Origin of the sequence: Snodgrassella alvi, assembly GCF_002777745.1 — a bacterium.
GTDB classification, from domain to species: Bacteria; Pseudomonadota; Gammaproteobacteria; order Burkholderiales; family Neisseriaceae; genus Snodgrassella; species Snodgrassella alvi_D.
This window is the reverse complement of sequence record NZ_MEIO01000026.1, coordinates 1-57671: the sequence shown is the minus strand read 5'-3', so window position 1 is coordinate 57671 and position 57671 is coordinate 1. Positions and strand designations below refer to the sequence as shown.

Below are 57671 nucleotides of genomic sequence, written 5' to 3'. Positions count from 1 at the left end.
CAGGGCAGGATTAGTACCTTTATTTATAGCATCCAAAGTCTGTTTCGCTGCTTCGGTTGCAAGCTTTTTGGTTTCCGCAGCAATATAATGCTGCTGTACCTGTGCTTTCACTTCTGCAAAGGATGCCTGATGTTCTTTGCGTACATCAAGAGCACGCACCACCCAGTACGTTCCATTACCAATATCAACCGGTTCGGAGTTGTAGCGTTTAACCAGTACATCATTGCTGAACAAAACATCTTGCAAGGCTTTTGGCATACCACCAGCGTTGGCCATATCTCTGGTAATCCAGCCCTGATCAACCTTGTGAATCTGTAAGCCAAGTTTGTCTTTAATCGGTTGCAATGTCTTAGGATTATTAAAAGCTAAATCGCTTACATTTTCTTTCATTTTAGCAACTAGTGCTGTACCTTTGCGAGCCTGAATTTCCTGAGTTAATTGTGCCTTTACATTCTCTAAATCTGGTTTTGGTGCAGAGGCAGAAGATGGAATCTGGTCATAGGCTTCCTTTAATTCGGCTTCACTGACACTTTCCTTGGCACCCAGTTCAGTAGCAGACAATTGTACAAATTCATATTTCACAGCCTGCGGCAGGTAATACTGTTTTTTATTTGCTTCGTAATAAGCTTTAAGTTTATTGTCGTCTATGGTTACTTGTTTAGCAAAATTTGCTGCGGGAAAAGTTACTGTCTGTAATTGCCGTTTAGCTTGCAGCAGATTAACCATCTGCTTTGCTTGTACATCGCTTACTAGATTACCGGCTTTCATCAGATTGAGCATGGTCTGCACGGCATACTGTTTACGCATGCCGTCCACCAGATTTGCTTCAGACATGCCAGCCTGTTGCAAAAAAGCACGGTATTTAGCTTCAACAAATTTACCGTTTTCCTGAAAACTCGGATCAGATGCAATAACCTGCTTTATCTGATCGATTGGTGCACTAATTCCCATATCATAGGCACCTTGCTGGATATAAGCCTTTTCAACCAAGTTATCATAAACCCACTGTTTGCTCACTGAGTTGCCAGAGGCATTCTGTACTTGCCGCTGAAAATCATTAACATCATTAATTCTGATTTTAGTATCACCAATTTGGCTAATGTAATCAGCGCCGGGAACGGCTAGTGAATAACCACCTGCAAACACAAAACTTAGGCAAATTACACCCAGAATAATCTGAGCCGGTGTTCTATATTTTTCTACAATGTGGAACATGAGATTCAGTTAACTTTTCTAAAGCAGATAATGTCCTATTGTAACGTTTTTTATTAACCTAAACCAATCTGTTTGCAGCGCTAATGCACAAAAACGACAGACAACAAAAAAGGCGGGATAGCCCGCCTTGATTTGTTACATAAATTTAAATTAAAGAGCATCTTTCAGTGCTTTACCGGCACGGAACTTAGGCGTTTTGGCTGCTTTGATTTCCAACGGTTCACCTGTTTTGGGATTACGTCCAGCACGAGCAGCACGCTCACCAACATAAAATGTACCGAAACCTACCAGTGTTACCGTATCACCACCCTTCAGTGCATTGGTAACAGCGCTGATCATTCCATCCAGAGCCTTAGCGGCAGAAGCTTTAGATAAATCGGCTTCTTGGGCAATGGCTTCAATCAATTCAGACTTATTCACAATAAAGTCCCTTTCTGTTGTTATGTTCATATAATTTTCAGGCACCACATGTCTGGTGGAACCTGAACAATACATTACGATTACTTTATAACAAGCTCAAATTCTTTATGTCAAGCATCGATACGGCAGCAGTGAGTTAAATCATACCAAAAATAAAGCCATTCACCAATTAGTGTTGGTGAATGGCTGCATATTAATGTTTTACGGTTTTTGTAGTTGACTTAGTCGCAGATTTAGCTAATACCGCCTCTTCTGCAACGCTTTGCCAGGGACTAGGTGGATATGCCAGCCCCAGATTGAGCACCTCATCAATCCATTGTACAGGATGAATAGTAAGCTTTTCACAAATGTTAGCCGGAATTTCTTCCAGATCTTTAACATTGTCTTTTGGGATTAGTACATGCTTAATACCACCACGCAAAGCCGCCAATAGTTTTTCTTTCAGTCCACCAATCGGCAGAATTTCACCACGCAGGGTAATTTCTCCCGTCATGGCTACATCTGCACGTACTGGAATACCGGTAAAAGCTGAAACCAGAGCCAGGGTAATAGCACTACCTGCACTGGGACCATCTTTAGGTGTGGCACCTTCAGGAACATGAACATGAATATCATTCTTCTCATAAAAATCTGGCTCTATACCCAGACTTTCAGCCCGGGAGCGTACTACGCTCCACGCAGCACTCACAGATTCCTGCATAACATCACCTAGTTTGCCGGTGCGAAGAATATTACCTTTTCCACGGAATTTACTGGCTTCAATAGTTAAGAGTTCACCACCTACTTCAGTCCACGCAAGACCGGTAACCTGACCAACTCGGTTCTCATTTTCTGCCACTCCATAATCAAACCGGCGCACACCAAGATAATCATGTAAATTGTCAGCATTAATAACAATCATCTCGGGTTTAGATTTAGCTTTTTTGCCTCTACCAGCAGCATTAGCATGCTCTTCTGCAACAGCCTGCTTCATAACTACTTTACGGCAAATCTTGGCAATCTCACGATCAAGTGAACGTACACCAGCTTCACGGGTGTAATAGCGGATAATATCGCGTACAGCAGATTCTTCGATGCAGATTTCACCTTCACGCACACCGTTTTGCTTGATTTGCTTAGCTACCAGATATTTTACGGCTATGTTGATTTTCTCGTCTTCGGTATAACCGGAAAGGCGGATAATCTCCATACGGTCAAGCAGTGGCGTAGGAATATTCAAACTGTTGGATGTAGCAATAAACATAACATCCGACAAATCAAACTCTACCTCAGCATAGTGATCGGAAAATGAATTATTTTGTTCAGGATCAAGCACTTCAAGCAAAGCACTGGCAGGATCACCGCGAAAATCATTACCTAATTTATCGATTTCATCAAGCAAAAAAAGTGGGTTTTTTACACCAGCTTTGGCCATGTTTTGCAGAATTTTACCGGGCATAGAACCAATATAGGTACGACGATGGCCACGGATTTCACTTTCATCGTGTACACCACCCAATGCCATGCGAACATATTTACGGCCAGTAGCTTTGGCAATAGATTGACCCAGTGAGGTTTTACCTACCCCAGGTGGCCCGACCAGACACAAAATAGGACCTTTGAGCTGATTCATTCGCTTCTGCACGGCCAGATATTCAAGAATGCGCTCTTTAACCTTTTCCAGACCATAATGGTCAGCATTCAGAATTACATCGGCTTTAGCAATATCCTTGCTAACTTTAGATTTCTTTTTCCACGGTAATTCAAGCAAAGTATCAATGTAGTTACGCACGACAGTTGATTCCGCAGACATGGGTGGCATCATGCGTAGTTTTCTGAACTCAGACAAACATTTTTCTTCAGCTTCTTTGCTCATACCAGCCTGGCGAATCTGTGTTTCAAGATTAGCCAGATCATCATCTTCTTCGCCAAGCTCTTTCTGAATCGCTTTTACTTGCTCATTCAGATAGTATTCACGCTGTGATTTTTCCATCTGCCGCTTTACTCGGCCACGGATACGTTTTTCTACCTGTAGAATATCCAGTTCGGACTCAAGCAAGTGCAGCAAATGCTCCAGACGTGCGGTGACATTTATCATGGCCAGAATCTGCTGGCGTTGATCCAGCTTTAGCTGCAAATGGGCGGCGATAGTATCTGCTAGTCTGCTTAATTCTTCAATTCCGTGGATAGTAGTGACGACTTCTGCCGGAATTTTTTTGTTTAGTTTTGCCAGTTGCTCAAACTGGGATAGTAATGTACGTCGCAACGCTTCATCATTATGTGTATCAACATTGGTATCTTCACATTTTTCGATATGTGCTTCGGCGTATGGACCACTTTCGTCAATATACTGTACTTGAGCCCGATACAAGCCTTCTACCAGCACTTTAACGGTACCATCAGGTAATTTGAGCACTTGTAAAATACTGGCTACTGTACCCATAGCATACATATCTTCTGCATGTGGCTCATCAGTATCAGCATTTTTCTGTGCCAGTAAGAATACCGGCTCGTCATGCTCCATTGCTGCATCCAGAGCCGCTATGGATTTTTCCCGACCTACAAATAAGGGCAATACCATATGCGGGTAAACGACAACGTCACGCAGAGGTAACATTGCCATTGCGGTTGGCTGCACCGGAGGAACATCATAAACTTCAGCCATGTAATGCCTCAATCTTTCCTGAAAATATGCAATAAAATTGAATGTAAAAATGGTGCTGAACCAGTATTTTTCAAGTACTTTTGTGGCGCAGTTCCCATTGAAGTAGTTCAATATTTAGTACATTAATTATTATGAATATTAAATATAGGGATAAGCCGGAAAAATCTGATTATCCGATATCAAACTTTCCGGCCTTAATGCATCAGCGGGTAACCGGTTTATAACGAATACGTTTGGGTTTGGCGCCCTCCTCTCCCAGACGGCGTTTTTTATCTGCTTCGTATTCCTGATAATTGCCATCAAAAAATACCCATCTGGATTCACCTTCCGCAGCCAGAATGTGTGTGGCAATCCGATCCAGAAACCACCGGTCGTGCGATACTACCAGTACACTACCGGCAAATTCCAGTAATGCGTCTTCCAGTGCTCGCAAGGTTTCTACATCCAGATCATTAGAAGGTTCATCCAGCAATAAAACATTGCCACCTGAAATTAGTGTTTTAGCCAGATGCAGTCGGCCACGTTCACCACCAGAGAGTTTACCGACAATTTTGCTCTGGTCACTGCCTTTGAAATTGAATCTTCCCAGATAAGCCCGCGCCGGAATTTCAAATTGTCCTACCTGCAAAATATCACGGCCTTCAGAAATTTCATCAAACACATTTTTATCTTCATGCAACCCGTGACGACTTTGATCCACTATGGACAATTTAACAGTCTGTCCAATCTTCACCTGTCCTTGATCTGGCTGTTCCTGCCCTGTAATGAGCTTAAATAACGTGGATTTACCAGCACCATTGGGGCCAATAATACCGACAATAGCACCCGGCGGAATTTTGAAACTCAAATCATCAATCAGCAATTTGTCACCAAAACTTTTGCTGACATTCTCAAATTCGATAACCTCATTTCCCAGACGCTCAGCCACCGGTATGAAAATTTCCTGTGTTTCGTTGCGTTTCTGGTATTCATAATTACTCATTTCCTCAAAGCGAGCCAGACGGGCTTTTGATTTTGCCTGACGTCCGCGTGCATTCTGGCGTACCCACTCAAGCTCTTGTTTCATAGCTTTAATACGTGCAGCTTCTGCTTTTGCTTCATGCTCCAGTCGTGCTTCTTTCTGTTCCAGCCAAGAGCTATAGTTGCCTTTCCACGGAATACCATGGCCACGGTCTAATTCAAGAATCCATTCAGCGGCATTATCCAGAAAATAGCGGTCATGTGTTACAGCAACTACTGTACCTGGGAAACGAACCAGAAACTGCTCCAGCCATTCTACAGATTCGGCATCCAGATGGTTGGTTGGCTCGTCCAGCAATAGCATATCTGGTTTGCTTAATAATAGCTTGCATAAAGCTACACGACGTTTCTCACCACCAGACAAATTACCAATCCGTGCCTCCCAGTCGGGCAAACGTAAGGCATCGGCAGCAATTTCAAGCTGATGTTCTATATTATCTCCGGCACCAGCAGTAATAATGGCTTCTAAACGTGCCTGCTCTTCGGCCAGTGCGTCAAAATCAGCATCTGGTTCGGCATAAGCAGCATAAACTTCCTCGAGTTTTTTCTGCGCACCAGCTACATCACCCAGTCCGGATTCCACTTCTTCCCGTACAGTTTTATCAGCATCTAATTGCGGTTCCTGTGGCAGATAGCCAATTTTGATTCCACTCATTGGAATGGCTTCACCTTCAAACTCGGTATCCACTCCGGCCATGATCTTCAGCACAGTAGATTTACCGGCACCATTAAGTCCTAACAGACCAATTTTGGCACCCGGAAAAAAAGATAAGGAAATATCTTTGATGATTTGTTTTTGAGGCGGCACGGTTTTACTTACGCGCAGCATTGAATATACATATTGGCTCATAGCATTTTCAGTAGATTAAATTAGTCTATATCAGCCTTAATTGCAGACTGAAAGTTATAGATTTGATTTTAACATGCATATAACTGCTGTCACGGAATGCTTTGCGTTAAAATGCTTCCTTTTATCTCTTGCGTTATACCTCATGAGTATCATCACCACCCTGATAGATTTCATTTTACATATTGACCAGCACTTGCAATTTATTGTCACTCAATATGGTATATGGATTTATGTTATTCTGTTTGTTTTGATTTTTTGCGAAACTGGATTGGTGGTTACCCCTTTTCTGCCGGGTGATTCTTTATTGTTTGCAGCGGGAGGAATAGCCGCAGTTGGCGAGATGAATATACATTTAATGGTCGTCCTGTTGCTGGCGGCAGCAATTATTGGTGATGCGATAAATTTCTCAATCGGGAAGAAATTCGGCACTCACTTGTTTGCTAATCCACAATCTCGGATATTTAGGCAGATTTACTTACAAAAAACGCAAGAATTTTATGCAAAACATGGTGGAAAAACCATTATTATTGCGCGTTTTGTACCAATTGTGCGTACTTTTGCTCCTTTTGTGGCCGGTATGGGTCATATGCATTATGGTCAATTTTTGCGTTATAACTGTATTGGCGCTATTCTCTGGGTAGTGCTGTTTTCTTATGCCGGTTATTTTTTTGGTAATCTTCCATTTATTAAGCAGAACCTTTCTTTAATATTGATTATTATTATTGCCATCTCGTTATTACCGGCCATCATTGAAATGCTGCGTCACAAGCTGGCAGCACATAGGGGCAATTAAATATTTAATTTTATTCTGCTGCTGATTTCGAAACTTACAGGCAAGATATGAGCCAGATACATCTATTACCCGATCATTTAGTTAACCAAATTGCAGCCGGAGAAGTGATTGAACGTCCGGCCAATGCTCTTAAAGAAATTATTGAAAATAGCCTTGATGCTAAAGCCAGCCAGATTGATATTCAGCTGGAAGCCGGTGGTATCAAACGCTTGTCTGTGACTGATAACGGACAAGGCATGAATGAGACAGACGTACCTCTTGCGCTGCAACGCCATGCCACCAGCAAAATAAGTACATTGGCGGATCTGGAAAAGGTAGTAAGCATGGGATTTCGTGGTGAAGGGCTGGCTAGTATTGCTTCAGTAAGCCGTCTAACTTTAACCAGTCGCACCACTAATGCAGCACATGCTACCCAGATTTATGCAGAAGATGGCAAGCTGAGTCCTGTTAAACCGGCAGCACACGGATTAGGTACAACGGTAGAAGTTGTTGAACTTTTTTTCAACACGCCGGCCAGACGCCAGTTTCTTAAATCATCAGGTACAGAGTTTGCTCACTGCCGTACTATGGTTGAGCGTTTGGCACTGGCGCATCCTGACGTAGCTTTTGACTTACAGCACAACAACAAGAATATATTCACGTTACCTGCACAATCACTCTCGGAGCGCTGCACTGAGATTATGGGAGCAGATTTTACGGCAGCCAGTCTGAGTGTAGATGAAACAATAAATGGAATGCGTTTACATGGGCTCATTAGCAAACCAACTTTTGCCCAAGGAAAAACCAGTCAACAATACATTTTTGTCAATCAGCGCTTTGTACGTGACAAAATTATTTTACACGCAGTAAAACAAGCTTATAACGATGTTTTGCATCAGGCGCTAACACCTGCATTTGTGCTTTTTCTTACGCTGCCGCCAACGGATGTAGATGCGAATGTACACCCCACCAAAACCGAAGTACGTTTCCGGCAGAGTCAAGCTGTACATCAGCTGGTTTTTCATGCTTTAAATAAATGTCTAGCTGCCACCAATGCTACTCAAACTGAATCCATTTCGCAGCCAGCCACGGTACTGGCAGACATCATGCACAAACAGCCGGCTAGTGTACAGCAACTGTTTTCTGCGCAGGAAACAACTGACTCAAAGCGGGCACCGGCTCCCTATCACCGCAGCCCTGCACCAGTACAACGCAGCTTGAGCTTAAAAGAATCTCAGGCTGCCCTGAATACTTATGCCGAACTGTATAAACCAGAAACACCATCAGCTACAGACATTGTTGCTACTTCTGATAGTGCAGAAATTGATAGTGAATTGGCTGGCTGGGAGCAAGCGCAAGGTATTCTGGCTACACAATCTCCAATACAGGTAGCAGTAAATGAATCAAATGCTCCACCCCTAGGCTATGCTATTGCTCAGTTACTGGATATTTATATTCTGGCACAGGCTGAAGAAGCATTAATTCTGGTAGACATGCATGCCACTGCCGAACGGGTAAATTATGAAAAGATGAAGCAGCAACGCGATGCTAGCGGAAAAGTAAACAGCCAGAAATTACTAATACCTGTTCGCTTTACTGCCAGCCATGAAGAAATTGCTTCAGCAAGCGAATATATAGCTACTCTGAGTGATTATGGTCTGGAGATTACTATTGAAAATAATCAGCAACTAGTGGTTCACACTGTACCCGCGATGCTGGTAAAAAGTGATATTCAGCTACTGGTACAGCAGGTACTGGCTGATTTCATGTCTATTGGCAGTAGTGATGTAATCAGAGAACGTGAAAACCGTATTTTGTCTACTTTAGCCTGCCATGGTTCAGTGCGCGCCGGCCGGAAATTAACCTTGCCGGAAATGAATGCTCTGCTACGTGATATGGAACAGACAGAACGGGCAAATCAATGTAATCATGGCCGCCCTACTTGGGTAAAATTACGTTTGCAGGATTTGGATGCCTTATTTTTACGAGGACAATAAAATTTCCCGCTGTTTAGCGATGCTGGATTGACTGGCAACTTTTGCTGACATGATTTTATTATTAAAACCCTCTTAATCAAAATAATTAAGAGGGTTTTAATAATTTCATTACAGATTAGTGCATATTGGTAGACTCCGATGCTGCCGGCAATTCAGCATAGTCAGGTTCATTCTCTGGTTCTGGCTCTATATTCCATATTTTGCCATTCAAATAAACTTTACCATTAATTAATTTAAGACGAGTTTTAACAATACCATTAGCTACCTGTACGTAACCGCGTGCCTGCATGGATTTAATCGCACTATCAATCATCAAACGAATTGTATGATCAATATCTTCCAGAGCTTCAGCACCACCAGCACTGGCATCTACTGTAAACAATGTCCGTGCCTGACTTATGGCGAAATTCTCCATAATAGCCTGAGGAATAGCAAAATCCATTTCCGCGTTGGTCTTATTCAGCATTAACCCCAGTTGCTGCATATCGGAAGCAAGCAGATTTTTAAAACCCAGATTACCATGTATATCAATCAACCCTTGCGGCATTTGCAGTTTAAAACTATTGAGTTTAAGCAGCGGATCATGGGTAAACAAACCCTGTCCCTCATTGCGTACTGCGTCAACTATCGCAACACGAAGTTGTTCATTATTCAAATTCTGGGACGACAGCTGGATAATTTTGTTGTTAATTGCCACTAAACTGGCTGCATCCAAATGCTCAGCTGAGGCATCAATATTTAATGGACCATAAACATCGTTGCCATACTGTAATTTGGCAAAGCCGAATTTACCATTACTATTAATCCACTGATCTTTTTCCTGAGTAGAAGTTGCCAGTTTCAAATCCTGAATAATGATTTTAGTAGGTATGCTGTTACCGGCTGGGCTGATGAAGGCACCAATCTGCAAATTGGTAACTAGATTAACCAGCTGATCCAGACGGATAGTATTGTCTGTAGTATCGTTCCAGGTAAAGGTAATAGCTTTAATATTCAGATCGCTGTTACCTAAAGCCAGTGATGTTTTACCATGTTCAGTATGGCTGTTAAGCTGCAAATCCTGATAGGAAGCACGTCCTTTACTGGCAAGGATCATATCCAGCCCCGGGCTAACAGTATGGCTATCATAACTGCTAAAATCTTCAGCATAGTCAATCGTTGATTCCAGCCCCTGCCAGTTAATCTTGATACCAGACAATTCTTCATAATTGAATTTTGGTATCACTACCAGCATCTGCCCGCTACCACTCAGGTTAATTGTATTTTCCAGTTTAACGGGTGCTTCCTGTCCGAAAAAACGTGCCAGAATTTGCTGAGCCTGCGGCGTGAAGCGCAATTCTGTTTCCACACGAGCCCGTACCGGACGGATACTGCCAGCAAATAAACCATGTTGAACATGATTAACCAAAGTAATCGGCTGTTGCAACACCGTACGCACATTATCAGGTAATTGTTGCTGTACTCCAGCAAAGAAACTTGGCTTAAAGCGAATCTGCATCGTTTCTGTAGATGTAAACCAGCCACGCTCATAACTGTGTTTATCAATAACAAGAAAAGGACTTTTAGCCAGTAAAGCACGTTGTTCGTCCAGACTCTGCTGGGCTTTGATGCCTAAATAAAAAGGCAAAGCCAGAGCAATAAGCAATATGACTGCCGCAATAGGGGCGATGATCGTTACAATTCGTTTATTCATGCTCGAAATGTCTTATATATCCACATTCTGGAAGATTTGCAGGATAACATCAAACTGACCGTTTGTCCGCCGTGTTTGCCGGTGATAACACCTTTATTTCAGAATCTAAACCAATCAACACAGCCAATTTGATAAAAATATTAATTACTTATTATCTGCTTGTAACCGCTGTCGCTGTTGTTCAAATAAACAAACAGTTGCAGCCATGGCTACATTGAGCGACTCTGTGTGTCCACTCATCGGAATAATCACATGTCTGGATACAGTTTGTAGTATTTTTGCACTCAAACCACTGCCTTCATTTCCAAATAGCCAGCCGGCAGGTTGAGTCAGATTCAATGTATAGAGACTTGTTGCTGAAGTACTTAATGCAGTAGCATATAGTGGGTAAGAATAATTTACACACCATGCAGCCAAATCTGCAACAATGTGCATACTTAGATAAGCATGCGCCCCCATTGCCGCACGTAATACTTTGGGCGACCAGACATCAACACTGTCTTTACTCAGCACAATATTTTCAACACCAGCAGCCAGTGCACTACGTAAAATAGTCCCAACATTGCCGGGATCCTGCACCCGTTCTAACAAAACAACATCTTTTGCATTTGCAGCATCGGAATTTTGTGGTAATGCTATTACTGCAACAGGTTCTCTCGAATTCGCTAAATCACTGATTTTACCCAATAGATTCTCAGCAACTAAAACTACTTTCTGTACTGGTAATTTAGCTATTAAGGAAGCTATTTCGTCATTATGTTCGCGTAGTTGCGGCACATACAATGTTTGAATTAAATGCCCTGCCTGCATAAATGTCTGAATAAGGTGCACCCCTTCCAGAACAGCAAGCTGATGCTGACGGCGATAATGAGATTGTGCAATTAAACGGGCTAAATGTTTTAGCTCATTATTGCTGGCAGATTGAATAATTTTATGATTCATTCAGTTATCTGGCTTTCTGTTAACTGCTGACGATATGCTTATCGATGATAGTTTAATAAAAATTCTATTTCTACATCATGATTATTTTCATCTCTTACATTGATACCGATGTTATATTTTAATAATAATTTTGCAATAATCTTGTTGTTATATCTGACAGCCTCAACAACAGGATTGTCATGATATTTTATACGATCTGGTTCCTGCCTTAAAAAGGAGCACATTTTTAGTTTTTGCACTTACAAAAGAAGCCAAAAATAATATATTGATTAGTATTATTCTATAAATCACATTCATACTATTTCTTTTATTGTCCTTTTCAATTTATACAGCATTATCAACTTTGGAACACATAATATTATTATTAATATCGTTATGTGTTAATTGTGCAAGAATTAAGAACATGGCGGATATCAACAATCTGGGTAAGAGTACGTAGCTGCGAAAATAATTGCCCGGCTTCTGGATAAGTTAATTTTAGCATTGCCAGCCACTGCTTTAACCTTGCTACAGGATAATTAGCATTGGCGGCAGCTTTACTGCAACAGCAGTCAAAAAAATCATTAATCCACGGCAGAATTTCTGGCCATGGCAAAGAGGGAATTATTTCTCCCTGATTATAAGCGGCAATTTGCCGGGCTAAATCAGGCCGCTGAACGGCACCACGCCCCAGCATCACATCTGTACAACCGCTGACAGAACGGATTTGCTGATAATCGGCAAGCGTGAATACATCGCCATTTGCAATAACTGGAATTTTAACAGCCTGTCTGATACGGGCAATCCATTCCCAATGTGCAGGCGGCCGGTATCCTTCGGTTTTAGTACGCGCATGTACGGTAAGCTCTCCTGCCCCACCCTGTTCTATGGCTTGTGCACAGGCCAGTGCCAAATCTTTATTCTCATAACCCAGACGCATTTTCGCACTGAGCATGATTTCAGCAGGCAGACTCCGGCGCACAGTAGCCACTATCTGTTCAATTTTCTCAGGATATTGCAAAAGGATTGCTCCTCCCTGATGCTGATTGACGGTAGGCGCCGGACAGCCAAAGTTTAAATCAACATGTGTAGCACCCAGTTCAACCACTTTTTGAGCGTTCTGAGCCATGTTTTCAGCATGGCTGCCCAATATTTGTACTACTACAGCAGTACCAGCATGAGTCTGATTAGCATGTGCCAGTTCTGGCATATATTTTAGCCATATGGATCGTCCATGTACTGTATGAGTAATACGTACAAATTCAGTGACACAAGCATCAAAGCCGCCGATACGGGTTAACAAATCACGCATGGGTGCATCAATCAGTCCCTGCATAGGTGCCAGAAGTAATCTAGGAGAATTTATTTTTGTTTGCAAACTAGCGTGACTCACACGAATTACCATTGCTTAATTATTAAAAAACAACGCAACCTGTTTTCGTCAACAAGTTGCGTTATCAATTATAAAATAAAAATGGTTGCGACAGGTTTAATCGCGTAACGTTTCAATCAGATCAATCAGTAATTCAACTTCTTCTTGCTTTAATACAGCAAACCCATCATTCAAGCCTAAGTCTTCAAGCAGCATTTCACCGGCAGGCGTTTCATGCATAGAGCTGAATGCATTCTGTAATGTTTCAAGCATATCGGCATTACGAGGATGCAACAAAACAACATGATATAAATCTTTGATTTTACTTTCAATCAGCAGATTTAAACGACTACGAGTAATTGAGGTTAATTTATGATAAGCAGATGACATAAAAAAACCAATATCACCCTCATGCTGGATCAGTCCGCGAGCTACTGCTGAAAATGATTCACTTTTAATCCATGTAAGGTCTTTTTCTTCTATATCGACTGCTTCCAATAAGCGCAAGGCAATCAGTTTAACATCATAATTTTCCGTACACAGAATAGAAGTACCGGGTTTGATGTCATCTAATGATTTAATTTCACTTTCTGCTGCACTGGCAATTATCATTTCATCGAAACGATTTATTGGGCGTACTATGGGTAAATAGCCTAATTTGCGTATTAGCTTAGAAGCATTGAATGGATTGGCATAAATGATATCAACATTATCATTGTCAATTTCCCGCTGCTCTTCTTCAGCATTACTGGCCATGCACAAATGTACAGGTACATCTATCAATCTTTGCAGGCGGGTATTGAGAAAGTGCCAGCCTGCATAGTATTCTGGAGGAAAATCAGGTGCAATCAGAAAATTAATAGTCATGAATTACCCCGCTCCTCTTTCATTAGCCCCTCGTAGAGACTCTGCATTTCTAATACTTTGCTACGTGATGGCTTACGCCGCACTGAAGTATACCCCTGAATGACACCATCGCGAATATTGGGAACAATGGTGGCATATACCCAGTAGAAGCCACCATCCTTGCGTAAATTTTTCACGTAGCCGTGCCATTTTTTTCCCAGTTGCACGGTATCCCATAAATCCTTATAGGCCACTTTAGGCATATCTGGATGACGCAGAATATAATGCTCAGCACCCATTAACTCATCACGAGCCCATCCGCTCATATGCACAAATACTTCATTCGCATGCGTGATAATTCCCTTAAGATCTGTCGTTGAAGTAATTAAACAGCCATCAGGAAACTCTGTTTCTACATCAGTACAATATACGGTGCGTGTTACCCCATCGTAATGTGTCAATTCAAATGTACGGTGCTCAATTTCAGGCACCTGCATCGGTGAAATCATTATGACTCCATTTTCTTGAATGTGGAAACCAGACAAACACTACAAAAGTCGCTCTAGTATATATATTGCGCCGATTAGCAAAAGAATACAAAGTATTTAATTAAATTGTGTATAAAACTACACTTTTTATTGATTTATATCAATAAAACCAGAATTTAATGTAAAAAATTTACTACAACCCTTAATCAGATATAACATAAACTGGGATATTTTATAAAAGAATTATAGGCTAAATTACTACCTTTTCCTTGCAGAGTCGGATTGATACAGACCAGCCCATTTCATGATATTGGCCACCTCAAACTCATTAAATTCATAATATTGACCACGTTTAAGCCGTTTAGGTAATGCAATAGGTCCAAAGCGCACCCTAACCAGACGGCTAACAGTAAGCCCTTGGCTTTCAAACAGACGTCTTACTTCACGGTTACGGCCCTCTTTAATGATAATGTTATACCATCTGTTAGCACCTTCACCCCCCTGCTCCCATAAATACTGCGCTTTGGCGATGCCATCCTCTAGCTCAACCCCGTTGAGCAGACTTTGTTTCTGCTCATCACTCAACTCACCCAACACACGTACTGCATACTCACGCTCTACCTCAAAACTGGGATGCGCAAAGCGGTTTACCAGTTCACCAGAGGTGGTAAGTATCAACAAACCACACGTATTGATATCCAGACGACCAATGGCCACCCAGCGACTGCTGGCAGTTTGCGGCAATCGGTCAAAAATACTAATGCGCCCCTGTGGGTCATCGCGGCTGACAATTTCACCTTCCTGTTTGTAATACACCATAATACGCGGTAAGCGATCTGGCCATTTGATATTAATAGCTGAACCGCGTACGCTAACCTCATCTTCTGGAGTAATTCTGTCTCCTAATTGGGCTACTTTGCCGTTTACCCGTACCATTCCCTGACTAATCCACTGCTCCATTTCACGCCGTGAACCCACACCAGAAGCAGCAAGCGCTTTTTGCAAGCGTACAGGTTCCATCTTTTCCAGATTGATACGCTGTTCTTTCAGCATCCGAGCACGCTGTAAAATTTCCTGATTTGGGGTACGCTGAACTAATTTTCTGGCTCGCTGAACTTTTACTTTAGCACCGCGTGCTGTTTCAGGCTGAGAAAACGCAGACCGCGTAGCAGTCTCGTTTTGCCGTTTAACGACAGATTTCGCTTTACCAACAGTATATTTGCTTGCGGTAGGCTTACTGCTTTTACTGGTTACACCATCGCGTATCTGGCGCTTAGTTAATTTTTTGTTGGCTTGACTCATTTTTATACTCCTAATCCGTCATCTGACGGTTCTTCTGCGGTAGATTGAACCACGGCAGGTTCATTTAAATCGGGTAAAACCAGTTCACCCAATTCTGTTAAAGGCGGTAACTGACTTAAATTTTCCAACTGCAAATCACTTAAAAAACCAGCTGTAGTGGCCCACAAATTTGGCCTCCCTACACTATCTCGCTGTCCGATAATTTCTATCCAGCCTCGATCTTGCAGGGTTTGTAAAACATTGCTGGAAACCGCAACTCCGCGAATCGCTTCTATATCGCTGCGGGTTACTGGCTGCTGATAGGCAATTATAGCCAGTGTTTCTAGAACTGCGCGCGAATAACGTGGTGTGCGCTGTACATCCAGACTGGCCAGTTGCGGATAAGCTGTACTAATTACCTGAAAACGCCATCCTTCTGCACTATGTACAAGATTCAACGCCCGTTCCTGCCAGCGCTCACACAAGGCTGCCAGTATGCCGCTTAATTCTTCTGCGGATAATGGCGGCTCCCTCAAGGCTGATAATACCTGCTCGCTTAACGCCTCACTTTGGGTTAGTAATGCGGCTTCAATCAGTGCTTCGATGGAAACAGAATGATTCATGGTATGTGTTTCAAGGCTTTAAATGCTGTCAAAATGAACTATAAAAGATTAATCTACCCGTTGCGTGCTGCTTTTCTAGCTGCACGCTCGGCTTTAAGCTGTGCTTCCTGCTGCTGTCCTTTTTTCAGCCACACTGCCCATTGATTGGGTGTTTCTAATGTAACACGGCCAATCAATCCATCACGGAAATCAGTAAGCAGACGCTCAGCAGCTTTCTGATAATCAATGCGCCCGCCACTTAATAAGGCACCGCGCTTGCGACCTATCCAGCTTAGCCAATGATCATCAAGCCAGTGTGGGCTTTCACTCAGGTCAGCCTGATAGCGCTGCTGAAGTAAGGGCAGATAATGCCGGCGCAGATAATCAAGTAATTCCAGCGCAACAATTTCTTCATCCAGCGCATTACGGCCGACTGCTCCACTGGCAGCCAGATTATAACCAGCCTCTTCAACAATAATTTTTGGCCACAACATTCCGGGCGTGTCATATAACCAGAAATCATCAGCTAGTATCAGCCGCTGTTCAGCCTTGGTAATACCTGGTTCATTGCCTGTTTTGGCACTACGTTTACCCAGCATACCATTAATCAGGGTAGATTTACCGACATTGGGAATACCACAAATCAGGACTCTTAATGGACGATCCAAACCATGACGGTTTGGTACCAGAGTACGACTGGCTGCAATAATTTTACTGGCAGACTGTTTTTCCGATGCATCCAGTGCCAGTACATTAGTGTTGGGCTGGGAACGGTAATTTTCCAACCATAATTCAGTACGTTCAGGATCGGCTAAATCCTGTTTATTCAGAATTTTCAATTTAGGTTTGTCACCAGACAGTTTTGCCAGTAATGGATTGGCACTTGAAGCAGGTAAACGGGCATCGAGTACTTCAATGACCATATCCACACTCTTAATTCGCTCGGCAATGGCTTTTTTGGCTTTGTTCATATGCCCGGGATACCATTGAATAGCCATAAATTGTCCTCGTCTGATACACAAAACACTTGATACAAAAACACACAGGCAGCCTGATTTCAGGCTGCCTGAATAACTCACTGTTCGTATTATACCGTTTTTTCGGAATTATTACTTAATTCTAACTGCCGGTGCCGCACCAGTACGGAATAGGCATTTATTTTATGCGCCAGAGCTTCCACGATATAAACTGAACGATGCTGACCACCAGTACAGCCAATACCAATATTAACATAGCTGCGGCTTTCCTTTTCCATCTGCGGTAACCAGCGCAGCAAAAAACCGGCCAAATCCTCAATCATTTCTGCCATTACTGGCTGCTGGGAAAAAAATATCCTGACAGGTTCATCCAGACCACTAAAGGGGCGCAGATGAAAATCATAGTATGGATTAGGCAGATAGCGAACATCAAAGACAAAATCCAGTCCTGCGGGCACTCCATATTTATACCCAAAAGATTCCAGCACTACACGCATTGGAGCAACAGGAAGATGTAACCATTGCTGAATCTGCCGGCGCAATTGCGGAACATTCAGCAAAGAGGTATCTATTACATAAGCATAGCTTTGTAAAGTAGACAGATATTGCTGTTCAGCAGTAACACTTTCACTTAAAGTTTTGTGTTCTTGTGCCAACGGATGGCTGCGGCGTGTTTCAGAAAAACGGCGTAACAATACGGCCACAGAAGAAGTTAAAAACAACAAATCAACCTGATGTCCTTGAGCACGTAAGCTGGTTAGCAGCTCTATCACTTCAGCCGGATTAAAACGAGAGCGTATATCCACACTGACACCCAGCTGTACCACATGACTAGCAGTATAGTGCTCAATCAGACCTGGTAACAGTTTTACCGGCAGATTATCCACACAGACAAAGCCAACATCTTCCAATAAACGCAAAGCAATAGATTTTCCGGAACCGGATAATCCGCTAATCAATATTATCCTCATGAATCACAGCGTCCTCTTTCAGCATTGAATTATGACGATCCAGAAATTGCTTAGTACTGTCTTTTCCACGCATCTGCAAAATGAAATTACTAACAGCTGCTTCTACCAGCACTGCCAGGTTACGCCCAACCGCCACAGGCAGAGTAACACTACGAATGGATACGTTCAGAATGCTTTCAGTTTCACTTTTGATACTGAGGCGATCTATGCGCTGCATATGACTGTCATCTGCCAGTACCAGATTAATTATCAGCTGTAACTGCTTTTTTGGTCGCACAGCCGTTTCACCAAAAATTGCCCGAATATTCAGTACACCCAATCCACGTACTTCAAGAAAGTCTTTAAGCATTGCAGGACAACGCCCTTCAAGCGTTTCTGGTCCAATACGATACAATTCCACCGCGTCATCAGCCACCAGACCATGTCCGCGCGATATCAATTCCAGCGCCAGCTCGCTTTTTCCCAACCCAGACTGGCCGGTAATCAATACTCCGATTTCAAAAACATCCAGAAATACGCCATATTTAACAGTTGATGCAGCCAGTACCCGTTGCAAATAGATGCGTAATACATCCATCAGAAAAGGACTTTCCGTTTTGGATGTCAGCAGGGGCACGTTATGCGTATGACAATAATCACGCAGCATATACGGAACGGGTAAATCATTGGCAACAATAATCAGCGACATAGTCAGGTCGAATAACTCATTGAGTGTGGTTTTAATTTCACCAGCCTCAATTTTATTCAGATATTCTACTTCAGCTATCCCGATCACTTGCACCTGATTGGGGTGAATAAAATTCAGGTGACCAACTAGTGCCAATACCGGCTTGTCGGCATCAATACTGATACGATTATCTGCACCAGCCGTGCCAGCAGACCAAGCGAGTTTCAGTTTTGTCTGATTATCATGGTATAAGCGCCGTACTGATATACTGGGCATGATAATTCTTCCTTATACCTGTTCTGCTATCAGTATTTCGCGCACACTTTCGGCATCTGTTGCAGATAACAATGCATTACGTACAGATTTTTGTGAAAACTTTCCAGCCAGTTCTGATAGCACATTTAAATGCTTGGTTGAGGCATTTTCCGGTACCAACAACACAAATATCATGTTAACCGGTTGTTCATCCGGCGCATCAAATGCAATGGGAGTCTGTAAGCGAAAAAAGGCACCTACGGTATCCTTCACTGCGCTAATGCGCCCATGAGGAATAGCTACGCCCTTGCCTAATGCAGTAGAACCCAACTTCTCACGCGCAAACAGACAATTAAATACATCCTCCTGCGCAAGACCTGCCTGTTGGGACAATAAATAACCGGCTTCTTCAAACAGGCGCTTTTTACTGCTTACATTTAAATCCAGAACCACATGTGAAACCGGTAAAATATCCCCAATCAAACTCATGCTCATATTCAATTCCTATCAAAACTACACTTTAAGGCTGTATCAATCCGGCTACAGATATATTTACTTCGCCATTAATGCGCAATTTATTCAAATACAATCAAACTACAAAAAATTCTATCTCTTGCCTACTCATTACTTCTCTTAATCTTTATGACTTACTCAGCCAGTAGTGCAGTAACAGTCCAACAAACCAGATAAGCCCAATCCGGTTATTGCGCACAAACACAGTAAAGCACACCTTACGATCACGGGTACGGATCTTCAGCCACTGCCAGTACTGCAAACTGAGCACCAGCGGTAAAGCCAGCCAGTACCAGAAACTGGCATGGATCATCCAGCCAGCCAGAATCATCAGTACATCGAAGCCAGCATGGCACATCATTACCGCAGTAATATCATGTTGACCAAATGTAATCGCAGAAGTATGAATACCGATTTTTAAATCATCCTCTTTGTCTGCCATAGCATAAATTGTGTCATAGGCCAAAGTCCATAGAGTATTGGCTGCCAGTAAAACCCAGGCAATTGGCGGCACATGATTACTAACAGCGGCAAACGCCATCGGAATTCCAAACGAAAATGCCAGCCCAAGATACAGTTGCGGTAAAGGAAAAAAACGTTTGGTAAACGGATATGTTATAGCAAGAAACAGTGCTGGAATACTCATAATACAAGTCAGCCAGTTCATGGGCAGTAAACACAGCGCTGCCAAAGCACACAATACCAGAGTTAATGTAAGTGCTTCCTTCTTACTAACTTTTTTCAAAGCGAATGGTCGCTGGTTGGTGCGTTCAACGGCACCATCAAAATTACGGTCTGCATAATCGTTAATCACACAACCAGCGCTGCGCATTAAAAATGTACCAATAGTAAACAACAATATATGAAGCCCGTCTGGATGGCCATCTGCAGCAATCCATAGTGCCCACCATGTTGGCCACAACAGCAGCAAGGTACCAATTGGCCGGTCTACACGCATTAGTTGCATATAAACATGAAGGCGATCCGCAAGCTGCCCGCCATTCTTGGGACTCAGCTCCCCTTCAGCAGAAAATCGATTCACACCAGTCTTTCAATGTTAATGCTTGATTAAAAAATACAAAGATAGTCTGTATAACATTGCCAGAACCATCATAATGCCCCTACTATCCGATTGCAGTCTGCAAACCAAACAATTGTAACATAAGCATAACAGCTCACTGCATCCTGATACCATTACCCAAAGGAGTAAGATATGGATTTAATTTTATGGCGCCATGCCGAAGCAGAAGACAACTGGAATGATATGGCGCGCAAATTAACCAGCAAGGGCCAGCAACAGGCTAAACTTAGCGCCTTGTGGCTGCAACAACATTTGCCTAACAATTATCAGGTTTATTGCTCTGAAGCAGTACGAGCACAGCAAACAGCAAATTATCTTAAACAATCTCTGACTATTCATAAGTCACTTAATCCAGATAGCCATCCGCTTAATCTAGCTACCTTCCTGCAACAGCAGCAACCAACTGCCACCCAGATATGGGTTGGTCATCAACCATGGATTGGCCAGTTTTGTGCCTATCTGCTGAATGGTGTCTGGTTACCACAACAATTCTGGTCAGTAAAAAAATCGGCTTTCTGGTGGTTTGATATCCGCTTTAACCAGCAGCGCCATCAAGCTCGCTTAAAAGTAGCCTTGTCTCCCACTGCTTTAAAGTAAACCATATGCAATCAATCAATTGATATGAAAGTAAAAAAATGAATTTTTTACCCAAAAATGTAAATATCCGCCAGTCCCGGTTTAATGAGCGGGGCTTTTTAGCCAAACTTGCCAAAAACGCCCTGCGTCTGGGCAAACCCGTTGCTGTACAGCTATATACTTTATATCTACTGTTCAAATCACCCGAAACGCCATTACAAAGTAAAATGCTTATTCTTGGTGCCTTAGTTTATTTTCTAAGCCCGATAGACCTGATTCCCGATTTTCTTGGGCCATTCGGATTCACTGATGACATAGCAGTAATAACCATGGTGTGCAGGCAACTACAGGCAGCCATTACACCTGCATTGAAAGAGCAGGCTCTGGCGGCTGTTGCACGATTCTTTCCTAAATAAAACACAGTAAAAATATTAAGCAAAATTTATTTTTAAACCAGATAATTCTCAGCCGCATTCAATGCTGCGTCTGGTATCTCTGCATAAATTTATCGAGAAAAACAAATAGCTGCTGATTCATTACCGTGTAATCAAACGATTGTATTTCCCGTTCAGATTGTATAAAAGAGTATTTACCTGCATGATGTAAATCAGCTCTGGAATGCGTAATCAGTGCATTGATTGCTGCTGTATTCAGCTCCAAATGACATTGAAACCCATATACCAAAGGTGCATAACGCACAATCTGCCGCGGACAACCGGTACTGTAAGCCAGAATTTGTGCCTGTGCTGTTAAGCCCGGCATATCTCCATGCCAGTGCCCTACAACTAACTCCTTACCAAAATGCGCAATAAGCTCATCAGTTAAACCTGCTGAGGTCAGATATATCGGGAAATAGCCTATTTCCTTATTGGGACTGGTTTCCACCATTCCACCCAACGCCTGCCCTATTAACTGCGCGCCCAGACAGATACCCAATACAGCTTTACCTTTGTCAACAGCATCAGTAATCAGTTTTTGTTCTGCGTTACTATCAAAATAGCAGCATTCCTTAGTTGAAGTTAAAGGTGATTGCGGACCACCCATAATAATCAGCATATCCAGATTCACGGCAGAATCTGGCAGCTTTTCGCCAAGATACAGACGTGAATACGAAATGTGATGCCTTCTGCTTTTCGCCCACTCTTCGCAAGCTGCCGGACCTTCAAAATCTTCGTGAATAATAAAATGTACGTGCATTCCTACTCTCCTCCATGGATTCGAATCAGCTTTGACAAGGCAAAACTATACCGTTTTAACAACCAGATATCGAACCTAAGCAGGATTTTTATTCGCACATAAGAACTGGCAAACGCAATAGCACCGTACTTTGAAAAGTACGGTGCTGATATTTAAGCTACAGTAAAATTAATTACTTGCTGGCTTTAAATTCTTCATGATACTCACAAGCCAGTTTGTGCAATGAAGCACCAATAGCTTTGTACTGGTATTCATTCAGATTAGCTAAAGATACACGGCCAGATGGGTGGCGAACAGCAAAACCTTTACCTGGCAACAATACAACACCAGATTCATCCGCAATTCTGAACAGTAGTTCATTTGGATTTTTGGTTTTAACAACCCATTCAGCAAACTCTTCACCGTATAACTGACGGGCAGTATCTTCCATATCTACCAAGGTATAGTAATCCACGCTGTTTTCATTAAACTCGTGTTTAATACCCAACTGTTTGTACATGGCAGCGCTGCGATTGCGAATCAACGCCATCAGAGCATCTTTATACTGTTTCTTGGTATCCATCATTTCAGCCAGAGAGAACAGTACCATCTGTACCTGCTGCGGAGTAGACAAACCAGCAGTGTGATTTAGAGCTACAGCTCGGCTATCAGCAACCATGCGATCGATCAGTTTTAATTTTTCCGGTTCAGGAGTAATAGACAGATAACGTTTATGCAATACCTGACGCTCATCTTCAGGCAGTTCAGCAATTTTCTTATCTAATACATTCTCTTTAGCCATGGCAATTACACCAAGGCGCCAACCGGTTGCACCAAAGTATTTAGAGAATGAGTAAACTAAAATAGTATTGTATGGACATAGAGTAAACAGAGACTCAAAATTCTCAGCAAATGTACCATACACGTCATCAGTCAGAATGATCAAATCTGGACGTTTTTTCACAATGTCGGCAATAATCTGCAAACTGCGATCATCCATTTTCACTGAAGGTGGATTGGATGGATTAACCAAATAGAAAGCCTTGATCGAAGGATCTTCCAGTTTGCGCAATTCGCTTTCAGGATACTGCCAGTCCAGTTTCGGATCGGCATTGATCAAAACTTCTTCCAGTTCATAATCGTTTAGCTCAGGAATTTCTAGATAAGGTGTGAAAATCGGTGCACCCAGAGCAATTTTATCACCGTGACGAATCAGGCCATTCTGTTTCAGTGAACTGAAAATATATGCCATTGCAGCAGTACCACCTTCAGTTGCAAACAGATCGATGTCATCATTACTCATCGTTTTGGCACCCATTTCCTCCAGGATATAGGTTTTAACGATTTCTTCAGACAAACGCAACATACGGTCTGGTACCGGATAATTGCAGCCCAGAATACCTTCAGTCATTTCCAGCAAAAACTGATGTTGGTTGTAACCAAGCTGATCACGAACATAAGACATAGCTTTACTTAGAAAGTCTACACCCGGTTTGTGACGGTTGCGACGGATGAAATCATCAAAACGTGCCATCAAATCATCTTTGAAAGGCATACCACCGATATTCTGATCCAAGAAAGAGAAAGAAATTTCAGATTCTTCAGCTGCAAATAAACCTAATTCGAAAAACGCATTGCGAGGCAAAGTAGCCAGAAAGTTAGGGTTACCACGGCCTGCATTAAGCATCATGCGATCATTGCGGCTCTGTGCCAAGTCAATCAAATGGTTTTTCAACTCAAACGGACTTAAATTAGCATATTTTTCAAAATCATGTTTTGAAGTCATAACGGTTTCCTCAAGAAGTTAAAAGCACATATCAAACAAGAGCCACAATCAATGGGCCTAACAATGTTAGGAACACATTGGCTAATGCATATGTAACGGCAAATGGCGTAGTCGGAATTGCATTACCTGCTTTATCCAGAACTTCACCAAATGCAGGATTGGCACTACGTGAACCAGACAAAGCACCAGCAAAAACTGCTGCATTGTCATAACGGAGCACATAGCGACCAAAGAAGATAGCCAGAATCATCGGAACCAAAGTAACCACGACACCAATTAAAAACAAAGTCAAACCATGTTCTTTAATAGTCGTAATTGCCTGTAAACCTGACTGTAAACCTACTACAGATACAAAACCGGCCAGACCAAAATCTTTCATGAACTGGGAAGCAGCAGCCGGCATATTGCCAAAAGTCTGTTTGCGAGCACGTAGCCACCCAAAGAACAAGCCGGACAACAGCGCGCCACCACCAGCACCCAGAGTAATCGGGATATTGCCGATACGAACTACCACCCAGCCGATAATCAGGCCAAGTACCACACCCAGACCGTGATAAGCCCAGTCCGTTTTACTGTTGACCGTAATCGGCGCACCAATAATATGAACAACACGATTAATATCACTGGTAGAACCATAAATGGTCATTACATCGCCCAGCTTAAATTCCGTATCAGGAGTGATATCCAGCTTTTCACCATTACGATGCAACGCAATCAGATAGATACCATGCTGAATTTCAAACTCATTGTCACTCGTGTGTACTTTTGAACGGATTTCAGTCATTGTTTTATTGGCATATTCCGGATTGCGGAATACCACATTTCTGGTATCTACAATAACTTCTAGGCCTGGTTCTGAATCGAGCTCACGGCCAAACAGAGAGCTGACAGAAGTAACAGCTTCACGACGACCAACAATCAGAATAATATCGTCATGTTTTAACACTGTAGATGGCGTACAATCAATCAAATTGCCATGACGTTTAATCCGTTCGATAGTAACACCCAGATTTTCTAGCTCGATATCTTTGATGGTCTTATGAATATCACGTTCAACCACATAAATACGGCCAACCATCTGTGTAATAGCCATCCCCTGATTACCTTCAAGTGCCATCGCACCTTTCAGTTGCTCAGCTTCAGCAGCTACCGCATCATCACGAATATCACGTCCCATAATCTTCGGCAGCACATTCATACAGATAATAATTGCACCGAGCGAACCAAAGATATAAGTCACTGCATAACCAATGGCTACATTAGCCTGCAATTGTTGTAACTCATTTGCAGGCAAACCCATGTGCGTCAAAGCATCAGCAGCAGTACCTAGAATGGCTGACTGGGTTAGGCCACCGGCAGCTAAACCAGCAGCTAAACCTTTATCCAGATGGAACAGACGTGCCATAATCATCACCGTAATAAAGCCGGTAATGGCAATAAACAGCGCCAGAAAGATTTCACGCAGAGTTTTGACACCCAGTGAACGGAAAAACTGAGGGCCACTTTCGTAACCAACAGCATAAATAAATAAAGTAAACAGCAATGCTTTAAGACCTGAATCAATGTGAACATTGAGCAGGCTCAAAATCACGGCCACCAACAGAGAGCCAGCGACTCCGCCAAGCTGGAATTTACCGAAGCGGATACTGCCCAGTAAATAGCCTAGACTTAACGACAAAAACAGCAGAATAACTGGTGACTCCTGAATATTAGTCAAAACCCAATTCAACATATATCTACCTTCTCCTGAATGAACCAAGACTAGTGTGCGCTTGTACGATTTTAATTTTTGTCTTTATTTTCATAGGTATGAAAATAAATGATAACTTTAGTATTTTGTAAACACCAAAAGCATATAATTAAATTAAATAATCACATATAGCTAATATGTAAGAAGAATTTCACATTTTCCTCAAAAGATAGATAGAGTGTTTTTTCATTGATTTAAAAGAAAAAAATTAAGATTTTATTCAGCAAAAATCATTAACATAGAAACAAGATTGAAATATAAATTATGCTATTAGAATAATAAGGAGGTAACTCTATAAACCATAGATTATGCATACAAATAAAATAATTCATTCAATTTTAAATATATTTATATAGTTTGCATATATTATTATTAAGTCATATCAATGTCTTTGCAAGACAATTAAAAACCTATAACATATTGAAATAATAATAAGAATACAAATTAAAAAGTCGGTTATTTTTGCTTGATTCTGTGGCTATAACACAACAAAACCTATTTCATTACTAAAAAATGATAATAAAATTAACATCAATTACAAATTAAAAAAAATTAACTCATATATATATCCTATTAAACCCATTTAGCTATATCAAGTTCACATAAAAGTAATTTTAGGCTTGGCGGCTGTTACCTGTCAGCACCTATTATCAATAGCTGCAATCATAAATAAGATATCCAATTGACTTAATAATAAATATTTATTGCAAGATATCGATTTATTTGCTGTTCATACATAATTACCATACAGCGATAACTGACGTATAGCAGCAAGAAAAATCAAAAAAGCCTAAAAATAACTTTTAGGCTTTATCAAAAATAGTATTCTTATACAGAAAATAAATGAGTAATGACAAAAGACAATTGGAACTAATGTACAGGTACCCGATAACTTCTTACTCATTACCCAAACCAAAGAATCAGCGCCATAATGGTAAAGATTCAGTATTGATAAAATTTACTACATTATTCAAATTATTTTGTAGATTATTTGCTGTATCAGAATCTTCTGTATCTGTATCTGCATTTGTGTCTGTATCAGACGCCTCATCATCATACAAAGTAAATGATGGTTCCTTCTCTGTAGCTACTGATGGGATACCAATATCTTTAATCAGTCGTTGATATTCCTGAGATTGTGTCAGTAACTGATTAGCAGCCTTGCGCAGATTATTGACTTCACTATGAGATAAATAAAATGTAGTCGGAATATAAATTACTTTCTCTCTTAATGGTGAAGGCGGTATATCCAGCAAATTTACACTGATGTAATAGACCCGGGGTGTATCACCTGAGCGATTCTCATTCCACCAATCAACATACTTCTGAAACTGGCGCTGTGTATCCTCTGAGTACTTTTCAATAGGTATAGTAATCGCCTTTGCAACTTCCCCAGTACTAGGAATATTAGCGCTATTGTCAATTACATTACGCCTTTGTGTTTGTGCATTAACATTAATAATAATAACTTTTTTTATTCGAGCACTTTCCAACTGGTCATACAATGCCTTGTTGCTATATAACTCAGTTGTATCCAGCAAACTACGTAAACCCAGATTATCAGTTAATCCACCATCTAAAAAATGTATGTAAGGTCGCTTCTGGCTATCCTGATATTGTTTCAAATTAGCACGGTATATTGCACGTGTTTTCTCTCTGAATTCGGCCCTTCCATTCATACCATTAGCATTATCAAACGGATCATTATCTGGCAAACGATAATGACAGTTACCACCATTATTATTTAATGTCACCGGTGAAAACACCAGTGGAACCGCACTAGAAGCAGCAACTACACGAGAAATCGGCATCTGATTGAGATCTAGACACAACAAATCAAAATATTCCTGAGTAAAGTCCAATCTGCTACCAAGGCTCATATCTGTAGCACTAATAATCGTAAACGGTCCCTTACGCTTATAGTTTAAGTCAGCATAAGTTGCACCATGGTATAAATGTAAATCTAATTGTTCCTGTAATAAATCACCACGGCCAAACTGGGGGGAAGCCAAACGAGACCAGTTAGCCATTGAAAATACCTGCCCTATCATCATTTTTTGCAGATTCAGGTTTAAGAAATTATGTTCAAATGAAGGAATCGTTTCAGAACCATGTAAACCAAAATAAGCAGCTAGAACCGAACCACCAGAAATTCCATAAGCAACATCAATTGTATTCAGCAGATTAGTTTGCTTACCATTAATTTTCACCTGCTGTTTTTTCAAGGTTTCCAATACACCATACCCGAATGCTGCTGCTCGCGTACCACCACCAGAAAACATAACAATACCGATTACATCATCCTGATTTTTAGGATCATTGTTTAATAATGCATGTTTAAGGCGATATCCCTTATCCTCATCAACATGATCAATCGTTGCGACAGGTTGATATTGAAAAGAGGCACAAGCTCCGAGTTCAAGCAGAACCAGCACTAATAATGCACGAAGAAAAATAACAAATGAAAAGTGAAAACGCATACTGGCCCTACAGCAAAAAATATCAGAATTATAATTTCTAATGAAAAATATAATCCTGTATACAAAAAACAATAATCACAAATTCATTATCGTTTCAATTCAGTTCAACAAATGAAATCTCAGGTACCGTAACACTTATGCATGTGCATGCAAAATTTAATCATATCATCAACTATTAACAATGATAATGTTGATTTTAATAAAGATAATATAGATTAAAGCAAAATATTCAATAAACTGAATTACTCAAGCATCACAAAAATTAACTACATGAATAAACCAGTAATTTACTTGAATCCCTCTGCAACTTAATACTATAACCTATCACATGAAATAAAATTTGCCAAAAAGTTTTTTCAACACCCTTATATATTTACCATATTTATTCATTGATCCATATTATAAAGCCAGACCAGAATTACTCATTCACATCCATCTGCCAGCCACCCCCGAGCGCTTTATACAGACTCACAAGATTACGCGCCTCTTCCAACCGGCTTTGAATCTGTTTGTCAGCCAAATCCTCTGCATTTAAACGTGCGCGTAAACTACGATCCAGAGTCATGTCACCAAAGCGAAACAGCTTCTCAGCCGCACTAGCCTGACTGGCCGCTTGTGTTTGCGCCTGATGCATTAAATTAGTTTGCTGAAACAGACTGAACTGCATCTGATAGGCATTATCGACTTCAGCCAGAGCCTGTAAAATCATACTATCATACTCAGCAATTGCTGCCTGTAGTTGTGCATCTGCTCTTTCAATATTGTGTTTAATCCGGCCAGCAGTAAATACCGGTATAGTCATACCTGCATCCAGCAGGCCACTAACATTTTTTAAATATGATGTATTGTGATTTAAATGTATCTGGCCAGTTTGCCATAGAAAATTTAGTGAAAAACGTGGTAGGCGATCTGCTTTAGCACTAGCCAGACCTGCTCCCATCGCTTTTACCACATTTTCTTGAGTACGGATATCCGGCCGTCGGGTGATCATGTCTAGAGGCAACTGTCCGGCCGGTGCAGAAGGCAAATGCTGCAAGATATCCAGAGACTCAGGAGCAACAGTAAAACCTTGTGGTAGCTGGCCAGTTAATACTGCAATATTGCGCTGGTAAACATCAGCCTGAGCCAAATAAGTGGCTATCTGTGCCTGCATAGCAGACAATTTGGCATCAACCTCTCTGACATCATAAGCTGTTGCCTCACCAGCCCGAAAACGCCCAACCGTATAGCGCTGCAACTGTTTTAACGTAGCAACACTATGTTCACCTACTTTCGCCCGCTGCTGCATGGCACGCATATTCAGATAATTATCTGCAATCTCACTACTGAGCATCATCTGGGCACCATGCCAGCGTTCTGTTTCGCTCAGACTCAGATAATGCATTTCATCAGCATCACTACGCTTCTGGCCAAATACATCTGGTTCCCAGCTCGCAGTAAAACCTGCATGCACAGTATTGCCATGCATGCGAGTACGATTATCACCCAGTGGTGAGCCGGTTGCCTGTAAATAATCTTTAGTATTGCCTATTCCCGGCAGATACAGGTCTTTAAGCCCATTGGCACCATTGTAACGGTGGAAGCTGCCACTGCTTCCCACTCCGGCTAAAGGTCCCAAATCAGATTTGGTCATGGCCGCACTGGCACGTGCAGAAAGCATGTTGGCCTTCATTTTGGCCAGATTACGGTTATTTTTTAAGCCAGTGCTAATCAAGTCATTCAATACCGGGTCTGGCCAAACCTGCCACCAGCGACTGATATCCGCCTCCCCTCGGGCATTAACATTCTGGTCAAATTGTTGTGGTACACCTACTGTAGATTTTACCTGAATATCGGTTCTGCTACAGCCTGCCATTAATCCCATAGCCAATAATACTGGCAACCATATTTTATTCATTAACTTACTTCCCCAAAATTCGGTACAACCATTATGAATGCTGCGCCAGCATGCCACGAAAGCGTGACAGCGCCAAAGCCAGAAACAGCGCACCCATGATTGTCATCATAATAATTTTCGGCCAGACAATATCCAGTCCGGCATCGCGAAACAGCACATCCTGACTAAACTGAGTAAACTGGGTTTCTGGAGAAAACCAAGTTATATACTGAAAAAAAACCGGCATGCTTTCCAGCGGAGATTCCGATCCTGAAAGCAAGCGCATTACCACATATATCGGCAAACACAGCAAACCGAATTGCGGCATGGTTGGTGCCAGCGTCGCAAACCAGATACCCAGTGAAGCCACAGAAAACAGATAAATAATCATCCCCAGACTAAACAAAGACACCGAACCATTAATCGGAATATTTAGCCAACCCTCAATCACCAGCCACAGCGACAGCAGCGAAGCCACTGAAATTACCGCACCATTAGCAAAAATTTTGGCCATCACAATTTCACTAGGATGTACCGGCATTACCAGCAGCTGCTCAATCGTCCCATGCTCACGTTCACGAATTACCGCCGCACCAACTAAAATAATCGCCAGTAAAGTCAGATTTGAAACCACATTCATCGTAGCAATAAACCATGAAGATTCACCATTGGGATTAAACTGAGTATTCAACACCGGAGTAACCGGAGAATATTCAGTTGCCACCGGCTGACGCAAAAAAGAGCGCGTCTGAGTGTCAATTATCTGGCTTAAATAATTAAAACCGATACCTGCCTGAGTAACCGAAGTAGCATCAGCCAGTACCTGAATGGTAGGAGAACGCCCTGCTATCACATCACGTTCAAAATTAACCGGAATATCCAGAACAAACACATAATCGCCCTTGTCCATAGCTGCTTCAACGTCCTCACGTCTCACCTCCACCGGCTGCTTGAAATAGGGTTCCAGCAGAGAATCACGAATCCGGTAGGACAGAACACTGTGATCAGCATCCATTATCGCTACAGAAGCATGGCGCACTTCCGTAGAAATACTGGTGGCCACTGAATATATGGCTAAAGACAGTACTACTACCATCAGAGCAATCATAACCACATCGCTTAACAGGCTTTTTAGTTCTTTAATACTTAATACCCACACATTTTTAAACCATTGCAGCATCTACACCTCCTGCTTTTTCAACAAGCGGCCGGCCAGAAATACATACACCAGACAAAATGCCAGCAGTACCAAATAATAGTTAACAAAATCCAGAAAGCCCAAACCTTTGGTAAAACCACCCATACTGATTAACTGATACCATGCGGTTGGAAAACTCCAGCCAAACCAGTAATTCACACCAGTCAGCGTGGATAAGGGATAAAGCAGACCAGAAAAATTCAGCGCCGGAATCAGTGATAAAATTGCAGAACCAAAAATTGCTGCTACTTGCGATTTTACAAAACTGGAAATCAGTAAACCGAAAGCTGTGGCCGCACAAATCAGCGCTAGCGCCCCCAGACTCATGGCAAAGAAACTACCACGTACTGGTACCTCCAATACCACTACTGCCAGCCATACCAGTATCAGATAGCTGATAAAGGAAACAAAAACATAAGGTATCTGCTTACCAATCAAAAACTGCCTTACCGATGCCGGTGAAGTATACAGATTAGTAATCGAGCCAATTTCTCGCTCCCGCACCACGCCCAGCGCTGTCATCATTACAGGTATCAACATCATCGCCATCATAATCATGCCGGGTGTTATCGCAAAAATACTCTTGAAATCCTGATTGTAAACATAGCGCGGCGCAATCTGCGCACTAGATTTGAGCGAAATCGGTAAACCTTTCTGCGCCCACTGAACCGTAGCATAGCGGTTCAATACCACCAGAATAAAACTTTTAATATTTTCAGCCATAAACGGCATCGTACCATCTACATAAAACCCCACTTCCGGCTTATCATCACGCAACAAATCGCGACCAAAATTTGGTGGTATGTCAATAACGAGCCTTGCCTGTGAAATTTTCAGCGTTTGGTCAATCTCACTGGCACTATGCAGATTACCAGTAAAGGTAAAATAGCTTGAACCGCGAAAATGTTCGATTAAGGCCCGACTCTCCACCGTCTGGTCACGGTCGATTACCGCAAACTTGACATGCTCTACATCAAAAGATACCGACCACGCAGCCATCATCATTAAGACAACTGGCCCGAACAAAGCAAAAAAAAGGCGAATTTTATCGCGCAGCAATTCCTTACCTTCACGTACAGCAAACGTCCACACAGTCTTTAGCCAGTAGCTCAGACTATCAGTGTTCATTGCCTTACCCGCAGATTGCGCCAGTCTGGTTTCTTGTAGCGGATTCTGTTCAACCGCTGCCGGCTGACTAGCCTTATTTTTGTCTACTGCTTCCTGCAAATAATCAATAAACGCCGTTTCCAGATCATCTGTATTCTTATTAGCGCACAGCTCTGCTGGCGTACCAATAGCCAACACCCGTCCCTGATGCATAAACGATATCCTGTCGCATCGTTCCGCTTCATTCATAAAATGTGTGGACACAAAAATAGTTGTGCGATTCTTTCTGGATAAATCAAGTAGATGATGCCAGAACATATCTCTGGCCACCGGATCAACCCCAGATGTTGGTTCGTCCAGAATCAATACTTGCGGATGATGCAGGCAAGCCGCAGCCAATTGTAAACGCTGCCGGATGCCCAGAGGCAATTGACTAGGCTGAATATCTGCAAATTCAACCAGATCAAACTGCTGTAAGGACTGCTGAACCGAAGAATCTATCTGCGCCATATCCATACGATATAGTCGCGCAGACAAAACCAGATTCTGCTGTACCGTTAATTCCTCATATAAAGAAAACGACTGCGACATGTATCCAATCTTCATTCGCGTCGTCATATCATCGGCATCAACCGTATGCCCAAGCAATTGAGCAGTCCCAGAACTGGCATCCAGCAAACCAGTAAGCATTTTCATTGTTGTCGATTTACCGCAACCATTCGACCCCAGAAAGCCGAAAATTTCACCACGCTCAATTGTAAAGCTAACATTATTTACTGCAACAAAATCCCCGAAACGCTTGGTTAAATCTTTTGCCTGAATTGCCGGCGGTAAATATTTATCAGGAACAAATGGCGTCAGCTTTAAACTGCCGGCTTTATTCTGTTTCGACTCAGGCAACATTTTCACATAAGCCTGCTCCAGCGTATCCGTATGTGTTTTTTCCAGAACCTGCTGCGTGGGTGCATTAACAATCAGATGACCATCATCCATTGCCAGCAGATATTCAAAACGTTTGGCTTCATCAAAATAGGCAGTGGCCACAATAACCGTCATATCTGGGTTTTCTACCCGCAAATCATCAATGAGCTCCCAGAACTGGCGTCGGGATAGCGGGTCAACTCCCGTTGTTGGCTCATCCAGAATCAGCAGCTCAGGATTGTGAACCAGCGCACAACACAGACTTAACTTCTGTTTCATTCCACCTGACAATTTACCCGCTGGCCGATCGGCAAAAGGTGACAACCCTGTAGCTTGCAATAAACGCTTAATACGCTCATGCCGCATTGCTCCGCGCAAACCAAATAAGCGGGCATGGAAATCAACATTTTCATTAACAGACAAAGTCGGATAAAGATTCTGGCCAAGACCTTGTGGCATAAAAGCAATACGGTGACTTAACTGCTGGCGGCTATGCTTATCCGCCATGCTATCACCAAATACCAACACTTCACCCTGCTGAATAATTTTCACACCAGCAATCAGCGACAATAACGTCGACTTACCTACCCCGTCTGGTCCAATCAAGCCTACCGTTGCACAGCGCCGGATTTGCAGCGACACATCGCGCAACGCTACTGTTTGCCGGTACTGATGAGACACATGGCGTAAATCAACAGCCCACTTTCCTCCTGCTACAGCCTGCCCTTTAGCAGTACTATCCATCTCAGGCACCCTTGGCTGGTTGTTTCACACTAGGTAAATTAACTTGCCATTGCTGTGGCCACGCCTTACTATTATCAAAACGGATATAGCCGTTACCTGTTAAGCCACCCTTGAGCAAACCACTGTATTGCAACGCAATCTGCGGCGGAATTTTTAGCTTAACCTTATACATCAGCTTTTGCCGCTCGTTTAACGTCTCCACAAATTTGGGCGTAAATTGCGCATTAGAATCAATAAAATCCACTTTTGCCGGCCATACTGCATTCATCCCGTCCAGTACAATCCTTGCCTCATCCCCAAGCCTCAGCTTACCAATAGTATCTGTTGGCAAATAGACCGACAACGTCACATCAGTTGGATCCAGAAGCGATACAACCTTATTGCCTTCGCCCAGCACATTACCAGCTTCGGCAATTCGATACTCAATTCTGCCGGCTTTAGGTGCCCGAATCAGCATGTCATTATTGGCTGAAAAAGTAGCATCAATTTGTGCCTGTGCCTGCTTCACCGCAGCCTGTGCTTCAGCACGTGCTGCCTGTGCCGATTTAACTCTGGCAAGAGCAGCATCTCTATTAGCCAGACGCCGGCGCAATTCCGGCGAAGATACCAAATCATCTGATTTAAGCTGGCGCGCATTATCCAGATCCATCTGCGCAATTTTATATGACTGTTGCTGGGCTGCAATTTCCGCCTCAGCCCTAGATACACTTTCCTGAGCGCGCTGCTTATCCGCACGTGCAGCAGCCAGTTTGCTAGTGGTCTGATCAGATGACAATTCAGCCAAAACCTGATTTTTGACCACCATATCCCCTTCATCCACCTTAATTTCCACTACTCTGCCAGAATACAAAGTAGCCACATCCAACCTTTTTAACTCCATGCGGCCATTACCACCAGTAAAACCATCCGGTAATGCAGTATTGCTCCGCATATTAATCCACACTGCCAGCCCCACCAACACCAGTACTACCAATAATATAAACAACAGTCTTCTTGTTTTCATTTATTCATCCCTGATTGAACTGTTTTTACTGGTTTCGCATTACGAAACTCGCTGAAATTTCCTCACGCAAGTTAACACATAAAACATAAATACATCTTATCTATAACAATAGTTTACTATTACTGTTGCACTATTACCATAATCGCAAAGATTCTAAACTTAAAAGTCTCATTCTGATTACTAGTAATCGCCACTTGTCAGCATCCTGATTTTTTCTGACAATCAGAACACATCTCTCAAGGAATTCCGACATGATTATCGTAATGCAGCGTCAGGCAACCGAACCCCAGATCAGCAACGTCATTACCTTTATCCGCCAACGCGGACTGCACGAGCACATATCTCACGGCGAAGAACGTACCATTATCGGTGCAGTTGGCGACGAAAGAGTATTTGAACCACGCGAGCTGGAGGCACTCCCCGGCGTTGAAAAAGCATTGCGTATACTACAGGACTGGCGCATTATCAGCCGCGAAACCCAGCCTCAAGACACAATCATCACCGTACGCGGACAACAGTTTGGCGGACAGAAATGTCATCAGGTAGCCAGCATGACAGGCTCACAATTTCCCCAAAACACCAATATATTTATCGACCCCTTCTACCAGACTGCTTCACCCTATACACCGCCACTGCAAACCGGTACAAACATGCAGCAACAGATTAAACAGGCGCATCAGGCCGGTAAATCAGTCTGGTTACGTATCAGAGATGTGCGCCAGCTCGAACCAGCCTTGCAGGCAGAAGCAGATATTATTTATCTCGGAGGAGAACTGATGTCAAATCGTACTCTGCTTAATGAAGTAGGTTGTTTAAACATTCCGGTGGTATTATGCAAAGACAAACATCATCAAGTTGATGACTGGCTAATTGCTGCCGAACACATCGCCCTTAAAGGCAATCATCACCTGATGCTGGGTGAAGCAGGAACACTAAGTTTGGAACGCAATGCCCCATATCGATTAGATGTAGAAGCAATAGTTAAAGCTAGACAAATTACCCATTTACCCATTGTTGCCAATATTTCCCACCTTGCCCATGCCTACATGAATAGCTCAACACTCATACAACTGGCACAGGCAGCAGGTGCCCATATCATTATCTATTAAATGATTTGACAAATAGACAATAAGTCTAAAATTTAAAAATTTATAAAAACCTATAATATCTTCAAATTTGGACAAATTAATCAAAATAAACAGTTAAATTTGTCCAAATTAAGCATTATATTGCTCAATAATAATAAAAATAAGCATAAAATAAATCAAAAAAACCATAAAAGCAGTATTTTTCATAAAATTAGCACTTGCTTAACACCAATACCTGTCTTATCGTAAACACTCATTTAACTAACCCAAACCTGCTAATCCGACTACCGGATGCAGCGCCAACAGTTCATCACAATAGGTGTGTTCGCGTACCCTAAATCGCTGTTTACATCTATTAAATCTTACCGGATGAAGATGCATTGGCAACGTATCAGTCGGATGGCTAGAACATAAGAGGTTGATATGCAACTTTCAGGTGCACAAATACTCGTGCAGAGTCTCAAAGCTGAAAATGTAGAATATGTTTTCGGTTATCCCGGCGGAGCAGTTCTCGAAATTTACGACGCCATCTTTCAGTTAAAAAAATTTCGCCACATACTTGTCAGGCATGAGCAGGCCGCAGTTCACGCTGCCGATGCCTATTCACGTGCCAGTAATGGTGAAAAAATCGGCGTAGCACTGGTTACTTCCGGCCCCGGTGCCACTAATGCTATCACCGGCATTGCCACAGCCAATTCCGACTCAGTACCCCTTGTAGTCATTTCAGGTCAGGTTGGCACACCAGCCATTGGTTCCGATGCATTTCAGGAAGTAGACACCGTTGGTATTTCCCGACCCTGTGTCAAACATAATTTTCTGGTAACACACGTCAGCGAACTAGCCGAAACCATAAAAAAAGCATTCCAGCTTGCCCGTACCGGCCGGCCGGGAGTAGTGGTTATCGATGTACCCAAAGATGTTACTCAGGCAATGGCAAAATTCAGCTACCCGCAAGAAGACATCAATATCCGCTCCTATCAACCCGTTATCCACGGGCACACCGGTCAGATAAAAAAAGCTACACAGGTATTGGCTGCGGCCAAACGTCCGATTATCCTGTTTGGCGGCGGTGTAATACTGGGCAATGCCAGCAATGTCCTCACCGATTTAATCCAATCTACCGGCATACCTTGTGTATCCACCCTGATGGGATTAGGCGCATTCCCCGGCACCAATCGCCAATTTCTGGGTATGGTAGGCATGCACGGCTGCTACGAAGGTAATCAGGCCTTGCAAAACGCGGATGTCGTACTCGCGGTAGGTGCACGTTTTGATGACCGTGTTATCTCAGTACCAGACAAATTTACCGATGATGGCAAAAAAATCATCCATATAGATATTGACCCGTCCAGTATTGCCAAACGCGTAAAAGTAGATGTACCAATTGTTGGTGATGTTAAAAACGTCCTTGCTGATTTACTTGCCCTATGGCAGAAACAGAATATGGCATTTAACAGCAATGCACTGGAAAGATGGTGGAAAACCATTGAAAACTGGCGCAGCCATAACAGTTTATGGTTTGAAAACACAAACGAATCCATTAAACCGCAACAAGTAATCCAGACACTGGCCAAACTTACCAGCAATAATGCACTCATTACCTCTGATGTCGGCCAGCACCAGATGTTCACAGCCCAATACTACCCATTTCAACGACCGCGCCAATGGCTTAATTCCGGCGGTCTGGGCACAATGGGCGTAGGCTTACCTTATGCCATGGGCGCCAAACTGGCCAGACCAGAGGAAGACGTATTCTGTATCACCGGTGAAGGTTCCATTCAAATGAACATACAGGAACTATCCACCTGTTACCAGTACCGTCTGCCCATCAAAGTAATCAACCTGAATAATGGCTTTCTCGGCATGGTTCGCCAGTGGCAAGAGTTATATTACGAAAATCGCTACTCAGAAACCTATATGGAATCATTGCCTGACTTCGTCAAACTAGCCGAAGCTTACGGCCATATCGGTATCCGCGTCGAGAAGGCGGCCGACATAGAAGGTGCCCTAAAAGAAGCCATTGCCTTGAAAGACCGACTGGTATTCATGGATTTCATTACCGACCGTAGCCAGAATGTCTACCCGATGGTAGGCAATGGCAAAGGACTGGACGAAATGGTGTTGCCACCACATATGAATGAAACCCAGATTACTGCAACCAATGACCGCGAACAGAATAGCCGGAGTGCATCATGAGACACATTTTATCTATTCTGATGGAAAATCAGTCTGGAGCCATGAGCCGCATCGTTGGCTTGTTTTCAGCCCGTGCCTACAACATAGACTCTCTTTCCGTGTCTCCCACAGAAGACAATACCCTGTCACGCATGACAATAGTCACCAGCGGTAATGACATGGTAATGGAACAGATAACTAAACAGCTAAACAAACTGATTGAAGTTATCAAAGTAATCGACCTCAATGACAGTCAATATGTCGAACGCGAACTAATGCTGGTCAAACTGCGCGCTACTGGTAAAGACAGAGATGAAATACTGCGTCTGGCGGATATCTTCCGCGGACAAATTATTGATGTTACCGATAAAACCTATACCGTAGAAATCACCGGCACCAGCAACAAACTTGATGCCTTTCTGGATACCGTGGGCAAACCACTGATTCTGGAAACAGTTCGCACAGGTGCAGCCGGCATAGGCCGTGGCGAACGTATGTTACGTATTTAATCAGGCACGCTGACAAAATTACCGGCTTAAAGCCATACCCAAACATCAATTATAGAATCAAAGCATTAAACTAAAGGAATAACAATGCAAGTTTATTATGATAAAGACGCCGACCTGTCATTAATCAAAGGCAAAACCGTAGCCATTATTGGTTATGGTTCACAAGGTCATGCCCATGCCGCCAACCTGAAAGATTCAGGTGTTAACGTAATCGTAGGCTTACGCAAAAATGGTAACTCATGGCATAAAGCAGCCAATGCAGGGCACGATGTGCGTGAAGTGGCCGAAGCCACCAAAGCTGCCGATGTAGTCATGATTCTTACCCCAGATGAATTTCAGCCGGCAGTATATGTAAATGAAATTGCCCCCAATCTCAAAGACAATGCCACTCTGGCTTTTGCCCATGGCTTCAACATTCATTACAACCAAATTATTCCAGCCAAAAATCTGGACGTAGTGATGATTGCACCCAAAGGCCCCGGCCACACCGTACGCAGCGAATTTCTCAAAGGCGGCGGTGTACCCAGCCTGATTGCCGTACATCAGGATGCAACCGGCCGAGCTCGCGACATCGCCTTATCATATGCAGCAGCCAATGGTGGTACCAAAGGTGGTGTTATCCAAACAACCTTTAAAGAAGAAACCGAAACCGACCTCTTCGGCGAACAGGCAGTATTGTGTGGTGGGCTGGTTGAATTAATCAAAACCGGTTTTGAAACACTAGTAGAAGCCGGATATGCCCCCGAAATGGCTTACTTTGAATGCCTGCATGAAATGAAACTAATCGTAGACTTAATCTACGAAGGTGGTATTGCCAACATGAACTATTCCATTTCCAATAATGCAGAATACGGTGAATATTTCACCGGTCCGCAAGTAGTGAATGAACATTCACGTCAGGCAATGCGTGAAGCATTAAAACGCATTCAGAACGGCGACTATGCCAAATCCTTTATCGTAGAGGGTGCCACCAACTACCCGTCTATGACCGCCCGTCGTCGCCAGAACGCCGAACATCCGATTGAAATCGTTGGTAACCAGCTACGCAGCATGATGCCATGGATTGCCAAAAACAAACTGGTTGATCAGGACAAAAACTAATTTAGCTGCTTAAGTCAGCTTATTCCAAAACAAAAGCTTGTGTATGCATTTTCATATACAAGCTTTTTTTAACCCTGAATCCAAGAAAAATTATGACTAACACGCCTGCATCGCAGCCCAAGCCTGCACCTCAAATCACCCAAAATTCCCCTACTAAAGTTGCCGTTGCCAGCCTGGTAGGTACAGCCGTAGAATTTTACGACTTCTACATATACGGTCTGGCCGCCGCACTGGTACTGGACACCCTGTTTTTTGCAAACAAGGATCCGGCACTTGCCGTCATGCACTCATTTCTCACCTTTGGCATCGCCTTTATCGCCCGCCCCATTGGTGCAGCACTATTCGGCCATTTCGGCGATAAAATCGGCCGCAAAACCACCCTGATTGCATCCTTACTGATAATGGGCATCAGCACCACCCTGATTGGCTTTCTGCCAACCTACCAACAAGCTGGCATCTTTGCACCAATTTGTTTATGCATCCTGCGCTTCTGTCAGGGGCTTGGGCTGGGTGGCGAATGGGGCGGTGCCGCCTTACTGGCTACCGAAAATGCCCCAAGAGGAAAACGCGCCCTCTTCGCCATGTTTCCACAAATCGGGCCTCCTATCGGCTTCATCACCGCCAGCCTGATATTTATTATTCTGTCCAAAAGCCTGAGCAACGAACAAATGATGGCTTGGGGCTGGCGTATTCCCTTTCTACTGAGCATAGTACTAGTTGGCCTTGGCATGTATGTCCGCATGTCCATTATTGAAAGCAATGCCTTTCGCAGCATGGTTGCCAAGCAGAATGCAGTAAAAGTGCCACTGGCTGATACCGTCCGTAAACATTACAAACAGCTTATCCTTGGTTCACTGGCGGCCATGTCATGCTTTACCCTGTTTTTTCTGTCTACTGTATTTTCCCTGCAATATGCCACCACACAACATCCATGGCAAAGCGCACCATTGTTTAACAAAATTGATTACCTATTCATCCTGATGGGTGCCATAGTATTTATGGCTTTAGGTTCGCCCGTCTCAGCATGGCTTTCCGATAAAATCGGCCGCCGTCCGATATTTTTAACTGGTGGCATCCTAACCGTAATAATCGGTTGCTTCTACGGTAATTTAATCAATTGTGACAGTACTGCTGTTGCCGCCATATTTCTGTCCTTTTCCTTATTTGTTATGGGCATTCTATGGACACCACTGGCTGCCTTTTTACCGGAAATATTTCCTACCAACGTACGTTATACCGGCGCAGCCATATCTTTCAGCTTCGGCGGCATCCTGGGCGGCTCACTCACACCCTTTACCGCCGCATGGTTAGTTAAAGAATACAGCTTACAGGGTACCGTATACGTTGGCTGGTTTCTGATCGTCTCCTGCGTGCTTAGCATGCTCGCCGTCCTGCTGCTACCAGAAACACATCAACAGGAAATTGAAAACTAAAACAGATAAAAAACCGATTAACCCAATCGGTTTTTTATTTATTCCATCTATTCCCATCAGCTTTATTAGTAATCTGTCTCCATTACCCATTCTTTCTGCTAAAATAGACACAAAATACAGCGTAACAGAAAACCAATATGAGCATTATCAACAATAAAAAAGCCTTTCACGATTACTTTATTGAAGAACAGATAGAAGCCGGCATCGTTCTTGAAGGCTGGGAGGTCAAAGCCATTCGCGCCGGCCGCGTGCAAATCAAGGAAAGCTATATCCAGTGGAAAAAAGGTGCCTTCTACTTAGTCGGCAGCCACATCACTGCATTACCTACCGCCTCTGATCACGTCAAACCCGATCCGGTACGCCAGCGGAAACTTCTACTGAATCAGTCTGAGATCAACAAACTGATTGGCAAAGTAGAACGCAGTGGCTATACCCTCGTACCCGTCAACATGCATTACAGCCATGGCTATGTAAAAATCGACATGGGCTTAGCCAAAGGTAAAAAACAGCACGACAAGCGCCAAAGCAGTAAAGAAAAAGACTGGAACCGTGAAAAACAACGGCTAATGAAACAGGCGCGTTAAATCATGTCTGACCATAAAATCGCAAATAGGGAAATTGAAAAACATCAATTCCCCTATTTAAATAAAAACTTAAACACAAAAATAATTTCAATCTCAACCCTTTCACCCATAAAATCAAATCTATAAGCACATAGAATTCATTTTAATTAAATCAGTTTCCCTGCGTCCGCTCCCATTCTCACTAATTCATCCAATCCTATATTTCTGTATACATCACTTTCTAGAAATCAATAAAACATATTAAAATAAGCATCAACAACTACAATATTGTTTTTAAAATAATTTGGAGAATTGTGTCATGAAAAAAACTGGTTTTCTTTTAGGACTGTTATTGTTGAGCGGATGTATAACTGTCAACGGAGATTATCGCATTATCGTACAGGATGAAAACGGGCAGGATTTATTACCAAAAGCGAAATTGCTAGCACATGGAACAGGTATTTACACCTTCAAAAATTCACTATGTACAGCCTTTCCCAAAGCTACCATTCGTATTTATGATCTCCACACCAACGAAGAATTAAAAGGAGAAAGCCCGCGTAAATGCCGATAAATTCAGCTCCATTCTCATCAGAAGAATAAATAACATACAGGAACAATATGAACTACCAACCCAAAGATTTAAAAATATACGAGATTGGCACTACAATTTAAAAACCTGTACACAAACATTTATCTGCTTTCAGTCACAGTGAGTGTTTGAACATCCCTGCTTTTTGGACGAACAATCTCAACAAATGATGAAAATTCTAATGCAGTAATATTTTATTATCTGCAATAAACACCGTCATTGCTTCTAGCCATACAAAAACAAACCTAGCATCAAACAAGTTTATTTCACACCCAACGCTATTTACACAGAAGCACTAAAAATAGATATCTACTATCTAAAACCAGCCAACTTTATCAAAACTACAAATGAAAGCCGCAGAGATATTAACGTCATTGAATTCTACATAACATTTACATCTAATCCCATCATTAACAAAAAAGCTCATTTCTATATAAAGTTTAATAAAACCATTTTAGATAAAAGCTTAAATTACTGCTATCAGAACCCGTTTATCAAAATCCTAAAATTTCTGGCACAAGATTGAAGAGAAAAGCAGAATAAAAAAACCATACAACAACATAATTCAATCAGGCTTGATTACCAACCAATATCCATAAACTCGTAAAAACCATAATCATATTCAACCAGCAAAGCCAAATAACAGCAGCCACAAAACAAATACATTAATCATCTTATCCAGATAGATAGCCTATTTTTCACAATATTAGTTTTCCGCATACAGAGCACTTGCAGAAATAAAAGCAGAAAAGTGTTAAAATAACTCGCTTCATACTCAAACACCTGTCAAGAGCCTAGCATGAATCAGGATAAAATCTTAATTCTCGATTTTGGTTCACAAGTAACCCAGCTCATCGCCCGGCGCGTACGTGAAGCTCATGTTTATTGTGAATTACATTCATTCGACATGCCCATTGCCGACATCAAGGCATTCGCCCCCAAAGGCATTATCCTGTCTGGCGGCCCCAATTCAGTATACGAATCAGACTATCAGGCCGATCCAGAAATCCTTAATCTGGGTATCCCTATTCTTGGCATCTGCTATGGCATGCAATGGCTGGCACATACCATGGGTGGTGAAGTCAGCGGTGGTGACCAGCGCGAATTCGGTTATGCTCAAGTGCATACAGAAGACAGCCAGTTTACCAATGGCATTTTCGACAACCAGCCTAACACACTGGATGTATGGATGAGCCATGGCGACAAAGTAAGCAAACTGCCAGACGGCTTTAAAAGCATTGGTCATACCCCTAGCTGCCCTTATGCCATCATCGAAAACCCGCAAAAACACTTCTATGGCGTCCAGTTTCACCCCGAAGTTACCCATACCAAACAAGGGCGTGAATTAATTAACCGTTTTGTACTGGACATCTGTCAGGCCAAACCAAGCTGGACAATGCCAAACTACATCGAAGAAGCCATTACCAAAATTCGCGAGCAGGTAGGTACCGATGAAGTTATTCTGGGTCTTTCCGGTGGCGTGGATTCATCCGTAGCTGCTGCCCTGATTCACCGAGCTATCGGCGATCAGCTTACCTGCGTGTTCGTTGATCATGGCCTGTTGCGCTATCAGGAAGCGCAAATGGTTATGGACATGTTCGGCAAAAACCTTGGCGTAAACGTAATTCACGTCGATGCTTCTGCCGATTTCCTCGAAAAACTCGCAGGCGAAACCGACCCGGAACGCAAACGCAAAATCATCGGTGCCGAGTTTGTCGAAGTCTTCCAGCGCGAAGCTGGCAAACGCCAAAACGCCAAATGGCTGGCACAAGGCACCATCTATCCCGATGTAATTGAAAGCGCCGGCGCCAAAACCAAAAAAGCGCATGCCATCAAAAGCCATCACAACGTAGGCGGCCTGCCGGAAACACTCAACCTGCAACTGCTGGAACCACTGCGCGACCTCTTCAAAGACGAAGTGCGCGAACTAGGCGTAGCTCTGGGACTACCACGCGACATGGTATATCGCCATCCCTTCCCTGGTCCCGGTCTGGGCGTGCGTATTCTGGGCGAAGTTAAACGCGAGTATGCCGACTTACTGCGCCGTGCCGACCATATCTTTATCGAAGAATTACGTAACACCTGCGATGAAGACGGCTTATCCTGGTACGACAAGACCAGTCAGGCATTTGCCGTTTTCCTGCCGGTAAAATCCGTAGGCGTCATGGGAGACGGCCGCACCTACGAATACGTAGTAGCCTTGCGTGCAGTTATTACCAGCGACTTCATGACCGCCCACTGGGCACACCTGCCGTACGATTTACTTGGCCGCGTTTCCAACCGCATCATCAACGAAGTCCGCGGCATCAACCGCGTGGTTTACGATGTCAGCGGCAAACCACCTGCTACCATTGAGTGGGAATAACAGCGCACTCACCATATTAACGCAAATCAAAAAGCCTTGTTTACCACAGGGCTTTTTCTTTTTCAGCATCCTCTGGCCTCAAAACCCTGCTTATTCTTGCCACCAGCAATAAAAAACACATTTTTCAGAAAAACAACAGCAATGCTTTCATACCAAATCTGATTTCCAACTACAAGCAAATTGCATCATCTATCAATTTTTCACTAACTTATCTTCGTCATCTAAAGCCAGCATTTACTTCACTCCCCCAAGCAAATTTCAGTACATATCATCCTTAAAAAGTCACCAAGCCATGCTTTTCAGGCATTAATTACCATAAAGTATAAGTATTTTACATAGAAATTTTAGCTACTTATACTTTTCAAAACAGCATGAAAGTATCAATCAGCCAATAAAACATCCACAAAAAACATAGTAAATGCCTACACAACTCTAAAAAATGAATACCACATCAATTGCGCAAACCAGATAACGGAGACTCAGCAACAATGCAGCAGCAAACCCATCAGCCACCAGCAACAGCACACTGGTCTGCCGTTTTCTCATTATTTATGGGCGTTACCAGCCTCATCAGCGCCGAATTTGTCCCGATTAGCCTGCTAACGCCAATAGCCAAATCCCTGAACATCACTGAAGGCATGGCAGGGCAAACTGTTACCGCTGTAGGTATTTTTGCTGTAATAGCCAGCCTCTTCCTGTCATCAGTAGCCAAAACCACCAACAGGCGCACAGTCTTATTAATCATGTCTGCCATGTTAATAGCAGCAAATACATTAATTGCCTTTGCCCCAAACTATATTCTACTGCTTAGCGGACGTTGCCTATTAGGACTGTGTGTCGGCAGCTTCTGGTCACTAGCATCCGCCGTAACCATACAACTGGTACCGGAAAAAGAGGTTTCGCGTGCGCTCAGCATTGTCTACGCCGGCGTATCCGTGGCCACCATCATTTCCCTGCCATTGGCCAGTTATCTGGGCAACATCATCGGCTGGAGAAGCATCTTCCTGCTCACCGCACTTTTAGGCGTTGCCGCATTTATCTGGCAATTCTTCTCCTTACCCGACCTGCCAGCGCAAGCTGATAGCAACTTTAAACAGATGCTCTTACTCTTAAAGCAGCCATGGGTAGCCACCGGAATACTGGCCACCATATTCAGCTATGGCGGATATCATATTTTCTTCACCTACTTAAGACCTTTTCTGCAACATACACTTTCCCTGCCAGCTAATACCTTATCCATACTGTTACTGATTTTCGGCATCGGCAATTTTGCCGGCACCATTATCGCCGGATGGATAATGCATAAACACTTTAAACCAAGCATGATAATCAGCCACATCATTTTATTTATTCTGGCTGTCACATTACTGTTCAGCCACAACAATCCGGCCACCGATTCAGCACTTATTGTTGCATGGGGTTTCATGTTTGGTTTTCTGCCTGTCGGCTGGTCAACATGGATAGCCATTACATTGGCCAACAAAGCCGAAATGATGGGCGGCCTGTCTGTGGCAGCCATACAATTTGCCATCGGCTTAGCTGCGGCCATAGGCGGCATCATCTATGACCATCAGGGCATAGCGGGAATTTTCTTAAGTTCCGCATTAATTTTTATCGCAGCACTACTACTCATGAAAACCAGCTTTGCACTATATACCCGCGCAACAGCTAAACCCTTTTCATAAATTATTCTTCACCAGATTCAACAAAGAGACTTCCCAATCATGCAAAACATCAGTCTTTATCTCAAAAAGAAAATTTTTATAACCATATGTCTCAGTTTTTTCGGACTGTTTCCCCCACTATCAATCGGAGCCAATATGTCAAACAACGCAGATAATTTTTATCAAAGTAAACAAGTAACCATGCAGAAAGTCAGCTTTCTCAATCAGTATAAAATGAAAGTGGCTGGTAATCTGTTTACACCGAAAACATTAGCAGCAAACACAAAATACCCGACCATCATTGTCGGCCATCCCATGGGCGCAGTAAAAGAACAAAGCGCCAATTTATACGCCACCAAAATGGCCGAACAGGGCTTTGTCACACTGGCAATCGACTTATCATACTGGGGTGAAAGCGAAGGACAACCACGCAATGCCGTATTGCCCGACGTATATAGCGAGGATTTCAGTGCCGCTGTAGATTTTTTAGGTACCCAGCCTTTTGTAGACCGCAACAACATAGGCGTAATCGGCATTTGTGGCAGTGGCAGTTTTGCCATCAGCGCCGCCAAAATCGACCCGCGTTTCAAAGCCATCGCCACAGTCAGCATGTACGACATGGGTGCCGCAACTCGCAATGGCCTCAATCATTCACTCACCCTGCAACAGAGAAAACAAATTCTTCAGCAAGCAGCAGAACAGCGTTACATAGAATTTACCGGCGGTAAAACTTTATATACCGGTGGCACCATCAATAAAGGGCAAATTACCGCCAAAGACAGCCCAATTGCACATGAATTTTATGATTTTTACCGCACCGCGCGTGGCGAATTTACCCCGGCTGGCTCTCAACCTGAATTAACCACCCATCCCACCCTGACCAGCAACCCCAAATTCATGAACTTCTACCCCTTCAACGACATAGAAACCATATCTCCGCGACCATTATTATTTATCACCGGTGATAAAGCCCATTCCAAAGAATTCAGCGAAGATGCTTACCGCCGCGCTGCCGAACCTAAAGAGCTTTACTATGTCAAAAATGCGGGACACGTTGATCTGTACGACCGCGTCAACCTGATTCCATTTGACAAACTGGTTTCATTCTTTAAGGCAAATCTGCATTAACACCACAGCATGACAAAAAAACATAACATCAATGTTTAAAAATATCTCTTCCTACCTGCACCATAAGCTTAGCTTATGCGTGCAGGTATAGCCTTACATAAAACTAAGCGCAGATTCCACCACTAAACACAAAAACTTGCCTTCAAGCGTTGCAAAAACAGAGCAGAAACCCGTGAAAATAACTGATATCTTTTCCAGACAACATTCACATCAACTTCCAGCAGCGGCTCCAGTGGCCTGAAACAGAACATACTTTCCCCGGTCGTATTAATAAGCTTGTCCAGACACAGCGCATAGCCCACATTCTGTTCCACCAGCAACGCCGCATTAAAAATCAGATTATACGTAGCAACCACATCAAGCTTGTCATAATCCCTTTTTATCCATCTGGCGATACTGTCACTCACATACTTCTGTCTCGACATAATCAGCGGCAGGTTCCATAAATCTTCCGGCCGGATAAAATCACGCTCAGCTAACGCATCATCTTTTCTCATCAATACCCCCCATCTATCCTTCTGCGGCAGACACAAAGATTCATAATTCTTCAGATAAGCAGGATCAATCAATACCCCGAAATCCAGTAAGCCCTTATCAATCCGTTCCGTCACATCATTCGCATTACCACTATAAATATGAATACGAACATGCGGATAATCCAACTGCATCGCCTTAATCACCATTACTACCGGTCGTAAAGCATCTGTTTCACCACAGCCAATATAAATATCACCACTAAGCGTTTTATCAGACTTATGAAATTCAGCTTCAGTTTTGTGCACCAGCTCAAGAATTTCCTCAGCACGCTGGCGCAAATGCATGCCGTCTTCAGTCAGCATAATTTTCCGGCTGCCACGGATAAACAGCTTACGCCCCAGCTCATCTTCCAGCTCCATAAGCTGGCGCGACAGCGTTGGCTGGGTAATATGCAAATAATCGGCCGCAGCAGTCACACTTTCCTGTTTAGCCAGCGCCAGAAAATAACGTAAAATCTTAATATCCACCAGTTCACCCCTCCTAACTCCATGACCAAATATACCCTCTTAGCAGAATATTTATTTCCTTTAAACCACCATTTAACTGGCCATCAATCCTATCTATAAAATCAGACTGCCACAAAATATTATTGCAACCACATCAGCTTAAAATCAAACCCGACTATCCTAGCTCTTGCCATCACTATCCGGCACTACCTGATTAAAAAAGCCGTTGTAACAGTTATTCGTCTTAAGCATCTAAAACTAGTTTAGGTAATTGTTTAAACTGAAAATATTTCATAAAATAATACTGCATAAACGTAAAAAATTCTTTTTATTAAGTCACAGAGGATTTAAACATGAAATAAATAATACTATATCAATTCGTATTTATTTTATGAGATGCTCAAGCCGCTATTCCTGTTAAAGAACTTTGCCGTAAATATAGTATGGGGAAGTCAACTTTTTATAAACAGCGCAATAAATACGGTAGTATGGAAACCTAATATAGCAAACGCTTAAACAACTGGAAGCTGAAAACCATACGCTTAAGCTGATGTTTGCTGAATTGAGTTTAAAAAATCAGCTCAGCTGAAAATAACTAAAATCTCAAGTACTTATAACGTCATGTAAAGTTTGAAGGGTGCTACTACAAGAAAGTCATTATATTGACATTGTCATAATGTACACTATTGTTGGCTTAAGCCACTATGCTGACCATGATCAACCTAAGTCAGCAGATTCTTTGATGATGTCGATATTCAATGCGATCACTGCCTGACATTAAGGATGATTACGGTTGCAATATTCGATTGTAATATCCTCAACTATGAGCACTAGGTATTATCTTCTTATAGCATTAATACATCTGAACTATCTGTAGGCGACCAAAGTATAAATTTTATTTTTAATAGCGAGATAGTCAACTGCAAAACTGCAATTTGCTTAGTATATTATTGCAATAGAAATCAATAGTGGTCAGAATTTAATGGTTAACAGTATTTTAAAGATTATAATAAGTAAATTTTGAATTCATACTATATTTGATTATCAGCCTATGAGTATCCTTTCTCTGATTAAATCTGTTTCGATATTTTCATCTTCAAGCTTATTAAGAGAAATTTTTATACATAGATTCATCCCATCGGAAGAAAAAACGAAACAAATTTCAGATTACTTACTACATAACAGAAAAGAACTAAAAGAAAGAAACGCCAGCATTTTGGAACAAAAATTAACTTTACTACAAGTACCTTATTTAAAATATCTTGACTTGAGTCAGATTGATCATTGGGAAAAAAATTTTAGTGATGATCCTGAATTGCTGCTTGATCTTTATGTCGCACAAGGGGTCATGCACAAGGGGTTAAAAAGAATTATATGGGATGAAAATAGCGCTAGCTACCATTATATCAATCAATTTACGCAACCAAAAACCTGCACCAGTAGTGGCACAGCGATAAAATTGGTTAAAAATAAAATCACGACATGGACGATTACTATTTTCAGTATTTCACTAATATTGATGTTAATCCATAAATTCCCTTTAATTATCGAAATTATAGCTCTGATAATGACAACAATATTGTTAGGCTTGATTTTGTTTTCTAATTATCGTGATCTTATTGTGTCAGAGGCAACTGAAAGAATCATTAACAAATATCCAGAGCTAATTCAAGGATATGAATATGATTTAAAAAACAATTAACTTTTATAATATTAAGTTTTTGTTTGAGTGATGAATTATTCATCGTCTTATATTGAATGCAGCAAAAAACCGCTCATATAGAGCGGTTTCATTTATTCTGCGTCAATCCTGAAATTTTTTCTTAATCGAATCCACGGCACTATCTATAGCATTAGACACATCATGAACAGCGTCTTTGACACCACCAACAGCCTTGTCCACCATACCTTCAGACTGGGTTTTAGTATCACCAACTACCTTACCAACATTTTCTTTTACTTCGCCTTTAGCTTTATCAACGAATCCATTATCACTCATAACCATCTCCATTCTGTTTGTTTACAGTTTACAACAGTAATAAATTAAACTACCGGTAAATTTTTATCCTTCAAAAACTTATCTTAGAGAGACAATCATTCGCCTGCAATGGCTAAAACCAACATTTGCAGCTAATTACAAATATCATTACAAAATAAGCAAATCACACAATTAATTAACCTAAACATATAGTTATACATATAACTACACATTAATAATTGCCACGCTACAGTGCTTTATTTCAGGCAAGATAAAACCTGCTATATCAACAATAGTCATATGCAGTTTTGAAGATGGTTTTTAAATAGAATTCTTCGTTAAACTTAAACAAGAAAAATTTATTTTAGTCAACAACATAAAGTATGATAACAAAAATCTGAAACCAGCTAAAACAGGGATAGTAATGAAGAAGATTAAGGCGTTGATTAAAAAACTCAAGCAAATTACACGTGATAATGGGAATGAGATATATGCAAAGGCTCAATTTAATTTGGGTCAAATTTATGAATGTAAAAAAAATTTGAATAAAGCAATTAAGTCTTTTTCAAATATTTTAGAAAGTGATTCTCAGCTAGTCTACTCTAAAGCTCAGTACCATCTAGCTAATATTTATTTTTTTCATAAAAAAAAGAAGATGAAAGAGAAGATGAAAGAGAGGATGAAAGAGAAGATGAAGAGAAGATGAACAAGAAGATGAACAAGAAGATGAACAAGAAGATGAACAAGAAGATGAACAAGAAGATGAACAAGAAGATTAACAAGAAGATTAACAAGAAGATTAACAAGAAGATTAACAAGAAGATTAACAAGAAGATTAACAAGAAGATTAACAAGAAGATTAACAAGAAGATTAACAAGAAGATTAACAAGAAGATTAACAAGAAGGCACGAAATTATTATAATGAAGTCAAATATTATAGTTCTGAGCCTGATACTTATGTTTCCGCCAGAGTAATATCAGAACTAATTGCTAACAAACCTAGCCTTGGTTCAAAGAAAAGTAAATTACAAAAATCAATTAATAAAATTGAGAAGATTAGTACGTTAGTTGATGATATAAAAGATAAATTATTAGTTTCTTTCAAGCTAAAAAACTCACATAATGATAACACAAAAGCAAAAGAGCCAGAACGGCGCGTTGCCCATTATACCAAGCCGGCAGTCTTGTTTAATCTGCTTAAAGGAAGCAATCCCAGTAAATTCCGGCTGAATATCGTCGATTTTATGAATGATCCCAGTGAAAATAAGGTATTAACCAACTGGCTGAATATTACCAATAATCCGAATAATGAAATTAAAAGCTTTTTAGCCAGTTTTACTTTCAATCATAATTCTTTAAATCAGTTTCGTTTATATGGTAATGAAGAGAATATCCCAGGCTCCGGCGTAAGCATTGCTTTGAGTCGAAATTTTTTTGATCTGGATACAAAGCGCAGTACCAGGAATAAAATAGCACTAGCGGGCATTGAGTCTATTATATCCGTCGGTAATAAACAAATAAAACTTGAAACTATACAAGCAGAAAATAAAAGTAACGATACACTTCATCCTCTGCCTTTATATCGTTGCCTGTATTTTGACCCCAAAACTGGATATATGTCTCTAGCCAAACGCAATGAACAATCGTTTTCTCTGGAGATGTATGATGAAAAAAACTACATAGACGATAAAACGGAAAGCAAAATTTATAAATTAATTAAAAAAAACAAACATTCTTACATAGACAATAAAACGGAAAGCAAAATTTATAAATTAATTAAAAAAAACAAACATTCTTACATAGACAATAAACGGCAAAAATATGTTAATCTATTAAAAGAAGAAAAACAAATTAAATTTATTCGCACATATTTAAAAATAATAAGAAAATTAATGAGTAAACTTTTAAATAACAAAGAATTGCAAAAGATACCCAATTTGGAGCAATTACTTAGTTTGGCCGTCTTACCCATTTCCTGTCTGATAAAACATGCCGCTTTCGAAGACGAAGATGAATGCCGTATGATTTATATCACTCATATTGCAGATGATAAGATTGTAGAACCTCAAGACTACCAGTCCACTACTAGTCTATACGTTGAATATACTAATGTAGAAGATTATATTGATAATATTTATTTAGGTCCGAATTGCAAAGCACAACATGAATTATGGCTGCAAAACCATATCAAGAAAAAACAGGGTAGGAAACAAATCAGGTTGATTAAGTCTGAAGTGCCACTGCGTTAAACTACATAAATAATTAGAGATTGATGCAAAGATTCATTTTTAGCATGCAGTTAAGGTAAGCTGCTTATTTAGCCATGTATAATCTAGCTTTATGAGAAAATGATTAGGGTGAAGGCTGAGCTGAGTTTCTGGATCAGCTTGATTTCACTGATGTTTTAAGAATGCTGGATTATGCAAGAAAGTAAACAGTTAAGCAGTACAGATGTTTCTGTGCAAGGTGGTGGTTGTCAGCCTGATAACAGCCCTCAGCCGAAAAGAACCTTGTCTGTGGCACCCATGCTGGACTTAACAGACAGGCACTACCGCTATATGGCCAGACTGATTTCCAGAAACGCATGGCTGTATACGGAAATGATTAATGCCAATGCAATCATTCATGGTAATAGCGATAAATTACTGGCTTATCACCCACAGGAGCAGCCAATTGCCTTGCAGCTAGGCGGCAGTGACCCCGCTGCTTTGGCGCAGGCAGCAAAAATTGCTGCCGGTTATGCATACAATGAAATCAATCTGAACTGTGGCTGCCCTAGCCCGCGGGTACAGCAAGGTGCCTTTGGTGCCTGTCTGATGCGTGAAGTTGCGCTGGTAGCGCAATGTCTGAATGCGATGCAGGAAGCTGTATCCATTCCGGTAACTATCAAGCACCGCATTGGTCTGGATAAAGAAACCGCCTACCAGCCGCTGGCCGATTTTGTGGGTACATTACGCGAGCAAACAGCCTGCCGCATTTTTATTGTGCATGCGCGCAATGCGTGGCTCGAGGGTTTATCTCCCAAAGATAATCGTGATATTCCGCCACTACGTTATGATTATGTTTATCGTCTGAAACAGGAATTTCCTGATCTGGAAATTATTCTTAATGGTGGTGTCACTACTAATGAGCAAATCAGCCAGCATCTGCAATATGTTGATGGTGTGATGGTTGGGCGCGAGGCTTATCATAATCCGATGCTGATGCGCAGTTGGGATGCTGAATTTTATGGCAGCAGGCAGCCTGCCGTTGAATACGATGCGCTGGTTGAGCAGTTAATCGACTATACGCAGCAGCAACTGGCTGAGCCAGATAATTCTTTACGCCATATGGCACGGCATTATCTGGGGCTGATGCACGGCCTGCATGGTGCACGCCAGTGGCGGCGCATGTTATCAGATGCTGCATTATTAAAAAATAATGATGCCGGCCTGATTGCCGCTGCATGGCAGGCAGTGACAAACAGCAGTATCAGCCAGTCTGTATCAATTTAAGCTACAATTGCCCTATTTTGTATTGGATAATCCGCATGCAACAGTATCTTGATTTAATGCAACACGTGCTCGACCACGGTGTAGATAAGGCAGACCGTACCGGCACTGGTACCCGCTCAGTATTTGGTTATCAGATGCGCTTTAATCTGGCTAACGGCTTTCCTGTGCTCACTACTAAAAAGCTGCACTTACGCTCTATTATTTACGAATTATTGTGGTTTTTACGTGGTGATACCAATATCCGCTACTTGCACGAGCATAATGTTTCTATCTGGGATGAGTGGGCTGATGCCGATGGCAATCTGGGACCAGTATATGGTTATCAGTGGCGTAGCTGGCCAGCTCCGGATGGCCGTCATATCGATCAGATAAGTAATCTGCTGCAACAGATTAAAACCAATCCGGACAGTCGCCGCCTGATTGTTTCTGCATGGAATCCGGCTTTAGTAGACGAAATGGCCTTGCCTCCCTGTCATGCATTGTTTCAGTTTTACGTTGCCGAAGGCAAACTGTCGTGCCAGCTTTATCAGCGTAGTGCGGATATTTTTCTGGGCGTACCGTTTAATATTGCCAGCTATGCTTTGCTGACAATGATGATTGCTCAGGTATGTGATTTAAAAGCAGGTGAATTTATTCATACACTGGGTGATGCTCATCTGTACAGCAATCACTTTGAACAGGCGAAGCTGCAATTAAGCCGCAGCCCGAAAAAGCTGCCGCAAATGCACCTTAATCCCGAGATTAATGACTTGTTTTCTTTCCAGTTTGAAGATTTCACGCTTTCTGATTATCATCCGGATGCTCATATTAAAGCCCCTGTAGCAGTATGAATAAACACAATAAAATTACCTTAGTTGCCGCACTGTCTGACAATAACTGTATCGGTGAAAACAACTGTATTCCTTGGCACGTACCTGAAGATTTTGAATTTTTTAAAAATTACACCATGGGAAAGCCTGTGGTGATGGGACGCAAAACCTGGGAATCACTACCGAAGAAACCGCTGCCGGGGCGGCCAAACTACGTTATTAGCCGGCAGCAAGAGCAGCAATTCAGCGGAGCTATTTTGTGTCACAGTATCGAAGAGGCGATTCAGGAACTGGCGGATTGCCCGGAAATCATCATCATGGGCGGAGCGCAAATTTACGCTCAGGCGATGCCGCTGGCCACAGATTTACGCTTAACCAGAATTCATATGAGCGTAATGGGTGACACTTTTTTTCCAGCAATTGACACCACTGAATGGCTGCGAATAGAAAGCAGCAGTCATATCAGCAGTAAAAACGATATTGCTTATGATTTGCTGCATTTTGTACGGCGCTGAGCTTCTATCTAAAGATTTTTTCTGCTAGCCAGTTTGCATTCAGCCTGAATACAGCAATACCTGTAACAGCAATGCTTGCTGGCTAGTTGTATTAATTGACTCTGCTTATGCGCTGATGTTTTAACAACTGTAATCAGCATAGATAAACTTTGACAGTTACCCACCAATCCCCCACAATAAGCCTACACCTTATTAACCAGATTAAACATCAAAGGATACAATCATGAGTACAGTTACCCTGCAAGGTACACCCGTAGAAGTAGGCGGCCAGTTTCCACAAGCAGGCAGCACGGCACCGGCATTCAGCCTTACCGATGCCAGCCTGAATGAAATATCACTTGCAGACTTCGCCGGCAAACGTAAAGTACTGAATATTTTTCCCAGCGTAGATACAGGTGTTTGTGCTGCGTCAGTACGCCATTTCAATGCAGCCGCAGCCAAGCTGTCCAATACCGTTGTATTGTGTATTTCTGCTGATTTACCTTTTGCTCAGGCACGTTTTTGTGGTGCTGAAGGGCTGGATCAGGTAAAAACTTTATCAACATTCCGTCATCCTGAATTTCAGGATCAATACGGTGTTAAGCTGAGCAATGGCCCTTTGGCTGGCTTATGTGCCCGCGCTGTAATTGTGCTGGATGAAAACAATCAGGTATTACATAGCCAGCTAGTGGCTGAAATCACAACTGAACCGGATTACGAGCAGGCATTAGCGGTGCTGTAAAACAGCCTTCTCATACAAGCGTTCAGATATCTGAACGCTTTTTTTCTTTCCGACTATGTTGTTGTGCTGGCAGCTTTGTTAAAATCTCTTCAGAAAAATAGCAAATATCAGGAAATCACATCAATGAATCCACAACCAGTTACCACAGCGGTACAGCGCCCTAAATTAACTCTCCCTAATGGCGCAAATAAAGTATTGCTACACTCATGCTGCGCCCCCTGCTCCGGTGAAGTAATGGAAGCAATGCTGGCCTCAGGTATCGATTACACCATTTATTTTTATAATCCTAATATTCATCCCAAAAAAGAATACGAAATTCGCAAAGATGAAAACAAGGCTTTTGCTGATAAATTCAATATTCCTTTTGTGGATGCTGACTATGATATGGACAATTGGTTTGAACGTGCTAAAGGCATGGAATTTGAACCTGAGCGTGGTATCCGCTGCACTATGTGCTTTGATATGCGCTTCGAACGCACTGCTTTATATGCACACGAGAACGGTTTTTCGGTTATTACCAGCTCATTAGGAATTTCGCGCTGGAAAAATATGCAGCAAATTAATGACTGCGGTAAACGCGCAGCAGAGAAATATCCTAACCTTACCTACTGGGACTACAACTGGCGTAAAGGCGGTGGCAGCCAGCGTATGATTGAAATCAGTAAGCGTGAACAGTTTTATCAGCAGGAATATTGTGGTTGTGCCTACTCTTTACGTGACAGTAACGCATGGCGACGTGAGCAAGGCAGAGAACCTATTAAAATCGGTACCAAATACTATGGAGTTGAAGAAGAAGCATAAGCAATCAGTCTCAATCTAATAGCTTGCGATTAATTTCTTTAACAAATCTTTAAATATAATTAAGTATTGAAGCGGATTTTGACCAGAATCCGCTTTTTCTTTGTAAAAACTGGTATAGCAGAAATGGAATGATCAGCAAACCATTGTTTTCGTGCTGACAATGAAATTCTTGTAACAAGACAAAGCTATGGAGATATTCCGTCCTGATTACCATAATGACTGTATGTGGTCTTAGTGTAAATACCCCAAACTTAGTACAAGATTCAAGTAGAAAATTATGCTGCTTGTTTTAGGGTTTTATATTCAATCGGCGTCATATTATTTAATGCTTCATGAGGTCTTTCCGTGTTATAAATGGTTAGCCATTCTTCGGTTACCTTTCTTGCTTGTTCCAGATTATTAAATAGATATAAATCTAGTACCTCTGTGCGATAGGTGCGATTAAATCGTTCAATATATCCGTTTTGATATGGGCTGCCCGCTTGAATATAATCTATGGATATACCATGTGACTTTGCCCAGTCGATGAATGTTTTTCCGGTAAATTCC

The 57671-nt window shown here is 42.1% G+C and carries 49 protein-coding genes (1 of these 49 running past the window's edge); 22 read left to right on the top strand and 27 right to left on the bottom strand.

Going from position 1 to position 57671, the window contains the following annotated elements; translation table 11 throughout:
- The 4 genes from BHC51_RS02395 to ettA all read right to left on the bottom strand — a co-directional run.
- Nucleotides 1-1215, bottom strand: the 5' portion of a protein-coding gene (locus tag BHC51_RS02395; RefSeq protein ID WP_100153221.1) for a peptidylprolyl isomerase. Its footprint begins 321 nt before the window's first position; only the first 1215 of its 1536 coding nucleotides appear in the window; its start codon is at nucleotides 1213-1215; the stop codon falls past the left edge of the window.
- A 150-nt stretch (nucleotides 1216-1365) separates the two neighbouring features.
- Nucleotides 1366-1635 carry an HU family DNA-binding protein gene (locus BHC51_RS02390; protein ID WP_037405990.1) on the bottom strand — a complete coding sequence of 90 codons (270 nt, stop codon included), beginning with the start codon at nucleotides 1633-1635 and terminating at the stop codon, nucleotides 1366-1368.
- A 193-nt stretch (nucleotides 1636-1828) separates the two neighbouring features.
- A complete protein-coding gene (gene lon / locus BHC51_RS02385) occupies nucleotides 1829-4279 on the bottom strand; it encodes an endopeptidase La (protein WP_100153220.1) in 2451 nt (816 codons plus the stop codon).
- Nucleotides 4280-4481: 202 nt separating this feature from the next.
- Nucleotides 4482-6149 (bottom strand): energy-dependent translational throttle protein EttA, encoded by a 1668-nt coding sequence (gene ettA / locus BHC51_RS02380; protein WP_100100043.1) that lies wholly within the window; start codon nucleotides 6147-6149, stop codon nucleotides 4482-4484.
- A 148-nt stretch (nucleotides 6150-6297) separates the two neighbouring features.
- Here ettA and BHC51_RS02375 point away from each other — a divergent pair, with 148 nt between their 5' ends.
- Together BHC51_RS02375 and mutL are read left to right on the top strand one after the other, a co-directional pair.
- Nucleotides 6298-6942, top strand: a complete 645-nt coding sequence (locus tag BHC51_RS02375; protein ID WP_100100085.1) for a DedA family protein — start codon at nucleotides 6298-6300, stop codon at nucleotides 6940-6942.
- 47 nt (nucleotides 6943-6989) lie between these two features.
- Nucleotides 6990-8918, top strand: coding sequence for a DNA mismatch repair endonuclease MutL (mutL, locus tag BHC51_RS02370; protein ID WP_100153219.1), 1929 nt, complete (start codon nucleotides 6990-6992; stop codon nucleotides 8916-8918).
- A gap of 115 nt (nucleotides 8919-9033) precedes the next feature.
- Here mutL and BHC51_RS02365 read toward each other — a convergent pair whose 3' ends face one another.
- From BHC51_RS02365 to ubiA, 12 genes are all read right to left on the bottom strand, one after another.
- Nucleotides 9034-10611, bottom strand: a complete 1578-nt coding sequence (locus tag BHC51_RS02365) for a YdgA family protein (protein WP_100153218.1) — start codon at nucleotides 10609-10611, stop codon at nucleotides 9034-9036.
- 144 nt (nucleotides 10612-10755) lie between these two features.
- Nucleotides 10756-11553, bottom strand: a complete 798-nt coding sequence (locus tag BHC51_RS02360; protein ID WP_100100040.1) for a TrmH family RNA methyltransferase — start codon at nucleotides 11551-11553, stop codon at nucleotides 10756-10758.
- Nucleotides 11554-11926: 373 nt separating this feature from the next.
- The gene (locus BHC51_RS02355) at nucleotides 11927-12868 is read right to left on the bottom strand and encodes a tRNA dihydrouridine synthase (protein WP_257384759.1); all 942 of its coding nucleotides are present in this window, start codon (nucleotides 12866-12868) and stop codon (nucleotides 11927-11929) included.
- A 153-nt stretch (nucleotides 12869-13021) separates the two neighbouring features.
- Nucleotides 13022-13771, bottom strand: coding sequence for a PhnD/SsuA/transferrin family substrate-binding protein (locus tag BHC51_RS02350; RefSeq protein WP_100100038.1), 750 nt, complete (start codon nucleotides 13769-13771; stop codon nucleotides 13022-13024).
- The gene (locus BHC51_RS02345) at nucleotides 13768-14259 is read right to left on the bottom strand and encodes a PAS domain-containing protein (RefSeq protein WP_257381629.1); all 492 of its coding nucleotides are present in this window, start codon (nucleotides 14257-14259) and stop codon (nucleotides 13768-13770) included. Before BHC51_RS02345 ends, BHC51_RS02350 begins: the two co-directional genes overlap by 4 nt.
- A 237-nt stretch (nucleotides 14260-14496) precedes the next feature.
- Nucleotides 14497-15540, bottom strand: a complete 1044-nt coding sequence (locus BHC51_RS02340) for a pseudouridine synthase (protein WP_100100037.1) — start codon at nucleotides 15538-15540, stop codon at nucleotides 14497-14499.
- A 2-nt stretch (nucleotides 15541-15542) separates the two neighbouring features.
- On the bottom strand, nucleotides 15543-16142 hold the full coding sequence (scpB, locus tag BHC51_RS02335) for an SMC-Scp complex subunit ScpB (protein ID WP_100135504.1): 600 nt from the start codon (nucleotides 16140-16142) through the stop codon (nucleotides 15543-15545).
- A gap of 53 nt (nucleotides 16143-16195) precedes the next feature.
- On the bottom strand, nucleotides 16196-17119 hold the full coding sequence (gene ylqF, locus BHC51_RS02330; RefSeq protein WP_100123828.1) for a ribosome biogenesis GTPase YlqF: 924 nt from the start codon (nucleotides 17117-17119) through the stop codon (nucleotides 16196-16198).
- 89 nt (nucleotides 17120-17208) lie between these two features.
- Nucleotides 17209-18069, bottom strand: a complete 861-nt coding sequence (rapZ, locus tag BHC51_RS02325; protein ID WP_100100035.1) for an RNase adapter RapZ — start codon at nucleotides 18067-18069, stop codon at nucleotides 17209-17211.
- On the bottom strand, nucleotides 18050-19012 hold the full coding sequence (hprK, locus tag BHC51_RS02320) for an HPr(Ser) kinase/phosphatase (RefSeq protein WP_100100034.1): 963 nt from the start codon (nucleotides 19010-19012) through the stop codon (nucleotides 18050-18052). The genes rapZ and hprK overlap by 20 nt, the downstream gene beginning before the upstream one ends.
- Nucleotides 19013-19024: 12 nt before the next feature.
- Nucleotides 19025-19480, bottom strand: coding sequence for a PTS IIA-like nitrogen regulatory protein PtsN (gene ptsN, locus BHC51_RS02315; protein ID WP_100123912.1), 456 nt, complete (start codon nucleotides 19478-19480; stop codon nucleotides 19025-19027).
- Between the two features lie 151 nt (nucleotides 19481-19631).
- Complete coding sequence (gene ubiA / locus BHC51_RS02310) at nucleotides 19632-20519, bottom strand: 4-hydroxybenzoate octaprenyltransferase (protein WP_100123911.1); 888 nt, start codon at nucleotides 20517-20519, stop codon at nucleotides 19632-19634.
- A gap of 198 nt (nucleotides 20520-20717) precedes the next feature.
- Here ubiA and BHC51_RS02305 point away from each other — a divergent pair, with 198 nt between their 5' ends.
- A complete protein-coding gene (locus BHC51_RS02305) occupies nucleotides 20718-21182 on the top strand; it encodes a SixA phosphatase family protein (RefSeq protein WP_100135365.1) in 465 nt (154 codons plus the stop codon).
- 38 nt (nucleotides 21183-21220) lie between these two features.
- On the top strand, nucleotides 21221-21577 hold the full coding sequence (locus BHC51_RS02300) for a YkvA family protein (protein ID WP_100100032.1): 357 nt from the start codon (nucleotides 21221-21223) through the stop codon (nucleotides 21575-21577).
- Between the two features lie 58 nt (nucleotides 21578-21635).
- On the opposite strand, the gene BHC51_RS02295 is transcribed toward BHC51_RS02300, so the two are convergent.
- The 8 genes from BHC51_RS02295 to BHC51_RS02260 all read right to left on the bottom strand — a co-directional run bounded on the left by BHC51_RS02295 (nucleotide 21636) and on the right by BHC51_RS02260 (nucleotide 35202).
- On the bottom strand, nucleotides 21636-22358 hold the full coding sequence (locus tag BHC51_RS02295; RefSeq protein WP_100100031.1) for a glutamine amidotransferase-related protein: 723 nt from the start codon (nucleotides 22356-22358) through the stop codon (nucleotides 21636-21638).
- Between the two features lie 172 nt (nucleotides 22359-22530).
- Complete coding sequence (locus BHC51_RS02290) at nucleotides 22531-24123, bottom strand: bifunctional aspartate transaminase/aspartate 4-decarboxylase (protein ID WP_100100030.1); 1593 nt, start codon at nucleotides 24121-24123, stop codon at nucleotides 22531-22533.
- Nucleotides 24124-24154: 31 nt separating this feature from the next.
- On the bottom strand, nucleotides 24155-25855 hold the full coding sequence (gene aspT / locus BHC51_RS02285; RefSeq protein ID WP_100100029.1) for an aspartate-alanine antiporter: 1701 nt from the start codon (nucleotides 25853-25855) through the stop codon (nucleotides 24155-24157).
- Nucleotides 25856-26793: 938 nt separating this feature from the next.
- Entirely contained in the window at nucleotides 26794-28353 is a 1560-nt protein-coding gene (locus BHC51_RS02280) for a patatin-like phospholipase family protein (protein WP_100100028.1), read from the bottom strand.
- Nucleotides 28354-28771: 418 nt separating this feature from the next.
- Entirely contained in the window at nucleotides 28772-30250 is a 1479-nt protein-coding gene (locus BHC51_RS02275; protein WP_100123826.1) for an efflux transporter outer membrane subunit, read from the bottom strand.
- A 31-nt stretch (nucleotides 30251-30281) separates the two neighbouring features.
- Entirely contained in the window at nucleotides 30282-31409 is a 1128-nt protein-coding gene (locus BHC51_RS02270; RefSeq protein ID WP_100153217.1) for an ABC transporter permease, read from the bottom strand.
- On the bottom strand, nucleotides 31410-34199 hold the full coding sequence (rbbA, locus tag BHC51_RS02265) for a ribosome-associated ATPase/putative transporter RbbA (RefSeq protein WP_100153216.1): 2790 nt from the start codon (nucleotides 34197-34199) through the stop codon (nucleotides 31410-31412).
- A 1-nt stretch (nucleotide 34200) separates the two neighbouring features.
- Nucleotides 34201-35202 (bottom strand): HlyD family secretion protein, encoded by a 1002-nt coding sequence (locus BHC51_RS02260; RefSeq protein ID WP_100100024.1) that lies wholly within the window; start codon nucleotides 35200-35202, stop codon nucleotides 34201-34203.
- A gap of 251 nt (nucleotides 35203-35453) precedes the next feature.
- Here BHC51_RS02260 and BHC51_RS02255 point away from each other — a divergent pair, with 251 nt between their 5' ends.
- The 10 genes from BHC51_RS02255 to BHC51_RS02210 all read left to right on the top strand — a co-directional run bounded on the left by BHC51_RS02255 (nucleotide 35454) and on the right by BHC51_RS02210 (nucleotide 47820).
- Complete coding sequence (locus BHC51_RS02255; protein ID WP_100153215.1) at nucleotides 35454-36311, top strand: chorismate mutase; 858 nt, start codon at nucleotides 35454-35456, stop codon at nucleotides 36309-36311.
- Nucleotides 36312-36713: 402 nt separating this feature from the next.
- Nucleotides 36714-38486, top strand: coding sequence for a biosynthetic-type acetolactate synthase large subunit (gene ilvB, locus BHC51_RS02250; RefSeq protein WP_100153214.1), 1773 nt, complete (start codon nucleotides 36714-36716; stop codon nucleotides 38484-38486).
- Nucleotides 38483-38974, top strand: coding sequence for an acetolactate synthase small subunit (ilvN, locus tag BHC51_RS02245; protein WP_100123824.1), 492 nt, complete (start codon nucleotides 38483-38485; stop codon nucleotides 38972-38974). Before ilvB ends, ilvN begins: the two co-directional genes overlap by 4 nt.
- 84 nt (nucleotides 38975-39058) lie before the next feature.
- Nucleotides 39059-40075 (top strand): ketol-acid reductoisomerase, encoded by a 1017-nt coding sequence (gene ilvC / locus BHC51_RS02240; RefSeq protein ID WP_100100020.1) that lies wholly within the window; start codon nucleotides 39059-39061, stop codon nucleotides 40073-40075.
- 92 nt (nucleotides 40076-40167) lie between these two features.
- Complete coding sequence (locus BHC51_RS02235; protein ID WP_100153213.1) at nucleotides 40168-41508, top strand: MFS transporter; 1341 nt, start codon at nucleotides 40168-40170, stop codon at nucleotides 41506-41508.
- Between the two features lie 137 nt (nucleotides 41509-41645).
- Complete coding sequence (gene smpB / locus BHC51_RS02230; RefSeq protein WP_100135369.1) at nucleotides 41646-42092, top strand: SsrA-binding protein SmpB; 447 nt, start codon at nucleotides 41646-41648, stop codon at nucleotides 42090-42092.
- 298 nt (nucleotides 42093-42390) lie between these two features.
- On the top strand, nucleotides 42391-42645 hold the full coding sequence (locus BHC51_RS02225; protein WP_100100017.1) for a hypothetical protein: 255 nt from the start codon (nucleotides 42391-42393) through the stop codon (nucleotides 42643-42645).
- Nucleotides 42646-43462: 817 nt separating this feature from the next.
- Nucleotides 43463-45028: a glutamine-hydrolyzing GMP synthase gene (gene guaA, locus BHC51_RS02220; protein WP_100137173.1), complete on the top strand. Its 1566-nt coding sequence runs from the start codon at nucleotides 43463-43465 to the stop codon at nucleotides 45026-45028.
- 488 nt (nucleotides 45029-45516) lie between these two features.
- Complete coding sequence (locus tag BHC51_RS02215) at nucleotides 45517-46713, top strand: MFS transporter (protein ID WP_100153212.1); 1197 nt, start codon at nucleotides 45517-45519, stop codon at nucleotides 46711-46713.
- 135 nt (nucleotides 46714-46848) lie between these two features.
- Nucleotides 46849-47820 (top strand): alpha/beta hydrolase, encoded by a 972-nt coding sequence (locus BHC51_RS02210; protein WP_218966364.1) that lies wholly within the window; start codon nucleotides 46849-46851, stop codon nucleotides 47818-47820.
- A gap of 122 nt (nucleotides 47821-47942) precedes the next feature.
- Here BHC51_RS02210 and BHC51_RS02205 read toward each other — a convergent pair whose 3' ends face one another.
- Complete coding sequence (locus tag BHC51_RS02205) at nucleotides 47943-48824, bottom strand: LysR family transcriptional regulator (RefSeq protein WP_100153210.1); 882 nt, start codon at nucleotides 48822-48824, stop codon at nucleotides 47943-47945.
- Nucleotides 48825-49854: 1030 nt separating this feature from the next.
- Here BHC51_RS02205 and BHC51_RS02200 point away from each other — a divergent pair.
- The gene (locus tag BHC51_RS02200) at nucleotides 49855-50505 is read left to right on the top strand and encodes a hypothetical protein (protein ID WP_100153209.1); all 651 of its coding nucleotides are present in this window, start codon (nucleotides 49855-49857) and stop codon (nucleotides 50503-50505) included.
- A 102-nt stretch (nucleotides 50506-50607) separates the two neighbouring features.
- Here BHC51_RS02200 and BHC51_RS02195 read toward each other — a convergent pair whose 3' ends face one another.
- Nucleotides 50608-50802 carry a CsbD family protein gene (locus tag BHC51_RS02195; protein ID WP_100100009.1) on the bottom strand — a complete coding sequence of 65 codons (195 nt, stop codon included), beginning with the start codon at nucleotides 50800-50802 and terminating at the stop codon, nucleotides 50608-50610.
- A 403-nt stretch (nucleotides 50803-51205) separates the two neighbouring features.
- Between BHC51_RS02195 and BHC51_RS02190 the strand changes: the two genes are divergently transcribed.
- From BHC51_RS02190 to BHC51_RS02160, 7 genes are all read left to right on the top strand, one after another.
- Complete coding sequence (locus tag BHC51_RS02190) at nucleotides 51206-51487, top strand: hypothetical protein (protein ID WP_100153208.1); 282 nt, start codon at nucleotides 51206-51208, stop codon at nucleotides 51485-51487.
- Nucleotides 51488-51543: 56 nt separating this feature from the next.
- Nucleotides 51544-53031 (top strand): hypothetical protein, encoded by a 1488-nt coding sequence (locus BHC51_RS12380; protein ID WP_143558736.1) that lies wholly within the window; start codon nucleotides 51544-51546, stop codon nucleotides 53029-53031.
- Nucleotides 53032-53202: 171 nt separating this feature from the next.
- Nucleotides 53203-54276, top strand: a complete 1074-nt coding sequence (gene dusA / locus BHC51_RS02180) for a tRNA dihydrouridine(20/20a) synthase DusA (RefSeq protein WP_100153207.1) — start codon at nucleotides 53203-53205, stop codon at nucleotides 54274-54276.
- Between the two features lie 35 nt (nucleotides 54277-54311).
- Nucleotides 54312-55106: a thymidylate synthase gene (locus tag BHC51_RS02175; protein ID WP_100153206.1), complete on the top strand. Its 795-nt coding sequence runs from the start codon at nucleotides 54312-54314 to the stop codon at nucleotides 55104-55106.
- A complete protein-coding gene (locus tag BHC51_RS02170; RefSeq protein ID WP_100153205.1) occupies nucleotides 55103-55600 on the top strand; it encodes a dihydrofolate reductase in 498 nt (165 codons plus the stop codon). Before BHC51_RS02175 ends, BHC51_RS02170 begins: the two co-directional genes overlap by 4 nt.
- A 223-nt stretch (nucleotides 55601-55823) precedes the next feature.
- Nucleotides 55824-56321, top strand: coding sequence for a thiol peroxidase (gene tpx, locus BHC51_RS02165; protein ID WP_100136197.1), 498 nt, complete (start codon nucleotides 55824-55826; stop codon nucleotides 56319-56321).
- A gap of 123 nt (nucleotides 56322-56444) precedes the next feature.
- Nucleotides 56445-57122, top strand: coding sequence for an epoxyqueuosine reductase QueH (locus tag BHC51_RS02160; protein ID WP_100100002.1), 678 nt, complete (start codon nucleotides 56445-56447; stop codon nucleotides 57120-57122).
- 275 nt (nucleotides 57123-57397) lie between these two features.
- Here BHC51_RS02160 and BHC51_RS02155 read toward each other — a convergent pair.
- On the bottom strand, nucleotides 57398-57671 hold a 274-nt coding region (locus BHC51_RS02155; RefSeq protein ID WP_143558734.1), incomplete at its 5' end, for an integrase core domain-containing protein.

What these genes read in the sequence shown, in the direction of transcription:
- BHC51_RS02255 (WP_100153215.1), top strand. Translation starts at nt 35,454, where the DNA reads ATGATTATCGTAATGCAGCGTCAGGCAACCGAACCCCAGATCAGCAAC.
- BHC51_RS02195 (WP_100100009.1), bottom strand. Translation starts at nt 50,802, where the DNA reads ATGAGTGATAATGGATTCGTTGATAAAGCTAAAGGCGAAGTAAAAGAA.
- BHC51_RS02305 (WP_100135365.1), top strand. Translation starts at nt 20,718, where the DNA reads ATGGATTTAATTTTATGGCGCCATGCCGAAGCAGAAGACAACTGGAAT.
- BHC51_RS12380 (WP_143558736.1), top strand. Translation starts at nt 51,544, where the DNA reads ATGAACAAGAAGATTAACAAGAAGATTAACAAGAAGATTAACAAGAAG.
- BHC51_RS02225 (WP_100100017.1), top strand. Translation starts at nt 42,391, where the DNA reads ATGAAAAAAACTGGTTTTCTTTTAGGACTGTTATTGTTGAGCGGATGT.
- scpB (WP_100135504.1), bottom strand. Translation starts at nt 16,142, where the DNA reads ATGAATCATTCTGTTTCCATCGAAGCACTGATTGAAGCCGCATTACTA.
- ilvB (WP_100153214.1), top strand. Translation starts at nt 36,714, where the DNA reads ATGCAACTTTCAGGTGCACAAATACTCGTGCAGAGTCTCAAAGCTGAA.
- BHC51_RS02235 (WP_100153213.1), top strand. Translation starts at nt 40,168, where the DNA reads ATGACTAACACGCCTGCATCGCAGCCCAAGCCTGCACCTCAAATCACC.
- rbbA (WP_100153216.1), bottom strand. Translation starts at nt 34,199, where the DNA reads ATGGATAGTACTGCTAAAGGGCAGGCTGTAGCAGGAGGAAAGTGGGCT.
- mutL (WP_100153219.1), top strand. Translation starts at nt 6,990, where the DNA reads ATGAGCCAGATACATCTATTACCCGATCATTTAGTTAACCAAATTGCA.
- ilvC (WP_100100020.1), top strand. Translation starts at nt 39,059, where the DNA reads ATGCAAGTTTATTATGATAAAGACGCCGACCTGTCATTAATCAAAGGC.
- BHC51_RS02355 (WP_257384759.1), bottom strand. Translation starts at nt 12,868, where the DNA reads ATGCAGGGACTGATTGATGCACCCATGCGTGATTTGTTAACCCGTATC.
- ettA (WP_100100043.1), bottom strand. Translation starts at nt 6,149, where the DNA reads ATGAGCCAATATGTATATTCAATGCTGCGCGTAAGTAAAACCGTGCCG.
- BHC51_RS02175 (WP_100153206.1), top strand. Translation starts at nt 54,312, where the DNA reads ATGCAACAGTATCTTGATTTAATGCAACACGTGCTCGACCACGGTGTA.
- ptsN (WP_100123912.1), bottom strand. Translation starts at nt 19,480, where the DNA reads ATGAGTTTGATTGGGGATATTTTACCGGTTTCACATGTGGTTCTGGAT.
- aspT (WP_100100029.1), bottom strand. Translation starts at nt 25,855, where the DNA reads ATGTTGAATTGGGTTTTGACTAATATTCAGGAGTCACCAGTTATTCTG.
- BHC51_RS02295 (WP_100100031.1), bottom strand. Translation starts at nt 22,358, where the DNA reads ATGCACGTACATTTTATTATTCACGAAGATTTTGAAGGTCCGGCAGCT.
- BHC51_RS02170 (WP_100153205.1), top strand. Translation starts at nt 55,103, where the DNA reads ATGAATAAACACAATAAAATTACCTTAGTTGCCGCACTGTCTGACAAT.
- BHC51_RS02270 (WP_100153217.1), bottom strand. Translation starts at nt 31,409, where the DNA reads ATGCTGCAATGGTTTAAAAATGTGTGGGTATTAAGTATTAAAGAACTA.
- ylqF (WP_100123828.1), bottom strand. Translation starts at nt 17,119, where the DNA reads ATGGCTATTCAATGGTATCCCGGGCATATGAACAAAGCCAAAAAAGCC.
- BHC51_RS02290 (WP_100100030.1), bottom strand. Translation starts at nt 24,123, where the DNA reads ATGACTTCAAAACATGATTTTGAAAAATATGCTAATTTAAGTCCGTTT.
- BHC51_RS02275 (WP_100123826.1), bottom strand. Translation starts at nt 30,250, where the DNA reads ATGAATAAAATATGGTTGCCAGTATTATTGGCTATGGGATTAATGGCA.
- BHC51_RS02345 (WP_257381629.1), bottom strand. Translation starts at nt 14,259, where the DNA reads ATGATTTCACCGATGCAGGTGCCTGAAATTGAGCACCGTACATTTGAA.
- hprK (WP_100100034.1), bottom strand. Translation starts at nt 19,012, where the DNA reads ATGCCCAGTATATCAGTACGGCGCTTATACCATGATAATCAGACAAAA.
- BHC51_RS02215 (WP_100153212.1), top strand. Translation starts at nt 45,517, where the DNA reads ATGCAGCAGCAAACCCATCAGCCACCAGCAACAGCACACTGGTCTGCC.
- BHC51_RS02365 (WP_100153218.1), bottom strand. Translation starts at nt 10,611, where the DNA reads ATGAATAAACGAATTGTAACGATCATCGCCCCTATTGCGGCAGTCATA.
- BHC51_RS02300 (WP_100100032.1), top strand. Translation starts at nt 21,221, where the DNA reads ATGAATTTTTTACCCAAAAATGTAAATATCCGCCAGTCCCGGTTTAAT.
- BHC51_RS02190 (WP_100153208.1), top strand. Translation starts at nt 51,206, where the DNA reads ATGAAGAAGATTAAGGCGTTGATTAAAAAACTCAAGCAAATTACACGT.
- smpB (WP_100135369.1), top strand. Translation starts at nt 41,646, where the DNA reads ATGAGCATTATCAACAATAAAAAAGCCTTTCACGATTACTTTATTGAA.
- BHC51_RS02350 (WP_100100038.1), bottom strand. Translation starts at nt 13,771, where the DNA reads ATGACTATTAATTTTCTGATTGCACCTGATTTTCCTCCAGAATACTAT.
- rapZ (WP_100100035.1), bottom strand. Translation starts at nt 18,069, where the DNA reads ATGAGGATAATATTGATTAGCGGATTATCCGGTTCCGGAAAATCTATT.
- ilvN (WP_100123824.1), top strand. Translation starts at nt 38,483, where the DNA reads ATGAGACACATTTTATCTATTCTGATGGAAAATCAGTCTGGAGCCATG.
- BHC51_RS02280 (WP_100100028.1), bottom strand. Translation starts at nt 28,353, where the DNA reads ATGCGTTTTCACTTTTCATTTGTTATTTTTCTTCGTGCATTATTAGTG.
- BHC51_RS02340 (WP_100100037.1), bottom strand. Translation starts at nt 15,540, where the DNA reads ATGAGTCAAGCCAACAAAAAATTAACTAAGCGCCAGATACGCGATGGT.
- BHC51_RS02200 (WP_100153209.1), top strand. Translation starts at nt 49,855, where the DNA reads ATGAGTATCCTTTCTCTGATTAAATCTGTTTCGATATTTTCATCTTCA.
- BHC51_RS02160 (WP_100100002.1), top strand. Translation starts at nt 56,445, where the DNA reads ATGAATCCACAACCAGTTACCACAGCGGTACAGCGCCCTAAATTAACT.
- BHC51_RS02260 (WP_100100024.1), bottom strand. Translation starts at nt 35,202, where the DNA reads ATGAAAACAAGAAGACTGTTGTTTATATTATTGGTAGTACTGGTGTTG.
- BHC51_RS02210 (WP_218966364.1), top strand. Translation starts at nt 46,849, where the DNA reads ATGTCAAACAACGCAGATAATTTTTATCAAAGTAAACAAGTAACCATG.
- tpx (WP_100136197.1), top strand. Translation starts at nt 55,824, where the DNA reads ATGAGTACAGTTACCCTGCAAGGTACACCCGTAGAAGTAGGCGGCCAG.
- dusA (WP_100153207.1), top strand. Translation starts at nt 53,203, where the DNA reads ATGCAAGAAAGTAAACAGTTAAGCAGTACAGATGTTTCTGTGCAAGGT.
- lon (WP_100153220.1), bottom strand. Translation starts at nt 4,279, where the DNA reads ATGGCTGAAGTTTATGATGTTCCTCCGGTGCAGCCAACCGCAATGGCA.
- BHC51_RS02360 (WP_100100040.1), bottom strand. Translation starts at nt 11,553, where the DNA reads ATGAATCATAAAATTATTCAATCTGCCAGCAATAATGAGCTAAAACAT.
- guaA (WP_100137173.1), top strand. Translation starts at nt 43,463, where the DNA reads ATGAATCAGGATAAAATCTTAATTCTCGATTTTGGTTCACAAGTAACC.